Source organism: Microbacterium saccharophilum, assembly GCF_007992455.1.
GTDB lineage: Bacteria > Actinomycetota > Actinomycetes > Actinomycetales > Microbacteriaceae > Microbacterium > Microbacterium saccharophilum.
In genome coordinates this window covers 1-53,573 of the sequence record NZ_BKAH01000012.1, presented here as the reverse complement: position 1 = coordinate 53,573, position 53,573 = coordinate 1, and the positions used below count along the sequence as shown (strand labels likewise).

The 53,573-nt window shown below is 70.4% G+C and carries 62 protein-coding genes, 3 tRNA genes and 1 pseudogene (1 of these 66 running past the window's edge); 26 read left to right on the top strand and 40 right to left on the bottom strand.

All coding sequences use genetic code 11. The features are described from left to right. On the top strand, positions 1-31 hold the 3' end of the coding sequence (locus MSA03_RS11680; protein WP_147051131.1) for an MBL fold metallo-hydrolase RNA specificity domain-containing protein. 1,382 nt of this gene lie to the left of the window's left edge; 31 of the gene's 1,413 nt are visible here — the last part of the coding sequence; its start codon lies beyond the left edge, outside the window; it ends in the stop codon at positions 29-31. A 33-nt stretch (positions 32-64) separates the two neighbouring features. On the opposite strand, the gene MSA03_RS11675 is transcribed toward MSA03_RS11680, so the two are convergent. The 3 genes from MSA03_RS11675 to MSA03_RS11665 form a co-directional block, all read right to left on the bottom strand. Beyond that, positions 65-574 carry a COG4315 family predicted lipoprotein gene (locus MSA03_RS11675; protein ID WP_147051130.1) on the bottom strand — a complete coding sequence of 170 codons (510 nt, stop codon included), beginning with the start codon at positions 572-574 and terminating at the stop codon, positions 65-67. Between the two features lie 66 nt (positions 575-640). Further along, positions 641-1,321: an anti-sigma factor family protein gene (locus MSA03_RS11670; RefSeq protein WP_147051129.1), complete on the bottom strand. Its 681-nt coding sequence runs from the start codon at positions 1,319-1,321 to the stop codon at positions 641-643. Further along, positions 1,318-1,824 (bottom strand): sigma-70 family RNA polymerase sigma factor, encoded by a 507-nt coding sequence (locus MSA03_RS11665; RefSeq protein ID WP_028496938.1) that lies wholly within the window; start codon positions 1,822-1,824, stop codon positions 1,318-1,320. The genes MSA03_RS11670 and MSA03_RS11665 overlap by 4 nt, the downstream gene beginning before the upstream one ends. 95 nt (positions 1,825-1,919) lie before the next feature. Between MSA03_RS11665 and MSA03_RS11660 the strand changes: the two genes are divergently transcribed. Then, a complete protein-coding gene (locus MSA03_RS11660; protein ID WP_147051128.1) occupies positions 1,920-2,411 on the top strand; it encodes a DUF2231 domain-containing protein in 492 nt (163 codons plus the stop codon). 64 nt (positions 2,412-2,475) lie between these two features. Here the strand turns inward: MSA03_RS11660 and MSA03_RS11655 are convergent. The 4 genes from MSA03_RS11655 to MSA03_RS11640 form a co-directional block, all read right to left on the bottom strand. After that, positions 2,476-2,549, bottom strand: a tRNA-Met gene (locus MSA03_RS11655). A gap of 22 nt (positions 2,550-2,571) precedes the next feature. Then, positions 2,572-2,643 (bottom strand) — tRNA-Thr (locus MSA03_RS11650). 63 nt (positions 2,644-2,706) lie between these two features. Continuing rightward, a complete protein-coding gene (locus MSA03_RS11645) occupies positions 2,707-3,918 on the bottom strand; it encodes a M23 family metallopeptidase (RefSeq protein WP_147051127.1) in 1,212 nt (403 codons plus the stop codon). Positions 3,919-4,135: 217 nt separating this feature from the next. Further along, positions 4,136-4,927 carry an inositol monophosphatase family protein gene (locus tag MSA03_RS11640; protein ID WP_174799880.1) on the bottom strand — a complete coding sequence of 264 codons (792 nt, stop codon included), beginning with the start codon at positions 4,925-4,927 and terminating at the stop codon, positions 4,136-4,138. Between the two features lie 32 nt (positions 4,928-4,959). On the opposite strand from MSA03_RS11640, the gene MSA03_RS11635 reads away from it, so the two are divergent. Then, entirely contained in the window at positions 4,960-6,519 is a 1,560-nt protein-coding gene (locus MSA03_RS11635; protein WP_147051126.1) for a phytoene desaturase family protein, read from the top strand. A gap of 3 nt (positions 6,520-6,522) precedes the next feature. On the opposite strand, the gene MSA03_RS11630 is transcribed toward MSA03_RS11635, so the two are convergent. Both MSA03_RS11630 and MSA03_RS11625 read right to left on the bottom strand, forming a co-directional pair. Then, positions 6,523-7,548, bottom strand: a complete 1,026-nt coding sequence (locus tag MSA03_RS11630) for a hypothetical protein (protein WP_244946409.1) — start codon at positions 7,546-7,548, stop codon at positions 6,523-6,525. A 306-nt stretch (positions 7,549-7,854) separates the two neighbouring features. After that, positions 7,855-8,478 (bottom strand): NADPH-dependent F420 reductase, encoded by a 624-nt coding sequence (locus MSA03_RS11625; protein ID WP_147051125.1) that lies wholly within the window; start codon positions 8,476-8,478, stop codon positions 7,855-7,857. A gap of 96 nt (positions 8,479-8,574) precedes the next feature. Between MSA03_RS11625 and MSA03_RS11620 the strand changes: the two genes are divergently transcribed. Next, complete coding sequence (locus tag MSA03_RS11620; protein WP_051526381.1) at positions 8,575-9,078, top strand: MarR family winged helix-turn-helix transcriptional regulator; 504 nt, start codon at positions 8,575-8,577, stop codon at positions 9,076-9,078. On the opposite strand, the gene MSA03_RS11615 is transcribed toward MSA03_RS11620, so the two are convergent. From MSA03_RS11615 to MSA03_RS11600, 4 genes are all read right to left on the bottom strand, one after another. Then, positions 9,079-10,113: an LLM class flavin-dependent oxidoreductase gene (locus tag MSA03_RS11615; protein WP_147051124.1), complete on the bottom strand. Its 1,035-nt coding sequence runs from the start codon at positions 10,111-10,113 to the stop codon at positions 9,079-9,081. Then, positions 10,110-10,739, bottom strand: coding sequence for an alpha/beta hydrolase (locus tag MSA03_RS11610; RefSeq protein ID WP_147051123.1), 630 nt, complete (start codon positions 10,737-10,739; stop codon positions 10,110-10,112). Before MSA03_RS11610 ends, MSA03_RS11615 begins: the two co-directional genes overlap by 4 nt. Next, positions 10,739-11,662: a VOC family protein gene (locus tag MSA03_RS11605; RefSeq protein ID WP_147051122.1), complete on the bottom strand. Its 924-nt coding sequence runs from the start codon at positions 11,660-11,662 to the stop codon at positions 10,739-10,741. The genes MSA03_RS11610 and MSA03_RS11605 overlap by 1 nt, the downstream gene beginning before the upstream one ends. 369 nt (positions 11,663-12,031) lie before the next feature. Continuing rightward, positions 12,032-13,279 carry a site-specific integrase gene (locus MSA03_RS11600; RefSeq protein WP_147051121.1) on the bottom strand — a complete coding sequence of 416 codons (1,248 nt, stop codon included), beginning with the start codon at positions 13,277-13,279 and terminating at the stop codon, positions 12,032-12,034. A 265-nt stretch (positions 13,280-13,544) separates the two neighbouring features. On the opposite strand from MSA03_RS11600, the gene MSA03_RS11595 reads away from it, so the two are divergent. The 6 genes from MSA03_RS11595 to MSA03_RS11575 all read left to right on the top strand — a co-directional run bounded on the left by MSA03_RS11595 (position 13,545) and on the right by MSA03_RS11575 (position 16,341). Beyond that, complete coding sequence (locus MSA03_RS11595; RefSeq protein ID WP_147051120.1) at positions 13,545-13,832, top strand: helix-turn-helix domain-containing protein; 288 nt, start codon at positions 13,545-13,547, stop codon at positions 13,830-13,832. 73 nt (positions 13,833-13,905) lie between these two features. Further along, the gene (locus MSA03_RS11590; RefSeq protein ID WP_147051119.1) at positions 13,906-14,640 is read left to right on the top strand and encodes a hypothetical protein; all 735 of its coding nucleotides are present in this window, start codon (positions 13,906-13,908) and stop codon (positions 14,638-14,640) included. Between the two features lie 38 nt (positions 14,641-14,678). Next, entirely contained in the window at positions 14,679-14,828 is a 150-nt protein-coding gene (locus tag MSA03_RS14370) for a hypothetical protein (RefSeq protein ID WP_170245497.1), read from the top strand. Beyond that, positions 14,825-15,301, top strand: coding sequence for a hypothetical protein (locus MSA03_RS11585; protein ID WP_147051118.1), 477 nt, complete (start codon positions 14,825-14,827; stop codon positions 15,299-15,301). Before MSA03_RS14370 ends, MSA03_RS11585 begins: the two co-directional genes overlap by 4 nt. Before the next feature lie 11 nt (positions 15,302-15,312). After that, the gene (locus MSA03_RS11580; RefSeq protein WP_147051117.1) at positions 15,313-15,681 is read left to right on the top strand and encodes a hypothetical protein; all 369 of its coding nucleotides are present in this window, start codon (positions 15,313-15,315) and stop codon (positions 15,679-15,681) included. Between the two features lie 129 nt (positions 15,682-15,810). Further along, positions 15,811-16,341: a very short patch repair endonuclease gene (locus tag MSA03_RS11575; protein WP_147051116.1), complete on the top strand. Its 531-nt coding sequence runs from the start codon at positions 15,811-15,813 to the stop codon at positions 16,339-16,341. A 68-nt stretch (positions 16,342-16,409) separates the two neighbouring features. Here the strand turns inward: MSA03_RS11575 and MSA03_RS11570 are convergent, their stop codons facing one another. The 3 genes from MSA03_RS11570 to MSA03_RS11560 form a co-directional block, all read right to left on the bottom strand. Further along, complete coding sequence (locus MSA03_RS11570; RefSeq protein WP_147051115.1) at positions 16,410-17,387, bottom strand: DNA cytosine methyltransferase; 978 nt, start codon at positions 17,385-17,387, stop codon at positions 16,410-16,412. Between the two features lie 35 nt (positions 17,388-17,422). Continuing rightward, positions 17,423-18,325, bottom strand: coding sequence for a PDDEXK family nuclease (locus tag MSA03_RS11565; protein ID WP_147051114.1), 903 nt, complete (start codon positions 18,323-18,325; stop codon positions 17,423-17,425). Between the two features lie 103 nt (positions 18,326-18,428). Then, entirely contained in the window at positions 18,429-19,145 is a 717-nt protein-coding gene (locus tag MSA03_RS11560) for a hypothetical protein (RefSeq protein ID WP_147051113.1), read from the bottom strand. A gap of 264 nt (positions 19,146-19,409) precedes the next feature. Here MSA03_RS11560 and MSA03_RS11555 point away from each other — a divergent pair, with 264 nt between their 5' ends. The 4 genes from MSA03_RS11555 to MSA03_RS11540 all read left to right on the top strand — a co-directional run bounded on the left by MSA03_RS11555 (position 19,410) and on the right by MSA03_RS11540 (position 21,595). After that, on the top strand, positions 19,410-20,096 hold the full coding sequence (locus MSA03_RS11555) for a hypothetical protein (protein WP_147051112.1): 687 nt from the start codon (positions 19,410-19,412) through the stop codon (positions 20,094-20,096). After that, positions 20,093-20,785 carry a hypothetical protein gene (locus tag MSA03_RS11550; protein ID WP_147051111.1) on the top strand — a complete coding sequence of 231 codons (693 nt, stop codon included), beginning with the start codon at positions 20,093-20,095 and terminating at the stop codon, positions 20,783-20,785. The genes MSA03_RS11555 and MSA03_RS11550 overlap by 4 nt, the downstream gene beginning before the upstream one ends. Positions 20,786-20,798: 13 nt before the next feature. Then, positions 20,799-21,197, top strand: a complete 399-nt coding sequence (locus tag MSA03_RS11545) for a hypothetical protein (protein ID WP_147051110.1) — start codon at positions 20,799-20,801, stop codon at positions 21,195-21,197. Between the two features lie 89 nt (positions 21,198-21,286). Continuing rightward, entirely contained in the window at positions 21,287-21,595 is a 309-nt protein-coding gene (locus tag MSA03_RS11540; protein ID WP_147051109.1) for a hypothetical protein, read from the top strand. Between the two features lie 99 nt (positions 21,596-21,694). Here the strand turns inward: MSA03_RS11540 and MSA03_RS11535 are convergent, their stop codons facing one another. The 5 genes and pseudogenes from MSA03_RS11535 to MSA03_RS11515 form a co-directional block, all read right to left on the bottom strand. After that, positions 21,695-22,264, bottom strand: a complete 570-nt coding sequence (locus MSA03_RS11535; RefSeq protein ID WP_147051108.1) for a zinc finger domain-containing protein — start codon at positions 22,262-22,264, stop codon at positions 21,695-21,697. Positions 22,265-22,302: 38 nt separating this feature from the next. Continuing rightward, a complete protein-coding gene (locus MSA03_RS11530) occupies positions 22,303-22,797 on the bottom strand; it encodes a hypothetical protein (protein WP_147051107.1) in 495 nt (164 codons plus the stop codon). Between the two features lie 87 nt (positions 22,798-22,884). Beyond that, positions 22,885-23,172, bottom strand: a complete 288-nt coding sequence (locus MSA03_RS11525) for a hypothetical protein (protein WP_147051106.1) — start codon at positions 23,170-23,172, stop codon at positions 22,885-22,887. A gap of 464 nt (positions 23,173-23,636) precedes the next feature. Then, a tRNA-Tyr gene (locus tag MSA03_RS11520) sits at positions 23,637-23,718 on the bottom strand. A 74-nt stretch (positions 23,719-23,792) separates the two neighbouring features. Next, positions 23,793-24,291 (bottom strand): annotated as a pseudogene (locus MSA03_RS11515) (FBP domain-containing protein). A gap of 78 nt (positions 24,292-24,369) precedes the next feature. Between MSA03_RS11515 and MSA03_RS11510 the strand changes: the two are divergent. Beyond that, a complete protein-coding gene (locus MSA03_RS11510) occupies positions 24,370-24,858 on the top strand; it encodes a YajQ family cyclic di-GMP-binding protein (protein ID WP_028496948.1) in 489 nt (162 codons plus the stop codon). Between the two features lie 7 nt (positions 24,859-24,865). On the opposite strand, the gene MSA03_RS11505 is transcribed toward MSA03_RS11510, so the two are convergent. The 7 genes from MSA03_RS11505 to MSA03_RS11475 all read right to left on the bottom strand — a co-directional run bounded on the left by MSA03_RS11505 (position 24,866) and on the right by MSA03_RS11475 (position 31,187). Next, positions 24,866-25,156: a hypothetical protein gene (locus MSA03_RS11505; RefSeq protein ID WP_147051105.1), complete on the bottom strand. Its 291-nt coding sequence runs from the start codon at positions 25,154-25,156 to the stop codon at positions 24,866-24,868. A 51-nt stretch (positions 25,157-25,207) separates the two neighbouring features. After that, positions 25,208-26,176, bottom strand: a complete 969-nt coding sequence (locus MSA03_RS11500; RefSeq protein ID WP_147051104.1) for an alpha/beta hydrolase — start codon at positions 26,174-26,176, stop codon at positions 25,208-25,210. Positions 26,177-26,318: 142 nt separating this feature from the next. Beyond that, a complete protein-coding gene (locus tag MSA03_RS11495; RefSeq protein ID WP_147051103.1) occupies positions 26,319-27,158 on the bottom strand; it encodes a type IV toxin-antitoxin system AbiEi family antitoxin domain-containing protein in 840 nt (279 codons plus the stop codon). Between the two features lie 232 nt (positions 27,159-27,390). Next, complete coding sequence (locus MSA03_RS11490; RefSeq protein ID WP_147051102.1) at positions 27,391-28,764, bottom strand: FAD-dependent oxidoreductase; 1,374 nt, start codon at positions 28,762-28,764, stop codon at positions 27,391-27,393. Positions 28,765-28,803: 39 nt separating this feature from the next. Then, on the bottom strand, positions 28,804-29,814 hold the full coding sequence (locus MSA03_RS11485) for a polyprenyl synthetase family protein (RefSeq protein ID WP_092896883.1): 1,011 nt from the start codon (positions 29,812-29,814) through the stop codon (positions 28,804-28,806). A gap of 118 nt (positions 29,815-29,932) precedes the next feature. Further along, positions 29,933-30,652: a class I SAM-dependent methyltransferase gene (locus MSA03_RS11480; protein ID WP_028496954.1), complete on the bottom strand. Its 720-nt coding sequence runs from the start codon at positions 30,650-30,652 to the stop codon at positions 29,933-29,935. Next, on the bottom strand, positions 30,645-31,187 hold the full coding sequence (locus MSA03_RS11475) for a DUF402 domain-containing protein (protein ID WP_147051101.1): 543 nt from the start codon (positions 31,185-31,187) through the stop codon (positions 30,645-30,647). The genes MSA03_RS11480 and MSA03_RS11475 overlap by 8 nt, the downstream gene beginning before the upstream one ends. Positions 31,188-31,248: 61 nt before the next feature. Here MSA03_RS11475 and MSA03_RS11470 point away from each other — a divergent pair, with 61 nt between their 5' ends. Beyond that, positions 31,249-32,517, top strand: a complete 1,269-nt coding sequence (locus MSA03_RS11470; protein ID WP_147051100.1) for an isochorismate synthase — start codon at positions 31,249-31,251, stop codon at positions 32,515-32,517. Between the two features lie 19 nt (positions 32,518-32,536). Then, positions 32,537-33,298, top strand: a complete 762-nt coding sequence (locus MSA03_RS11465) for a class I SAM-dependent methyltransferase (RefSeq protein ID WP_147051099.1) — start codon at positions 32,537-32,539, stop codon at positions 33,296-33,298. A gap of 16 nt (positions 33,299-33,314) precedes the next feature. Here the strand turns inward: MSA03_RS11465 and MSA03_RS11460 are convergent, their stop codons facing one another. Genes MSA03_RS11460 through MSA03_RS11450 form a run of 3 tightly spaced genes read right to left on the bottom strand, consistent with a single transcriptional unit; the run spans position 33,315 to position 36,447 of the window. Then, positions 33,315-34,178, bottom strand: coding sequence for a polyphosphate kinase 2 family protein (locus MSA03_RS11460; RefSeq protein ID WP_147051098.1), 864 nt, complete (start codon positions 34,176-34,178; stop codon positions 33,315-33,317). A gap of 24 nt (positions 34,179-34,202) precedes the next feature. Next, positions 34,203-36,017 carry a 2-succinyl-5-enolpyruvyl-6-hydroxy-3-cyclohexene-1-carboxylic-acid synthase gene (menD, locus tag MSA03_RS11455; protein WP_147051097.1) on the bottom strand — a complete coding sequence of 605 codons (1,815 nt, stop codon included), beginning with the start codon at positions 36,015-36,017 and terminating at the stop codon, positions 34,203-34,205. 1 nt (position 36,018) lies between these two features. Next, complete coding sequence (locus tag MSA03_RS11450) at positions 36,019-36,447, bottom strand: PLD nuclease N-terminal domain-containing protein (RefSeq protein ID WP_147051096.1); 429 nt, start codon at positions 36,445-36,447, stop codon at positions 36,019-36,021. Positions 36,448-36,512: 65 nt separating this feature from the next. On the opposite strand from MSA03_RS11450, the gene MSA03_RS11445 reads away from it, so the two are divergent. Continuing rightward, complete coding sequence (locus MSA03_RS11445; protein ID WP_028496961.1) at positions 36,513-36,767, top strand: DUF4229 domain-containing protein; 255 nt, start codon at positions 36,513-36,515, stop codon at positions 36,765-36,767. Positions 36,768-36,801: 34 nt separating this feature from the next. Here MSA03_RS11445 and MSA03_RS11440 read toward each other — a convergent pair whose 3' ends face one another. Next, on the bottom strand, positions 36,802-37,782 hold the full coding sequence (locus MSA03_RS11440) for a 1,4-dihydroxy-2-naphthoate polyprenyltransferase (RefSeq protein WP_147051095.1): 981 nt from the start codon (positions 37,780-37,782) through the stop codon (positions 36,802-36,804). 56 nt (positions 37,783-37,838) lie between these two features. On the opposite strand from MSA03_RS11440, the gene MSA03_RS11435 reads away from it, so the two are divergent. Further along, positions 37,839-38,225 carry a VOC family protein gene (locus tag MSA03_RS11435; protein ID WP_036273031.1) on the top strand — a complete coding sequence of 129 codons (387 nt, stop codon included), beginning with the start codon at positions 37,839-37,841 and terminating at the stop codon, positions 38,223-38,225. Between the two features lie 8 nt (positions 38,226-38,233). Here the strand turns inward: MSA03_RS11435 and MSA03_RS11430 are convergent, their stop codons facing one another. Next, positions 38,234-39,382, bottom strand: coding sequence for an AMP-binding protein (locus MSA03_RS11430; RefSeq protein ID WP_147051094.1), 1,149 nt, complete (start codon positions 39,380-39,382; stop codon positions 38,234-38,236). Beyond that, positions 39,382-40,248 (bottom strand): 1,4-dihydroxy-2-naphthoyl-CoA synthase, encoded by an 867-nt coding sequence (locus MSA03_RS11425; protein WP_276523544.1) that lies wholly within the window; start codon positions 40,246-40,248, stop codon positions 39,382-39,384. Before MSA03_RS11425 ends, MSA03_RS11430 begins: the two co-directional genes overlap by 1 nt. Positions 40,249-40,350: 102 nt before the next feature. Between MSA03_RS11425 and MSA03_RS11420 the strand changes: the two genes are divergently transcribed. Genes MSA03_RS11420 through MSA03_RS11405 form a run of 4 tightly spaced genes read left to right on the top strand, consistent with a single transcriptional unit; the run spans position 40,351 to position 44,738 of the window. Next, a complete protein-coding gene (locus MSA03_RS11420) occupies positions 40,351-40,872 on the top strand; it encodes a hypothetical protein (RefSeq protein ID WP_147051092.1) in 522 nt (173 codons plus the stop codon). Next, entirely contained in the window at positions 40,869-43,808 is a 2,940-nt protein-coding gene (locus MSA03_RS11415) for an ATP-binding cassette domain-containing protein (protein ID WP_147051091.1), read from the top strand. Before MSA03_RS11420 ends, MSA03_RS11415 begins: the two co-directional genes overlap by 4 nt. A gap of 42 nt (positions 43,809-43,850) precedes the next feature. Beyond that, a complete protein-coding gene (locus tag MSA03_RS11410; protein WP_028496967.1) occupies positions 43,851-44,246 on the top strand; it encodes a hypothetical protein in 396 nt (131 codons plus the stop codon). A gap of 48 nt (positions 44,247-44,294) precedes the next feature. After that, entirely contained in the window at positions 44,295-44,738 is a 444-nt protein-coding gene (locus MSA03_RS11405; protein WP_147051090.1) for a GNAT family N-acetyltransferase, read from the top strand. Positions 44,739-44,786: 48 nt separating this feature from the next. On the opposite strand, the gene metH is transcribed toward MSA03_RS11405, so the two are convergent. The 5 genes from metH to MSA03_RS11380 all read right to left on the bottom strand — a co-directional run bounded on the left by metH (position 44,787) and on the right by MSA03_RS11380 (position 51,026). After that, a complete protein-coding gene (gene metH / locus MSA03_RS11400) occupies positions 44,787-48,416 on the bottom strand; it encodes a methionine synthase (protein ID WP_147051089.1) in 3,630 nt (1,209 codons plus the stop codon). A 9-nt stretch (positions 48,417-48,425) separates the two neighbouring features. Then, entirely contained in the window at positions 48,426-49,373 is a 948-nt protein-coding gene (locus tag MSA03_RS11395) for a permease prefix domain 1-containing protein (protein WP_147051088.1), read from the bottom strand. After that, complete coding sequence (locus MSA03_RS11390; RefSeq protein WP_147051087.1) at positions 49,373-49,708, bottom strand: PadR family transcriptional regulator; 336 nt, start codon at positions 49,706-49,708, stop codon at positions 49,373-49,375. The genes MSA03_RS11395 and MSA03_RS11390 overlap by 1 nt, the downstream gene beginning before the upstream one ends. An 89-nt stretch (positions 49,709-49,797) precedes the next feature. Beyond that, positions 49,798-50,700, bottom strand: coding sequence for a hypothetical protein (locus tag MSA03_RS11385; protein ID WP_147051086.1), 903 nt, complete (start codon positions 50,698-50,700; stop codon positions 49,798-49,800). After that, a complete protein-coding gene (locus tag MSA03_RS11380) occupies positions 50,697-51,026 on the bottom strand; it encodes a hypothetical protein (RefSeq protein ID WP_147051085.1) in 330 nt (109 codons plus the stop codon). The genes MSA03_RS11385 and MSA03_RS11380 overlap by 4 nt, the downstream gene beginning before the upstream one ends. A 43-nt stretch (positions 51,027-51,069) precedes the next feature. Here MSA03_RS11380 and MSA03_RS11375 point away from each other — a divergent pair, with 43 nt between their 5' ends. Beyond that, positions 51,070-52,065 (top strand): o-succinylbenzoate synthase, encoded by a 996-nt coding sequence (locus MSA03_RS11375; protein WP_147051084.1) that lies wholly within the window; start codon positions 51,070-51,072, stop codon positions 52,063-52,065. Here MSA03_RS11375 and MSA03_RS11370 read toward each other — a convergent pair. Then, positions 52,062-52,733: a winged helix-turn-helix transcriptional regulator gene (locus tag MSA03_RS11370; RefSeq protein WP_147051083.1), complete on the bottom strand. Its 672-nt coding sequence runs from the start codon at positions 52,731-52,733 to the stop codon at positions 52,062-52,064. The genes MSA03_RS11375 and MSA03_RS11370 overlap by 4 nt on opposite strands. 69 nt (positions 52,734-52,802) lie before the next feature. Here MSA03_RS11370 and MSA03_RS11365 point away from each other — a divergent pair, with 69 nt between their 5' ends. Together MSA03_RS11365 and MSA03_RS11360 are read left to right on the top strand one after the other, a co-directional pair. Beyond that, entirely contained in the window at positions 52,803-53,189 is a 387-nt protein-coding gene (locus MSA03_RS11365; RefSeq protein WP_048544915.1) for a hypothetical protein, read from the top strand. Then, the gene (locus MSA03_RS11360) at positions 53,186-53,518 is read left to right on the top strand and encodes a TfoX/Sxy family protein (protein WP_147051082.1); all 333 of its coding nucleotides are present in this window, start codon (positions 53,186-53,188) and stop codon (positions 53,516-53,518) included. The genes MSA03_RS11365 and MSA03_RS11360 overlap by 4 nt, the downstream gene beginning before the upstream one ends. Positions 53,519-53,573: the final 55 nt, after the last annotated feature.

Genomic DNA, 53,573 nt, shown 5'->3' with positions numbered 1-53,573 from the left:
GGTGGGCCTGCCCGGGCCATCCTCGCCGTGAGGGAGTCTCCGCGACGCCCGATGCGTGCCCCGATCAGCCGCCGATCTTCTCCCCCGCGGGTGAGAGAACCCACCAGACGTCGTTGACACCCTGGCCGGCGGTGTCTCCGGCGGCCGAGTCCCCGGCGAAGTAGTACAACGGCCAGCCGTTCAGGGTGATCTGCTTCTTCCCGTCCGGCGAGTCGATCGTCGCGACCTCTCCCGTGACACCGTCGACGACCGGCGTGGCGCTGTCCGTCGTGACGATCGGCCAGTTCGCGAGGCACTGGCCGGTGCAGGCGCTCGTGGCCGTCCCCTGCGTGTCGTTGTCGAACATGTACACCGTCATGCCTTCCCCATCCACGACGATCGTCCCGAGGGACGACTCGGCGAGCATGAGAGCGGCATCCGAGGACATGCCGTCGTCTGTGGGTTCGGCACTCGGACTGGAGTCGGGCGGCGAGGACGACGCCCCGTCCCCTCCTGTTGTCGTCGAGCCGCTGCAGCCCGCGAGGGCGAGCATGAGCGCGAGGGCGGCGGCCCCCGCGGCGTGTCTGATCCGCATGGCACATCCTTCCGATCCGGCCGCGCACGCGGCCCTCCGGTGACACGACAGCGGACCGGGAATGGTTCACCCGACCGGGAGATCCCGGCGCATCAGCACCTCGCCGGTGGCCGTCCGGATCTCCACGGCGCGGATCTCGTCGACGGCCAGCGCCGTCGCCCCGCTCAGGGTCGAGGTCGTGCCGGGTCCTGCGCGCCACGTCGACACGGTCTCGTCCCCGGCGGGCCCGATCACAGCGAGCGCGTACACCCAGCCCCCGGGGGGCGCCTCGACGTCTCCCGCGGGATAGCGGCAATCCAGCTCGACTCGGGTCCCCCAGGCGACGTCCGTGAGCCGCACGGACGCCTCCAGCGACACATCGAGCACCTCCTCGAGGGCGAACGAGGTGGTCGGCCGGGTGGCCGAACCCAACGCGAGGGACGTGCCGACCGCCGCCGGGACGACGAGCGCGACGGCGGCAGCCGCGGCGATCCACCCGTTACGGCGTCTGCGACGGCGGCGTTCGCGGGCAAGGGAGATCAGCGCCGCGGGGCCGCCGGCATCCGGTCCGTGCTCGTCCAGGCGCGTCACGGCGTCCATGGTGACCCGCGACAGCAGGCCGACGGTCGGGGCGAGATCGGCGACGGCGGAACGGCACAGGGCGCAGTCCGCGAGGTGGGCCTCGAACAGGTGCCGCTCGGAGGTCGAGAGCGCCCCCAGGACATAGGCCGCATCCCACTCCGCGTACTGCGGGTGCTCCACGTTCATTGCGTGACCCCCCTCTCCTGGAACGCCAGCCGCAGCGCGCGCAGCGCGTAGTGCAGCCGGGACTTGACGGTGCCTTCGGGGACACCGAGCTCGACGGCGGCCTGCGCGATGCTGCGGCCGCCGTAATAGGCGGTGACGATCACGGCGCGATGCTCGGGGGTGAGCGTGGCGAGCGCCTCCTCGATGAGGATGGCCTCGAAGAGGGCGTCCGTGTCGTCGCTGCGCGCCCGCTCCGGCAGCTCGGAGACGGCCTGCTCGTGCCGGTGGTGCGCACTGCGCACCTCGTCGATGACGAGGTGCCGCGCCACCGTGAACAGCCAGGACCGCATCGTGGCGGGATCCTGCTCCAGGATGCGGGGGCTGCGCCATGCCCGCAGCAGCGTCTCCTGCACGACGTCGTCTGCCCCGGTGCGGTCCCCCGTCAGGTGCACGACGTACCGCCACACCGATCCGGCGTGCGCGTCGTAGAGCGCGGTGAGACGCGCCGCATCGTCCACGGGCATCGGTCACCTCCCTCGAAGAGGTCACGAGATACGCGCCCCGCCGGTTCATCCGGACGGAGGATGAACCAGATGGACCCGTACTCCGTGGTCCGAGTATGAACCTTCCGCAGACGGCTCTCGAGGTGTCCGGCCTCCCCCTTCACCCCCTGGTCGTGCACGCGGTGGTCATCCTCGTGCCGCTGACCGCGCTCGCGCTCGTGCTGGGCGCGCTGTGGCCTGCCGCGCGTACACGCCTCGGCCTCGTGACGCCGATCGCCGCGCTCGTGGTGCTGGTCCTCGTGCCGGTCACGGTGCTCGCGGGCGAGTCCCTGAAGGAGACGGTGGGGCCGCTTCCCACAGTCGAACGGCACGAGGGCTTCGGCCGGATGCTGATGCCGTGGGCGATCGCCCTGTTCGTCGTCGCGGCGGGGCAATGGGTGTGGCACCGCCGACCCCGCGCGCGGTTCGCGGAGTCCGCGCGCACCGCCGCGCGCGCGATCGACATCGCGCTGATCGTCCTCGCCGTCGTCGCCGCAGTGGGCAGCGCGGTCGTCGTCGTGCTCGCCGGGGAGTCCGGCTCGCGCGCGGTGTGGGGTTCGCTGGGCTGAGGCGGGCGGGCTCGGCCCGTCCCCGACACGACAAGACCCCCGGAAATCCGGGGGTCTTGATCTGTAGCAGGAGCGGGGCTTGAACCCGCGACCTCACGATTATGAGTCGTGCGCTCTAACCAGCTGAGCTACCCTGCCGCGTGACACAGGAGGTGTTACGAGCCCCGAGTCAGGATTGAACTGACGACCCCTTCCTTACCATGGAAGTGCTCTGCCACTGAGCTATCGGGGCGTGCTGCCCGCGTGCGGGCAACCAGAACAGGATACCAGAGGCGCGGCATCCCTCAGTACTCGATCAGCCCTTCGTGTGCTCGTACATCCACGCGATCGGGTCGGTGCGCGTCGTGCCGAGGAGCACCTCGAAGTGCAGGTGCGCACCGGTCGCCTTGCCGGTCGAACCCACCAGGCCGAGCACGTCACCGGTCGACACGCGGTCGCCGGTCTTCACCTTCAGGGAGTTGTACTGCATGTGCGCGTAACGGGTGGACACCGGCTGGCCGTCCACGACATGGTCGACGACGACGGTCACGCCGTAGTCGCCACCGCCCTCGGTCGCGATCCGCACCGTGCCGTTCGCGATCACGTGCACCTCCGCGCCCGCGCCCGGGGTCAGGTCGACCCCGCGGTGCGGCGAGGAGAACTGCGCGAGGTAGGACCCCGAGCCGTAGGCGGCGGAGATCGGCACGCCGACCGGGAACGGCCACTGGATCGGCGCCGTCGGGTCGCTGACCCACGTGCCGGCGAACTCCGTCACGCCGGAGGCCGCGGCGATGTCGGCCATCGAGGCGACGTCGTACGCTTCGGGCCGGTTGAGGGCGTCGGACTGCGTGTCGGATGCCGCGACGTACGCCTGGATCTCGTCCTGGGCCACCTCGGTGACGTGGGAGGCGACCGTGAGGTCTGCCGAGCCGTCGCTGACGGCGGCGACCGCGGATGCCGGCGTCGTGATCCCCACGGCGAGGAGGCCGACGACGCCCATGACGCCGAGGGAGAAGGATGCGGCGGCGACACGCTTGAACGTGGAGCGGCGGGATGCGGCCACCGGGGCGACGGATGCCGCGCTCACGGGCTGCGCGTCCTCCTCGGCGGTGCTGCTCGCGGCGCGCTGGACGGGAACCTCGGCGGTGAACGAGAAGAGGCGCGCGGCGCGCTCGAACTCGTCGACGAGGCAGTCGTCCTGCTCGCCCGTCTGCTCGGAAGCGGCGGTGAAGGCGGCGCCCGCGGGATTCCCGGTGTCCGCATCCGCCGGCGCATCCGACGGCGCCTGCTCGGTGCGGACCCGGCGTCGCGCCGGCGCAGCGGGAGCCGGCGCACTGGGTGCCGCGGCGGCGACGGCGACCTCGGCCCCGGCCACCTCGGCCTGCAGACTCTCGACGAGGACCTCCGCCAGAACCGTCTCGGCGAGGGAGATCGAGGACCCCTCGGCCCGGTCGGCGCCCGGAGCGGTCTCGACACCCACCGCGCCGTCCATCTCGGCCATCAGTCGACGCCATTCGGCACGCGTCATGGCGCCCTGCGACGCCGGGGCGGGCGCGGAGGGGCGACGGCTGCGGCGCGTGGGCGCGCTGTCAGCCACATGGGCGTCGAGGGTCAAATGCTGGCTCTCGGGTCGGCCGCTCGGGTAAGCGGGTGTTTCGGGGGGTCTAGACCGCTCTTCGCTTCGGGTGCAAAGGTAACGATCGGGTAAACACTACCGCGACAATCCTGAGAGCGCCATGAGCGACCTACCGATATACCGCGCGTGTGATCTGCTCGAAAAGTTCCGCTCCGGCGGCGATCGTCATGTCCCGGCCGGGGGCGCCGTGCGGCTCTCCGCCGAGGGTTCCGCCGGCCTCCGTGACGAGCAGTCCGCCGGCCGCGTGGTCCCACGGGTGCAGGCCTCGTTCGAAGTAGCCGTCGAGGCGCCCGGCGGCGACGTACGCCAGGTCCAGCGAAGCCGCGCCGGCGCGGCGGAGATCGCGGGCGAGCGGCATGACACGGCGCACCCGCGCCAGGTCGCCCTCGTGGGTCGCAGGGTCGTACCCGAACCCGGTGGCCAGCAGCGCACCGGCCGCGGAGGGCCCCGAGACCGCGAGCCGCTGGCCGCCGAGCCAGGCACCCCCGCCGCGGACGGCGTGGAAGAGCTCGTCATGCGACGGGTCGAACACGACGCCGACCAGCGGCATCCATTCGGCGGGGACGGGCTCGCCCGCGACGGCGGCGATGCTGACGGCGAAGTGCGGGATGCCGTACGCGTAGTTCACGGTCCCGTCGATCGGGTCGACGACCCACGTGACCTCGGTGCTGCCCCGCTCGGCGCCGGACTCCTCGCCGAGGAAGCCGTCGCCCGGCCGCTCCTCGGCGAGCCGGCGGCGGATGAGAGCCTCGACCTCGCGGTCGGCAGCCGTCACGATGTCGGCGACGGCCGACTTCGTCGCGGCGATCTCGACGCCCTCGAGGCGCCGGCGGACGGCGAGCGCCCCGGCCTCCCGAGCGATGTCGCGGGCCAGTTCGAGCAGCTCGTGCGCATCCACCATGGCTCTCACGGTACGCGCACTAGCGTGGTGGCATGACCGCACCGTACGACGTCGTCATCGTCGGCGGAGGGCACAACGCCCTCGTCGCCGCCGCGTATCTGGGCCGCGCGGGGAAGCGCGTGATCGTGCTGGAGCGGCTCGATCATCTCGGCGGTGCCGCCGTGTCGGAGCGACCCTGGGCCGGCGTCGACGCGCGCCTGTCGCGCTACTCGTACCTCGTGAGCCTGCTCCCCCGCCGCATCATCGACGACCTCGGCCTGAGACTGGATCTGCGCCGTCGCCGGTACTCCTCCTACACGCCGGATCCCGCCGATCCGCGTCGCGGCATCCTGGTCGACAACGGGGATGCCGCGGCCACCGCGGCGAGCTTCGTCCGCACGACCGGAGATGCCCGGGAGTCGGAGCGGTTCCGCGCGTTCTACGAACGCCTGCAGCCGCTGGCCGGCGCGCTCTTCCCGACGGTGACGGAGCCGCTGCGTCGCGAGTCGGAGGCGCGCGCGGAGGCGCCCGACACCGACCTGTGGGATGCCGTGACCCGGCGCCCGCTCGACGGCCTCCTCCGCGACTCCTTCGAGACCGACCTGGCGCGCGGCATCGCACTGACCGACGGGCTCATCGGCACGTTCGCAGCATCCGACGACCCCTCGCTCAGCCAGAACCGGTGCTTCCTGTACCACGTGATCGGCGGCGGGACGGGCGACTGGGACGTTCCGGTGGGCGGGATGGGGCAGGTCAGCGGCGCGCTCGAGCACGCGGCGCGTACGGCGGGCGCCGAGCTCCGCACCGGCGCGGTGGTCTCGTCCGTGTCCCCGGACGGCGAGGTCACGCTGGAGGACGGCGCCGTCATCGCGGGACGGCTCATCCTCAGCGGCGTCGGCCCGGCGGTGCTCGAGGGGCTCCTCGGGTCGCCGACGCCGGGCGGTCGGCCCGAGGGCGCGCAGGTGAAGGTCAACATGCTCCTTTCCCGCCTCCCCCGGCTCCGCGACGAGTCCGTCGGCCCGGAGGCGGCCTTCGCAGGCACGTTCCACATCAACGAGACGATGACCCAGCTGGATGCCGCGCACGACGCCGCGTCGGCGGGGCGCATCCCGGATCCGCTCCCCGCCGAGATCTACTGCCATTCGCTGACCGACCCCTCGATCCTCGGCGCCGAGCTCCGCGCCTCCGGCGCGCAGACGCTCACCCTGTTCGGATTGCAGGTGCCGCACCGCCTCGTCGCGGGTGCGGATGCCGACACGGTGCGCACGCAGCTGCTCGCCGCCGCACAGCGATCGCTGGACTCGGTGCTGGAGGAGCCGATCGCCGACTGCCTGTACGAGGCGCCGGACGGCACGCCGTGCATCGAGGCGCGGACCACCGGCGACCTCGAGCGGTCGCTCGCGATGGCCGGGGGCGACATCTTCCACGGCCCGCTCAGCTGGCCGTGGGTCGGCGACGATGATGCGCTCGAGACCCCGGCGCAGCGCTGGGGTGTCGAGACGGCGCACCCGCGGATCCTCGTCTGCGGGTCGGGGGCACGCCGCGGCGGCGCGGTCAGCGGCATCGGCGGCCACAACGCGGCGATGGCCGCACTGGAGATGCTCGGGCGCTGATCCCTACTGCGGAGGCGGCGGCGGGGGCGGGTAACCCTGGTACCAGGGCTGCGAGCCCTGCGGGGCTTGGTCCTGAGCCTGGTGCTGGGCCTGGTCCTGATTCCGGTCAGGGCTTTGGTCCGGCGCCGCCGACTCGACGTGCGGGCTCGGCTCGGACGGCGTGATCGCCGGGCCGGACGGGTCGGAGACATCGGCCGGCGTCGACGGCGAGCCTGCGCCGAACGGTGCGGGCTGACCGGCGATCGCGGCGGGGTACCCCTGCGGGTAGGTCGGGTGGCCGGTGTAGTACGCGTTCCAGTCCGGGCTGCCGTCGGGCATGACGGGCAGCGGCGTCGCGCCGTCGCCGTACGTCGGCCACTGCAGGGCGGCCGGCGCGCCGGCGTAGGAAGCGGCGACGGGCGCGGGGCGCTCCTTCTTCGGCGCGAACAGCGCGTTCACGAGCGGCACGAGCGCCGTGCCGACCGCAGCGAGGATCGCGAGCGCGACGACCACGCGCCAGTACAACGGCAGGAAGTCGACGTACTCCTCGACCATGAGCGGGACGATGAGCATGACCGCGAGGATGACGACGAGCGCGATCGTGACGTAGGTGACGATCGTCGTGAACGTCGTCTCGTGACGGGCATGCGCCTTGGAGAACAGCCGGACGTGCAGCAGTGCGGCCTGGACGATCAGCACGATCAGCAGGAACTTCATGAACCGCTCGGCGCCGTCGCCGAAGTATTCGTCGCGCTCCGGCATCCAGATGAGGAAGGCGCCCAGCAGGAGGATCAGCACCCAGCTGACCATGCTCGCCAGGGCGAACCAGGCCGGGCGGCGCGGGGCGAGGTTGGCCTCGAGGATCGCGATGCCGGCGAAGCCCGCGAGCAGCAGGATCGTCAGGAAGGCCTTGCCCACCATGCCGTTCGCGTCGCCGATGAGCACCCACACGACGCACACGATGGCCGCGGCGATGAGCGCCCCGATCGCCACCCAGATCGAGGAGCGCAGGAGCTTGCTGGAGTTCGGTGACGTGATCGGTTCGGTCATCGGGCGTCCTTCCACCGTCGCGGGTGCGCGTGGCCTCCATCCTGGCATGACGGCCGACCCGGCGCGGGAGCAGTCCCCAGGTACCCGGGCCGGCGCGTTTGGCCCGCGGCGAAAGGTCATCCGCGCCGGATGTTCATCCGCGCCGAATGGCGGGTGCGGGACCACGTCACCCGCACGTCGACGCGGATGAATCCTGAGGCGAAGGTTCATCCGCGCCGGCTTGCGGGTGAAGGCGCGGCCTACCCGCAGATCGGCGCGGACGAACGCCGCGGCGGGCGGCCCGGGAACCCGGGCCGCCCGGACGCATCAGGCGCGGACGGCGAACCCGCCGGTCCAGGCGACCTGCTCGCGGACGGCGAGCACCATCTGCAGGAAGCCGACGGCCTCCAGCTCACGCGCGCGCTTGAGGCTGCCCGCGTCGGCGACCGAGACGCCGCCGGCCGAGATGACCTCGGTGAGCTGCGCCTTCGCGGCGTCGTCGTCCCCCGCGATCACGACGGTCGTCGGCACGCCGCCGACCTCGCCGGAGAAGAGGGTCGCGGCGAAGTTGGTGTTGAACGCCTTGACGACCTTCGCGCCGGGCAGCGCGGCCCGCAGCTCTGCCGCCGCGGAGGAGTCGGCGGGGACGGTGAGTCCGTCGAACGTCGCGAAGTCCACCGGGTTCGTCACGTCGACGACCGTCGTGCCCTCGAGCTGCGAACCGTAGGTCGCGATGACGTCGGCGAGGGCCGGGTAGGGCAGCGCGAGGACGACGATGTCGCTGGTGAGCGCGTCGCCGAAGGCCGCGGACGTGCCGCCGACCTGCGCGGCGAGCTGCTGCGCCTTCGCCGCGTCGCGGGCGACGATCTGGACGGAGGCGGCGCCCTTCGCCGCGATGCCCGCGATCGCCGAGCCCATGTTGCCGGTTCCGATGACGGAGATGTTTGCCATGATGTCGTCCTCCACGTAGTAGAAAGTTGCAGGTGCAACTGTCTGATCCAACATGGTTGTAGATACATCTATTCCCGCCGATAGACTCGGATGGTCATGGCCTACCAGGTTCCGCGGATGGATGAGCTCGAGTCCCGAGCGTGGCTCGCGCTCGTCTGGACGTCGGAGCTGCTCCCGGCAGCCCTCGACGCGCAGCTGCAGGCAGACTCGGGCATCACGCACTTCGAGTTCATGGTGCTGAGCACATTGCAGCAGGCGAACGGCGCCGCGCTGCGGACGAAGGATCTCGCGGCGGCGGTGAACGCCACGATGCCCCGCCTGTCCCGCGTCGTCGGGAAGCTGGCCGAGCGCGGACTCGTCGAGCGTCTCGGCGGAGACGGCGATGCGCGGGTCGTCAACGTCCACCTGACGACCGCGGGGCGCCGGGAGCTGGTCCGCGCCGTCCCCGCCCACATCGCGCTCGTGAAGCAGCTCGTCATCGACCGGCTGTCGCCGACCGAGCTGACGGCCCTGGTCGGAGTGCTGGAGCCGCTCGTCGAACGCCTCGACCCGCAGAACCGGGTCGGGTTCGCGGCCGCGCAGCGGGCGTCGTCGGCCTAGTCAGCCGGCCGCCACGGCGCGGCGCACCTCCGGGAGCACCTCCGTGGCGAGCAGCTCGATCGAGCGCAGCGTGTCGCGCTGGCTGAGCCCGCCGAGCCCGACCTGCGCGAGGAAGCGCGTGTGACCGAGCATCTCGTGCTCCCACAGGATCTTGTCCACGATCTCGGCCGGGCTCCCCGCGAACAGCGCGCCGTCCGGGCCTGCCCAGGTGTCCAGCGTCGCCCGATCGAGCACGCCGCCGCGCGGCATGTTCTCGGCGAAGTACGCGGCGTAGTGCGGGAAGAACGCGTCCCGGGCCTCCTGCGTCGTCCGGGCCGCGAAGAAGTGGGAGGTGACGCCGAGCTTCGCGGCCGCATGCCCGGCAGCGGCGGCGGCGTCGCGGTGCAGGGCGGCGAGGTCACGGAAGCGCCGCGGGGCGCCCAGGATCGCGAGGTACATGGGCAGGCCGAGCGCGCCGGCCCGGACCGCCGACTCCGGCGTGCCGCCGACGGCGATCCACACCGGCAGCTCCTCCTGGAGGGGGCGCGGCCAGACGCCGGCATCCTGGAGCGGCTCCCGGGTCGTGCCCGACCAGGTCACGGGGTTCTCCGCGCGCACGGACAGCAGAAGGTCGAGGCGATCGTCGAAGTACTCGTCGTAGCGGCGCAGGTCCTGCCCGAACAGCGGGAACGACTCCACGTACGCGCCGCGCCCGGCGGTGAGCTCGGCCCGCCCGCCGCTCAGCAGATCGAGAGTGGCGAACTCCTCGAAGAGGCGCACCGGATCGGCACTGGAGAGCACGGTGACGGTGCTCGTCAGCCGGATGCGGTCCGTCTCCCGCGCGACGGCCGCGAGGACCATCTGCGGCGAGGAGACCGCGAAGTCGGGCCGATGGTGCTCGCCGACGCCGAACACGTCGAGGCCGGCCTGGTCGGCGACCCGGGCCCATTCCAGGATCTGCTCAAGACGGGCACGCGGATCTCCCGCTCCGCCCGCGCCACGGGTGAGCTCACCGAAGGTGAAGATGCCGATCTCGAACGGCGCGGCGGCGGTCACGGTGCGACAGCCGTGAGCTGCTGGGCCAGGAACGCGCGCACGTCCGCCGCTTCGCGCGCGTCGATGCCGTGCGCCAGGCCCGTGTAGGTGCGCGCGGTCGCGGTGGCGTGCGTCTGCAGCCAGGCCTCGGTGCGCTCGACGGCGGCCGCGGTCATGACCCGGTCCTGGTCGCCGCGGCCGGAGAAGACGGCGGGGCGGGACTGCCGCAGCGCCTCGTCGGCGGGTTGCACGGCCGATTGGACGAAGCCGCCGAGGATGACGGGCGCGAGGACGCGCTCCGGTGCCGTGCGGAGCAGTTGGGATGCCATCAGGCCGCCCTGCGAGAACCCGATCGGCACGACCCGAGCCGAGGCGGGAAGCGCCGCATCCACCCACGACCAGATCGCATCGGTCGCGGCGGCCACGGCTGCCGGGTCGGGGTTGCCGGGCTCCGTGATGCGGAACCAGGCGTGCGCGCCCGGCGCCAGCGCGATCGGTGCGCGCAGCGACGCCCAGGGCACTCCGGCCGGCAGCGCGGAGGCCAGTGCGACCAGGTCCCGCTCGTTCGAGCCGTAGCCGTGCAGGAACACGGCGACCGCCGTGGCGCGGGTGTCTTCCCAGTCCGGAGAGGTGACGGCGTGCAGCATCAGCGGGCGAGGATGTCGTCGACGGAGTCGTCGGGGAGGGCGACGGTGACCTGGGTGTCCCACGGGTCGGACAGCACGATGCGACGCCCGTGATCGGCGAAGGCGAGCTTGTGGTGGGTCAGTCGCGCGGCGAGCGCGTCGAGGTCGTCCCGGGTGGGGACCGTGATGGCGACGTCGCCCAGGCCCAGGCTGGCGGCCCGCGGACCCGCTCCCCCGCTGTTCCACGTGTTCATGGCGACGTGGTGGTGGTAGCCCCCGGCGGACGCGAAGAGGGCGCCGGGGTAGCCGGTGACGGTCGTCTCGAATCCGAGCGCGTCGACGTAGAACGCGCGTGCCGTGGGGATGTCGCCGACCTGGAGGTGCACGTGACCGACCTTGCCGGCGGCCCCGGCGACGCCGTTGACGGCATCCTCGGTCAGATGCCGCTGCAGGTACTCGTTCGGGTCGAGGTAGAGCGTGGACATCTGCAGCTCGCCGTTGACGTACTGCCACGCGTCGCGGGCGCGGTCGACGTAGAGTTCGATGCCGTTGCCCTCCGGGTCGGTGAAGTAGAACGCCTCGCTGACGAGGTGATCGCTCGAGCCGGTGAAGCGGCTGCGCGGGTCCTGCGCGGCGCGGAGCACTGTCGCGGCGAGCGCGGGCGCATCGTGGAACAGGAACGCGGTGTGGAACAGTCCCGCCTGGCGCGGGTCGACGGCGGGGAGTCCGGGCGTACCGACCAGACGCATCATCGGCGTCGTCCCTCGCCCGAGCACGCGGTGCACCTCGGCGCCGCGGGAGCGCTCCTCGAGGGGTTCGAGCGCCAGCGCGTTCGCGTAGTAGGACGACATGAGCTCGAGGTCGCCGACGCGCAGGGTGACGGCGTCCATCCCCGTCTGCGCGTTGAGGGTGCGGTCGGGGGTCGCGGTCTGCGGGTTCGTCATGGCTTTCTCCGGGAGTGCGGCGGATGTTCTGTTGTATCTACAACTGTATGGGCCGACGATTCATTCCCGCGGATGCCGGAGGAATGCGAAGAGCCGCCGGATCTCTCCGGCGGCTCTTGGGTGTGGTGGCGAGTGAGGGATTCGAACCCCCGAATGCAGTGCAGTCTGATTTACAGTCAGAGCGTGCGCTCACAATGCAGTTCAACTCAGTCTCTGGAAAGTGCTCCTGATCGCGACTTTTTCTGAACCTTGTTCCTGTCGCGTGCAACGCGAGATCAGCGCTGATCGACTGATCTGCACAACAGCGCGTGCAAATCGACGTCGTCGAGCACGACGACAGCGCGTCAGAGTCGGTCGCGAACGAGCGCATCACACGCTGCTGAACAGACGATCCGCGGTCGCGTTGGCGGCGTCGCGCTGCTCGCCGTCGATGACATGCGCGTAGTTCGAATAGAACGTGCGGAGATCGTGCCCGAGTCGCGCAGCAGCGACGTCAGGGCGCGTGCCCGCCTGAAGCATCTGCGTCGCGTGCGTGTGCCGCGTGCCGTGAAGAGAGATGCGCGGCAGGTCGAGATCGTGCGTTACGACTTCCCAGCGACGCGACACGTACTCAGGGCGAAACGGGCGACCGTCCGCGTACGTGAAGACGTGCAGATCGTCTTCACCCTGCCAGAGCGCGCCAGCGATCTCACGCTCATGATCCTGCATCGCGAACTGCTCGCGAAGAATCGCGATGTGCGCTGCGCCGAGTTCGACGTGTCGACGACCGTTCTCGGTCTTCGGTGACGCCTGCTGAAGAGAGCCGCTCCTCGTCGAGACGCGCGTCTCACGCACCCGCGCCACGCCTCGATCGAGATCAACGTTCGAACGACGCAAGCCAAGTAGTTCGCCGCGTCGCATGCCCGTCGTCAGCGCGAACTTCCACAGCGGGGCGAGACGGGTGCCCTCGACAGCAGCGAAGAACTCGCGAGTCTGCTCGACCGTCCATGCGGTGAGATCGCGCTTCTGCGAGGTCGGGAAGCGAAGCCCGCGCCCAGGGTTCGACATGATCAGTTCCTGATGCTCAGCAGCGGTAAACGCGCCCTGCACGACTGCGCCGATGCGACGCACCGTCACAGCGCCGCGAGTGAGCGTCAGATCGTCGACGAGACGCTGAACGTGCGCCCGTCTGATCTCGGTCATCTTCATCTTCGCGAGCGACGTCGAGCGCAGTTCGTCGACGTAGCGCCCGTACATGCCCGCCGTCGTCGCCTTGATGTCACCGCGCTGCACTCGCCCCTCGTGCCATTGCGCGAGCCAGTCGCCGAAGCGCAGCGCAGTGATCTGAGTGTGTCGCCCTTCAGAGTGAGCGGCACGCACCTTCGCTTCTGCTTGCTGCGCTGCGCGCTTCGTGTCGAACGTCGAGCGACGTTCCTGCAGTCGCTTGCCGCTGATCGGATCGGTGCCGAGCGAGAGCGCGAAGCCCCAGCGCGAACCGTCGTGCGGCTTGCCTGCTGCGCGTGCTCGTACGAGATCAGGGCACGCTGCTGCGATCTGATCGTCGCGAGGGTTCGCAGCGGGCAGATCACGGTAGCGCGTGCCGTCGCTCTTTGTGCAGTTGCATCGACTGAAGATCATCTGACTCTCCCGAGTTGCCTGTCTCTGAGCGGGATTCACTCAGTTGGGTATCTGATTCACGCTCAGCATAGGAGCAACCGAACAACACCCTAAGACACGCAGCGACACGCGCAGAGATCACCGTGCATCTACGTCTCACCGCTGTGCTACGTTCGAAGCAGTCGACGAGCACAGCGGGTCTGGTTCGAAGACAGAAACGACAACGGCGGGCCGTCTCAGTTTCGAAGATCGCATCCATGTGAATCCTCGAAAGGACGGCCCGTTCGTGGCTCTCAACGACAACACTCAGCCCGCCAGCACGAAGAACGACGAGCGCATGACGCTCGACCGCGCGCTCTCCCGCACGCATCTCACCATCGATGAGACGTGCCACGTGCTCAACATCAGCCGCCCGCTCGCGTATCGACACGCGAAGGCAGGCGACACGTTCCCCGTCATCAAGATCGGCAACGTCTACCGCGTGCCCGTCATCCCGCTGCTGCGCTGGATGGGCATCACGCAAGCCGACGAAGACGCTCTGCGCGCTCGACTCGCTGCATCGATCTCAGCGTGAACTCGACCCTCTATGTCTGTCGATCGCGTCACTCGCATCGTCAGACGACTCATCTGAACGAAGGGAGCGAGACGTGGGCTACAAGACTGCCGAGCGCATGAAGACCGCGCTGCGCGATGTCGACGTCACGCGCGCCGAGCGAGCCGTACTGGTCGAGATGTCGTATGCCGTCGCGGACGACTCGACGATCTACTCGTGGGGACACGCGCGACTCGCTGACGTTCTCGGCAAGGCGCCTGGCTCGATCGCAGCGAAGTCGGCGCTCTCGCAGCGCATCATCCCGTCGCTGATCGCGAAGCGACTCATCACGAAGACGTCAGACGCGTATCGGGGTCACAACGCCGAGTACGAACTGACCGTGCTGTGCGATCTCGAAATGGGTAGCGGTCGAGACGAATGGGTAGCGGTTTCGAACGAAATGGGTAGCGGTTCTGAAGACGAATGGGTAGCGGTTTCAGACGAGATGGGTAGCGCTCAGACCGCTACCCCACTAACTACTCACTATCTCTTCACCAACACACACACTCACGATGCTGATGACGAGCAGATGATCGTCGATCGCTCTTCGTCTTCGGCTCACGATCTCGACGACTCGACGATCGTCACCGAACTCATCGAGACAGCCACCGACGAGCAGATCGAGACTCTGAGCGATCTCTACTCTCAGCGTCTCGGCGCGCCCACGCCTCAGCGATACGTCGAGCAGTGGCGCACGATCTCGCGTGCTGACGCTCACGAGCGCATCGAGCGCTGGCAGCAGCGTCTCGTCGAAGACCGCACAACTGAATACCGCGTCGCTCACGTCTGACGACGTCGACGACATCGACCACATCGAAAGGAACGACCGTGACCCTCATTCAGATCAACACCCCCAAGATCAACCCGCAGGAACGCTCATGGCGTGACTGCACGAGCGAGATCGCTGCAGCACTGCGCGATCTGTCGTCGATGCTCGCTCGACTGACCGAGTCTGCGAAGAACGGAGAGCAGCCGTGAGCATCGAACGCCACTGGACGTCGGAAGAGATCGCTGCTGTCGAGATCGTCGCTCAGCGTGAAGGGCTGCTGATCGCGTGGCCTGGCACGGTCACTTCGTACGGGCAGATTCACGAAGCGATGCGCCGCGAGTTCGGCCCCGCGAAGCGGTTCGGCTGCGGGAACCCTGCGTGCTCGAACATGGCGACCGACTACGCGCTGATCGGCGAGTACACGCACGTGACCGTGCACGCGGGCATCGTGAAGCGTTACGCGCCTGACGCGCTGCTGCTGTGGCCGCTGTGTCGCTCGTGCAACGGGCGTCTCGCTGGGGCTGGCTCGTGGCAGACGTGCTCTCGCGGTCACGATCGCGCGAAGACGGGCACGATCGCGACGCAGTGCGCTGAGTGTCGTCGCGCGATGAACCGTGCGCGTGATGCGCGTCGTGCTGCTGCTCGTGCTGCAGCGACAACCCTGAATGAGATGGAGAACTGAGAGTGAACGACATGACCACTGCCCGATCCGGCGACGCACTGCTCGACGCGCTCGACGCGCTCGAAGAGTCGACGACGCATCTGCTGCTCGACGCCGCGCCTGTCAGCGACGACATCGATGCTCGCATCTCGACGCGCACCGTCGTCGACGTCGACCTGAGCGATGCCGTCGACCCCGCTCGCGTACTCGCAGCAGCAGTCGAGTGTGCTCACGCTGCTGGCGCTGTGCTCGCGCTGTACTTCGACACGACGATCGAAGCGAGCAACGCGCGACGTCTCGCTCGTGATCTGCCGCGCGATCTCGACGTCGTGCTGCGCGTCTGCACGAGCGACCCCGAAGTGCTTCACGAGGGCGTACTGCAGCACCGGCTGCACAACTGAGCGTGTGAGGCGCGCGCGATCTCAGTGGCCGCGCGCGTCTTCCGCTCATCAGACATCTGTTCTGCTCTCAGATGCGCGCCTATCGGAACGCGGATCGACGCATGAATCTGGAGGAACTAGCCTTCAAGCGTGGTCGACTCATGGGCGTCGAGCGAGCATGCACGGCGCACAATGCGCGCCAATCGTTCGAAGAACACCGCTCCCGAACTTGCCGTGCGCTCGTTGCTGCACGCACGAGGGCTTCGTTACCGCACGAACTATCGCCCCGAACGCTCACTGCGACGAAGTGCCGACATCGTGTTTACCCGGCGGCGCATCGCCGTCTTCGTAGACGGGTGCTTCTGGCACGGATGCCCCGAGCATCTGGCGATGCCGAAATCGAACGTCGACTACTGGGTGTCGAAGATCGAGCGCAACCGTGATCGCGATCGAGAGACCAATGAACTACTCCGCGACGCGGGATGGACCGTACTCCGATTCTGGGAGCACGAGAGTCCCGCCGACGTTGCGGACGCTGTTACTGCCGCGGTCGCGAGCGCTCAGCCAATCACCGGCAGATCGCAGAAGCGGCATACCCAGGCGCGCGCTTCCGGGACGCAGCGAGTCCCGCAAGCGGGGCAGTCTGGATCCGACGCGACCACGTCGTCGTCGAGTGACTGAGTGCCCATGCAATCGACGCTAGACCGCGCGCGCTTGGCCCGCGCGACTATCCACAGGCGGTGTGTGGATCAGGCGGCGGCGACGGCCTCGCTCGCTTCGAGCGCTTCGAGGAGATCGAGCAGATGCGCGCCGATCGCTTCCCCGAGATTGACAGGGACTGCGTTGCCGATCTGTCGCCCTTGAATAGTCTTCGGCCCGCACAGCGCCCAGTCATCGGGGAACGACTGCAGTCGCGCCGCCTCGCGCACCGTCAACTGACGCGGCAGCGTCGGATGAATCGGCGGGTGGAAGCCGGCGAGATGATCCCCATTCGGCCCGTACCCGCCACCAGCGCGAATCGTGAGCGACGGCTTGTTCGCGTCTAGTCGTGCCCGTCGATAGTTCGGATCGCTCTCGCCGGGTGCGAGTTCGTTCCAGCGCTCGACGACGTGCTCGGCGTGCCGATTTGCGACGTGGCTGAACTGGGGATCATCAGGGAGCGACGCGAGATCGCTGATCGCGTCCCAGACGGTCGGCTGGGCGTCAGCGGTCGTCGGCGTCGGGAGAGAAGCCTCACCATCGAGAACACCGATGACGACAAGACGTCGGCGAGCCTGCGGCACACCGTAATCGGCGGCGTTCAGCACGCCGTACGCGAAGTTGTAGCCCTGACGCTCCAACTCATCCATGATCCCGCTGAGATGATCTCCGTTGCGGCGGTGAGTCAGAGCGCTGACGTTTTCGAGCACGACTGCACGCGGGCGAACTTCACTGACGACGCGCATGTACTCGCGCCAAAGGAAGTTGCGCGGGTCGTTCGGGTCGCCCTTCCCCGCAGTGCTGAATCCCTGGCACGGCGGCCCGCCAACGACGACATCAGCACCCGCGTACGGGGTCGCATCGAAGTTACGAATGTCGTCACAGACGACGTTCCAGTCGGGCCGATTGTGCGTAAGCGTCTGACACGCGACAGGGTCGTTGTCGACGCATACGACCGGCTCCCAGCCCGCTCGCTCGAACCCGAGATCGAGTCCTCCCCCGCCGCTGAAGAGTGAGACGTATCGCATGTCTTAGAGAGTAGATCGAACCCCTGACATCGCGCTCATCGCAACGCCGCATCGATCGCTGACTCGTACGCACCCATGGGTGGAAGGTTCGTAACGCCGATGAACGCCTGCGCGATCTGCACAACACTCGTCGTCAGGCGGCCCGTCTGCACGAGCGGTGCGGGGGCGCCGATCGGGGCGTTCAGCCAGTCCGGGTCGTACGACAGGAACGTCACCGCGCCGGGCGTGAGCGGGTACGGGGGAAGTTGCTGACCATTTCCGATCAAGCGATCCATGATCCGGTCGTAGACCGGCTTCGGCGTCACGAAGAACAGCCCACCCTGGCACTTTCTCTCGCGCTGAAGCACGTTCCCCTTGTAGATCACCTGCGGGAGAATTCGCTTGCTCACGTTCTCCCAGTTGAACGCTGCGCCGCTCTCCGCGATCTGTCGACCGTTGCGCAGCGCGGCGATCGAGTCGCGATAGTTGCCCGTTGTGTCGATGGTCTGCACTTCGATCGCAACGAAGCGATCAAGCCCGCTCGGGAGGACGAGCGCGAGAATCCAGTCGACGAAGTACGAGCCGCTGCCGCTGCGCTGCGGCAGTCGTAACTCACCGCCCCAGCGCTTGCCGAATACGCCGACGACCGGCCCGTTCGTGGCGATCGCGCGACGGTGAGCACTCGGCCCGGCGACGAGGTCGAGTCCCGGCCCGAACGCGATCTCTGCGACGTCACGCAGAATCTTGTAGTCGTCGCCGTACAAGCGATTCGGACAACAGACGACGCCGTCGCGAGTCGACTGCTTCAGGGAGCAGACGCCTGAGACGAGACCGTCGCGGAACACCTTCTCGCACTTGTCGTCGATGAACGGGCAGTATTCCAGATCGGCAGCGGCCTCAGCAGCGGGCGAGCGATCGCCAGTTCTGTATCCGAACCAATCGACGACGGTGACAGCCACCCGCTCATCGTGGCATCAAGCGGCCCGCAGTCGGTAGCGCGCCACGCGGCCATTCGGCCGGCCGGCCGACGCGAACGCCAAAGAGATGCGAGCAAGACGTGCGTTAGCCCAGTCCCTGCTCGCGCTGCCACTCTTCCTCCGCCAGCACTTGACGATAGGCGTTGTCGATCGCATCCCCGATGGATGCTGCGAGCGTCGACGACTCTTCGTTCCACGCGTTCGATGCTCCGTAACTGCCAACCTCACGCATCAAATCGAGCAGCACCTTGCGCTGCACGCTCGGCACGCTCACGCCTGCTTCGAGAATGTACGTAGCGTGCTCCACGGCGTACGACAGATGATCGATCGCCTCCATCGCATTGACCACGTAGCGGCGCAGCGATGAATCAGGGATGAGTAGAGACGCGTCCTCGACGTCGTTTCGCTTCGCTCGATCTACCGAGTACCCCCACATGTCGGGCGACTGCAGATCGAACGAGTCGCGGATCACACGGAGTCGCGTGAGCAGAAAGCGCGCCGCTGCACGCCCTTCGTCTTCCCGAATCTTGCCGCGCTCGAAGTCCCAGGCCGCCCTGGTGCTCGCTTCCTGCCGGTCGAGCGCGGCTTGAAGTTCCTTCGACGCGTGTTCCTGATCGTCAGCACGAGTCTTGTCCGCTCGCTTCTGATCTTCGGCGCGAATGTCGTCGGATCGCTTCTGCTCTTTGGCCCGCACGTCGTCGTCGCGCTTCATCGTGGCGTAGGCGACGACAGCAGACACTAGCCCCGCGACGAGCGCCGCGACGATCACTCCCCACGCTGCTCCCCATGCGGCGGCGTCCATGATCGCTCCCAGAAGTCAGCCCGGCGACGAGAGTGCCAGGCAGAAGGACAGTTCCTGCCCACGCTAGCCGAGCGCTGCCCACGCGAGCGAGATCGATCTCATGGGCAGAAGATGCGTTCGATGAGCAACGCAGCGCACAAACTGGCGCACGAATGGACCCGCTCATACGCATTCATGCATTGATATTCCGCGCTTTTCGGGTGAACAAGTTAGCTGTTCAGATGTCAGATCCCCAGTGTCAAAGCACGCGCTTAGGCTTGCGATATGACCACTCCGATCGAGAGAAGTGCAACACCGAAAGGCGCGATGATCGAAGATGCGTCCGATGTCACTGCGACCGTGGGGCGCGGCGGCGATCGTCGCTCAGCGCGAGCACGCATCGAGAACGCGCAGCGAGCAGAGCGTGCGCTGCGTCTGCGCATCGCAGGCATGCCGGTGCACAAGATCGCCGAGCAGATCGGGATGACGCCTGACGCGACGAAGACGCTGATCTCGCGTCAGATCAAGCGTCTGCCTGCGACGGCGGCTGAAGAACTGCGCAAGGTGCAGGACGAGCGTCTGAATCTGTTGTTCGCGTCGACGGTGCAGAGCATCAATCGTGGCGACGGTGCGCCCGCGATCAGCGCTGGTGCGCGTGTCATCGCTGAGCAGAATCGTCTGCACGGTCTTGATCAGCCGCAGGGCGACGACAGTGCTGTCGTCGAGTTCACGACGAATCTCACGCTGTGGCGCGGCGGCATGAGTCGCGATCTCGCGCTCGAAGACACCGTGCTCGCGCTCGTGAAGCACGTCGCGACGCTCACTGCAGCGTTGACTGCTGCGGGCGTCGATGCGACTGCTGGCCCGATTCTGAGCGACGACGAAGTGCCTGTGCTCGTCGCTGACCGACCCGGAGATCAACTGACTGAGTCGTCTGACTCAACCGATGAAAGGAAGCACGAACCCTCATGAGCACGCACACCGACGCATTCGGTCGACTCGCTGTCGATCTCGAAGTCGCCCGCACATTCACGAACCCGCAGTTCAACGACGACGCGAACACGAAGGAGCGCGCGACGCGAGTCGACGCTGCGTTCGCGCAGTTCGCGAAGACGCGCCCGAACGTGCCCGCCGTGCCCGATCGTGCAGCGCTCGTCGCTGCAGCGTCTGCGCCGCGCACCGCTGACGACGTCGCACGCGTGCAGCACGAGCAGACGAAGGTGCGCGCACTGCTCGACGCTGGTCAGCCGATCAGCAGCGTTCTCGCGAACGGTGACGCGACGCGTGCGCTCGCGATCGCAGACATGGCAGAGACGCTGCCTGAAGTGATGAAGAACAGCGACGGTTCGCTGCTGCGCGAGATTCGTGAGGCTGCTGCTGATCGTCTCGCTGATCTCGGCGTCGAAGAGTTCGCTGCTGTTGCACGAGCGAACAGCGAGAACGGTCTGAACGCTGCATGGGCGCGTGTCTATGACGAGGTCGCGCAGACGCGGCAGTCGCCGAGCATCGAGTCGCTGATGGGCGTGTTCAACGCTGGCGGCGCTGACGAGTACGCAGCGATCGCTCCCGCTCTGCAGGGCAGCGCTGGCGCATTCCAGTTCGTCGACTCGCTCGATCGCGGCGCTGCTCGGCGAGTTGATCGCGCAGCGCTGATCTGGTGACGATCTGATGACGATGAGCGCCGACGAGCGACGTGCCGCGAACGCTGCGCGCATGCGCGCTCGTCGGGCTGCTCAGTCGTCTGAGGATCGTGCTCGTCGCGCTGAGTACGAGCGTGACCGGTACGCGCGGATGAGCGCTGCAGCGAAGTCTGATCTGCTGGCGAAGCGGACAGCGCGGTATCGCGCGCTCGACGATGCGGCGAAGACGCGGCTGTTGCAGATGCAGGCTGATGGTGATCGTCGACGTCGTGACCTGGCAGAGCGTGAGCGTCGTGCTGCTGCGCGCGAGTCGACGATCGCTGTGCTCGCTGCGCGTGAGATCGCGCCGTCGCGTGCCGAGATCGCCGTCGCGCTGACAGCGGCTGATCTGCTCGACGCTGCTCGCGCTCGCGTCGAAGGGATGCACGGCTGATGGGCGCGCTGGCCGACGAGCAGCGCGCTGCGCGACGTGCTCGCGCTCGGGAGAGAGCGCGTGATCTGCGCGACGGGGAGGGTGCTGTGGTGATCGATGCTCTGATGGAGGCCGAGATCGTGGCGACGCTCGCGCCGACGATGGGTCAGCGCGTGGTCGACGACTATCTCGATCGGGTGACTGACCGTGCTCGCATCGAGCGGGTGAACGAGACGCGTGATCGTGTGATCGGTGAGCGTGCTGCGTACGTTGCTGATCTGCGTGCTCGACGCGATGCGGCGTGGGCTGCTGATCGTGCGCGTCGTGATGCCCTCGTGCCACGAAACCCTGATCTCGTGCCTGCGCGCGGTGACGAACGCGTCTACTCGCTGCGGCAGAACGCGCGTCGCCCCGGTTGAGCGTGCTGGGCCGCGCGAGGTTCGCGTCTCCCGCGTGTTCCCGCGTTCAACGTCTGCGGATGAGGGGTCGCAGCGCGGACGCGGCAGATCGACGTCATGTCATGCGGGCGCGAGACGTCCGACGTGATTCTTCGAGGGGTTGCCAGTTCGTGTGCGACAGACGTCGTCGACTGCTGCGCCGCAGCGTGGACAGTCGCGTGAGAGGTCTTGCGTCTGTCGCAGTTGAGCCTCGTACTCGCGATAGAAGTCTTCGGTCGAGACGTCAGCCCCAGCCGCGACGAGATCGCGCACTTCCTGCGGGTTCTCATCAATCGCTTGAAGCCATGCGCTCGGCATCTGCGGCAGCACTCCGAAGCGCTGAAACATCGCACGAATGAACTCTCGCTGGGTGCGCGGGCCACCGACGCCAGCGTTCAGCAGTTGGTGCCCGTCAGCCCTGAGCCGCGCGATCGCGTGAATCTCGGCGAAGTCCAGCGCTGCTTGATCGTCGAAGTGCCCGAGCACTGTCTTCGTGAAGTTCTCGACGCCGTGCTCAGCGATCGCCTGCTTGAAGTAGTCTCCGCTGCCGAGATAGTTCGCGACGCTGTCAGCATCGGTCTTGCTCGACTGCCCGACATAGAGCACGCCGTCGATCTCGCTGCGAGTGACGTACAGATAGCCAATCGTCACGGACTCTCCCTCGGTTGTCTCAGACAGACGGTATCGCGTCAGTCGAGCGTGACCGGGCTGTGATGCTGCTCGCCGTTCTGTCGAGTCCAGTGCAACTCAACGGTGATCTGCGACGCCGACCCCATGTGTCGAAGCCAGTGCAACGACATCGACTCACCCGGTCGCATCGTCTCCGTCTGCGGCTTCACGAAGCGGAAGTGCTCACGCTCGGCGTGCTCATCGTCGATCTTGATGCTCACGTCGCTGATCGGCTCGTCGCCACCGAGCATGAACTTGTACGAACGGCTGCTCTTGTCACGCGACGTCGACATGGTCCACGGATTGCGATACCGCTCACGCTCAGCACGTTCGAGAGCGTTCTGCTCTTCGATCGCTGCAGCGATGCGCTCAGACGCTGCCGCAGCGCGCTCTTCGTGCTGCTGCGCTTCACCGGCTGACTCTCGCGCGTCGATGCGTGCGCGTCGCGCTTCCCATGCCTGCCAACCTGCGACGAGCGCAGCGATCACAGCGACGCCTGTCGCGATCCATTCCATGAGAGCGAAGTTACCGACTCGCTCCGACATCGCTGCGCGCGGCTCTGGCGGCTCGGCGCGTCGCGGTGCAGCGCTGATGCGCTCGCGTCAATCGGTCGCGGCAGACGAGCGCTCAGCGCGGGTGGCAGCGCTCCGCACGCGACTCATGCGGCGCACGCGATCGAGATGATCGAGATGCGGCCACCGCTCGACGTCGCCGCTGTCGCGACGCACGACGATCCACGCGCCGCCCCGCTCGACGATGCCCTGCGCTGCGAGATCAGCGACGCTCTGCAGCGTCACGAGACACGCGCCGTCGTCAGCCCAGCCGTCTACAGCGACCGGCTCGTCGTACTCGCGAGCGACGATCTCGCGGCACTCATCGAACGTCAGCATCTCGGCTCTCTCGTGTCTGCGTCTGTTGTGCAGTTGTGCAGCGTGACGCGATCTCATGAGCGTGACGGGCGACGTCGCAGCCCGTCAAGACGCGACGTCGTCAGAGCGCGCGCTGAGCCGCGCGAGGCCGTCGTCTGCCGCGTCCGATCGACGATCGTGAGCGCTGATCAACCCGCGCGACCTCGACCGCTCAGACCAGCGCTGAGCGTCATCAGCACGAGGGAAGAGCCGCTGCGAGTGACCAACTCTCAGCGGCTCTTCAAAGCGTGACCCTCTACGTCTCGCGCCCTCAGAGTAGACCAGCGCTGCGACGCTGAGATCGACACGCGCTGCTCTGCGTGCACACCGAGCGTGCGAATCAGTGCACTGTGCAATTGGTGCACAAATCGAAGCAGAAAGCCCTCCCCGAGACTCGCTGGGGAGGGCTTGCTTTACTCTGAAAATCGCTGATCAGAGCGGGTTTGTGGCGAGTGAGGGATTCGAACCCCCGAAGTCTAAGACGGCTGATTTACAGTCAGATCCCTTTGGCCGCTTGGGTAACTCGCCCGGGTGCGCACCCGCCCGGCTTGTGCAGTCGACCGGAGGCGCGATCATCCATATTACCTGCCGCGGCGGGCCGCTCAAACCACGCGTTCCGCCCCTGCTGCGACGCGCTCCACGAACGACTCCACGCGGCGTCGCGTGCCGTCGATGCGACGGTCGACGGAGGCGCGGATCTCGTTGGGTGCCAGCGGCGCCGCGAGCCGCACGTTCTCGTGGCAGGAGAGGTCCGCGCAGACGTACGTGCCGACGCTGTCGCCGCGGATGCCGGCATCCCCCGCCCGGCGCGCGGTGAACAGCGCGACCTGGTCGCCGGGCTGCATCGTGTGGCAGATGTTGCACAGCGCGGGTCTGCCGTGCCCGGAGCCGTCGGTCGCCCGCAGGACGATGCCCGTCACCAAACCGCCGAGCTCCGTCAGCACATAGCCGCGACCGCGCGTGCGGGTCGCGCCAGGCGAGGAAGTCGAGGTGATCCCAGTCGACGAGGGGGAAGTCCAGCGGAACGGCGAGCCGCTCCTGTTCGTCCGGCGATGCGTTCACGAGTGCCGCGCGCACCTGCTCTTCGGTCAGGGCCTGCATCCCGACAGTCTACGAACCCACGGGCGGGTGGGGTCGGGGTCGCGCCCCGGCAGGGGGGTCCCGGCTAGAATCGGCGCCATGGCTGACAGCTCCTTCGACATCGTGTCCAAGATCGACCGCCAGGAGGCGGACAACGCCCTCAACCAGGCCCGCAAGGAGGTCGAGCAGCGCTACGACTTCAAGGGCACCGACGCGTCCATCGAGTGGAGCGGCGAAGCCATCCTCATCAAGGCGAACAGCGAGGAGCGCGCCAAGGCCGTCCTCGACGTCTTCCAGTCCAAGCTCATCAAGCGCGGCATCTCCCTGAAGAGCCTCGAGACGGGCGACCCGGTCGCCGGCGGCAAGGAGTACAGGATCACCTCCACGCTCAAGGAGGGGATCTCGCAGGAGATCGCGAAGAAGATCGGGAAGATCATCCGCGACGAGGGACCGAAGTCGGTCAAGTCGCAGATCCAGGGCGACGAGCTGCGCGTGCAGTCCAAGAGCCGCGACGACCTGCAGGAAGTGCAGCGCCTACTGAAGGCGGCCGACCTCGACGTCGACCTGCAGTTCACGAACTACCGCTGAGCCGGGCTCAGACCGGCATCCGCTCCCAGTCGACCTCGACGGCGGGCGGGTCCGCCCGCGACACCCGCGCCGGGAGCACCATGCCCGGCCGCGGCCAGCGACTGCGCGGGAACACGGCATCCATGGCCATCGTCACGGGTTCGCGCTCCGGCGCCGTCACGCGCACCTCCAGCCGGCACTCCTGGTAGCGGCCGCGCCGCGCGGGCTCGGATGCCGTGAGCACCTCCACCTCGCCGCGCACCGCTCCCGCGAGCGGGTCGCCGGTCACCCGCTCGAGCCACTCCGAGGTGTCGTCCATCAGGGCCTCCTGCGTCGTCTTCAGCCTACGGGCGCGGCGGCGGACGATCAGTCAGTCGAGGGTGCCGGCGGTGAGCCAGCGCCGCAGCTGCGTGAAGGCGGCGGCACGCGGCTCAGGAGCCGAGAGGAAGACGTCGTGGATGGCGCCCTCGATGCGGGCGATCGAGACATCGCGGCCGATCCGGGTGGCCGCCCGCGCGATGTCATCCACCATGAGCACGGCATCCGCCGACGTCATGTGCTCGCCCCAGGAGAACGGGTTCGTGGACGTCGTCGACAGCAGCACGAACGCGGGACAGCCGACGTCGACGCCGGTCGCGATGCGGGAATGCCCGGCGATGACGGCCGCGAGCCAGCCCGGGTGCGTGGCGAACCCGCGCTCCGGCCGCCATGCCTCGGGCCCATTCGGGTGGGTGCCGAGCTCGCGCTGCGCGCGGCTGTAGAAGCCGAGATCGACGCCGGGATGCGGCCCGAGCGGGTCGATGCGCGCCCGAGCCTGCACGAGCGGGGCGAGCGCCTGCCGCGCGAACGCCCCGGTCTGCAGTTCGAGCCATGGGCTGTTCAGCACGAGAGCGGATGCCACGCCGGGATGCCGCGCGGCCCACAGGGTGAGCGTGAGCCCCCCGGTGGAGTGGCCCATCAGCACGAGGCGGCGCCGGTCCCGGCCGGGCATCGCGTCGAGCGCGGCCTCGATGTCGGCGTCGTACTCGTCGAGCGACGTGACGTATCCGGGCCGCTGTCCCTCGCGGAGGCTCCGCCCGTAGCGCCGCAGGTCGAGGGCATGGAAGCGCGCGCCGAGCCGATTCCAGAATCGTGCGAGGTCGGTCTGGAAGAAGTAGTCCGACCAGCCGTGCACGTAGAGCACGTCGACATCCCCGAGCGGCTGCAGAGCGGATGCCAGGGGGTTCGGCATCCGGCGCACCAGCGTGGCGACGAGGTCGCCGCTGCCGTCGTCGTCCAGCGGGAGGGTGCGCTGCCGGAACGAGCCACCGAGGATGTCGGGACCCCACGCGGACGCCATGGCGCCAGCCTATCCGGGAGGCGTCCGCTTCAGCCCCTCCCTACCCAGCCGCGCCCTCGGCTCGCGGCGTCGCTCCGGGACGCCTCGGGAGGAGATGACGCGTAGGGAGGTCGAGTTCGGCGTTTTCCGTCCTCCGCTGGTGTCATCTCCTCCCGGGAGCCCGGTGAAGTCCCTGCGCGACCGCGCGCATGATCAGCTCCTGGACCTCCGGCCATCCGTCGATGACCTGCCCGTACCCGACGCGGATGACGTGGTATCCGAGCAGCATGAGGGCGGCGTCGTGCGCGTTGTCCTCTGCGCGCTGCGCTCCGACGTGGTGCCCGCCGTCGACCTGCAGGACGAGGCGGTCGCCGATGAGCAGGTCGACGCGGTGCCCGTGGATCCAGATCTGGCGCCGCAGCGGCAGGCCGAGCCAGAGCAGCCTCGGGACGACGAGCGTCTCGAGCCCGGAGTCGAACCACACCTCGGCCTCGTCGAGCAGTCGCCGAGCGGATGCCGGGAGTGCGAGGCGGCCGAGGAGCTCCGGCCGCACGAGACCTTTCTGCAGCGCGGACTCCCAGACCGCCAGTGCGCATTCGAACGGCTGACACGCCGCGATCGCGGCCAGCACGTTCTCGATGGGATCCGCGAGCGCATCCGGATGCCGCGGCACGACGGGGCGTGCCCAGTGGACCAGGGCCGTCGCCGTCGGCGCCCGGCCGGCGTGCGCCGGCGCCGCGACATGGCACCGGGCATCGTCGGCGAGCACCCACAGCCCGAGGCGGCGGGCCTGCGTGACGCACGTGAGGACGACGTTGCTGCGCGCGCAGGAGACCAGGAGCGCATCGGCATCCGGTGTCGCCACCCAGCCGCGCTTCACGCGCACGAGGTGACCTCGTTGCACGAGGCGCTCGACCTCGCGGCGCCCGACGCCCCTGTGGTTCAGCGTGCTCGTTCGCGCGACGCCACCGCGACTGCGCACCTGGGCCACGGCATCCGGCATCCCTCCAGGGTGGCTGCGGCGCGGGTTGCGCGCGGCGCCAGCCGGGCATCCGTGGCGAAACCGCCGCATCCACCGCCTGGGGAGGAACCTGCGACGCGGCGCTCGGGAGGAGATGTGCGCTGCGGAGGTCGGATCCGGCCAATTCGACCTCCGAGAGGACATCTCCTCCCGAGCGCCGGATGCCGGAGGCCGGGCGGCAAGCCCGACGCACCGCGCCCGGGCCCGCGCCCGGCTACTCGCCCCGGGAGACCCGGACCATCTCGTCGCGGTCGACGACCTTGACGCGCGCGCGCTCCTGCGGGGCGCCGAGCCCGACCTCGTGCTCGTCGAGGCGGTGCCAGCCCGCGAGGTCGGTCCAGCGCACGCCGCGCGACGCGAGGAGGGCCGGGATCGCCTCCTCCGACGGGTCCACGGGCTGCCACCATGACCCCTGGTCGTTGATGAGGTGGCGGATCGTCTCCATCGCGTCGGACTTCGTGTGGCCGATGAGGCCGACCGGTCCCCGCTTGATCCAGCCGGTGGCGTAGACGCCCGGCACGCGCTCGTTGGAGTCCTTGCGCAGCACCTGGCCCTCGTGGTTCGGGATGACGCCGTGGCGCTTGTCGAACGGGACGCCGGGCAGCGGCGAGCCGAAGTAGCCGACGGCGCGGTACAGCGACTGGACCGGGACCTCGCGGAGCTCGCCGGTTCCGACGACGCCGCCCTCCCCGTCGGGTCGCGTGCGCTCGTACACGAGCGCCGCCACGCGTCCGTCGGCATCCTTCTTCACTTCGACGGGCTTCGCGTAGAAGTGCAGGTGCAGGCGGCGGCTGGCCTCGCCGCCGGCGTTGTTGACGCTCGGGCGCTGGCGCCACGACTGCAGTACGCGGTCGATGACCATGACCTGCTTGTTCGATGCGATCGCCGCGCGGGACGCCTCGTCGTAGTCGAAGTCCTCGTCGTAGACGACCATGTCGACGTCGCGGAGCTCGCCGAGCTCCCGCAGCTCGAGGGGCGTGAACTTCACCTGGGCGGGGCCCCGGCGGCCGAAGACGTGCACGTCGGTGACCGGCGATGCCTTGAGGCCCTCGAAGACGTTGTCCGGGATCTCGGTGGGCAGCAGGTCCTCGGGGTGCTTCGCGAGCATGCGGGCGACGTCCAGCGCGACGTTGCCGTTGCCGAGCACCGCGACGGATGCCGCATCCAGCGGCCACTCGCGCGGGAAGTCGGGGTGCCCGTCGTACCAGCTGACGAAGTCGGCCGCACCGTACGACCCCGCCGCGTCGATGCCGGCGATGTCGAGGTCGGCGTCGCGGATCGCTCCGGTGGCGAAGATGGCGGCGTGGTAGTGCTGCTTGAGGTCGTCGAGGGTGATGTCCTCGCCGAAGCGCACGTTGCCGAAGATGCGGATGTCACCGCGGTCGAGCACATCCCGGAGCGCCGTGATGATGCCCTTGATGCGCGGGTGGTCGGGCGCGACGCCGTAGCGGACGAGCCCGTACGGGGCGGGCAGCTGGTCGAAGAGGTCGATCGACACGTCGAACTTCCGCTCCGCCTTCAGCAGGATGTCCGCGGCGTAGATGCCGGCGGGTCCGGCGCCGACGATGGCCAGCCTGAGCTTGGTCATGGGGTCCTTCCGAGGGTGGTGCCGGGCGAGCGCCCGATGTCAGCTGGAGCGGTCGACGACGACGCGCGAGAAGCGCGTCAGAGCATCGCGCACGGGTCCGTCCGGCAGTGGTGCGAGCGCCGCGATGGCCTGCTCGGACCACTCGACCGCGAGGCGACGGGTCGCCTCGGTCGCGGCATGGTCGCGCAGGCGACCGAGAGCGTCGTCCAGGATCGCGGGGTCGGCGCCGTCGGCTATGCGGGCGACGCCGTCGTCGATCGTCGCCTTGAGTTCACGGGATGCCGGGTCGGCGGCGCGGCCGAGGAGGAGATAGGGCATCGTCGGGACGCCGGCGCGCAGATCGGTGCCGGGAACCTTCCCGGTCTCCTCGGGATCCGCCGACAGGTCGATGACGTCGTCGAGGAGCTGGAAGGCGACGCCGACCTTCTCGCCGAACTCCAGCACGGCGTGCTCGTACTCGTCCGGCGCTCCGGAGAAGACGACGCCGGCCTGGGCGGCGGCGGCGATGAGCGACCCGGTCTTGTCGGCAAGCACCTGGATGTAGAAGTCGACGGGGTCATCCCCCGCCTGCGCCCCGACGGTCTCGTGCATCTGGCCGAGCACGAGGCGCTCGAAGGTATCGGCCTGCATGCGGATGGCCCGCTCGCCGATCTGCGCCATGAGCTGGCTCGCCCGGGAGAACAGCAGGTCGCCGGTGAGGATCGCGACGCTGTTGCCCCACACGGCGTGCGCGCTGGGGACCCCGCGACGCACGTCGGCGCCGTCCATGACGTCGTCGTGGTACAGCGATCCGAGATGGGTCATCTCGAGGGCCGCCGCTCCGGAGATGACGTCGTCGTTCACGCCGCCCCCGAGCTGGGAGGTGAGGAGGGTCAGCATGGGGCGGAGGCGCTTGCCGCCCGCCTCGTACAGGTAGCGGGTCGTCGCGTCGGCGAGCGCGTCGCTCACGCGCAGCTCGACGGCGAGGGTGTCCTCGACGCGCGTGAGGCCGGCCTCCACGATGTTCGCGAGTTTCCGCATCCGCGGGCCCACGAAGATGCGCTCGGTCATGCCGAGGCTGCTGGCCAGCTGCGAGCTGGACGCATGGGATCGCGGGGTCACCCTCACAGCCTACCGGGGTGCGCGCAGGCCCGGTCTGCCGGAACGGGTCTGCGGCGGGGTGCGCCGTTCAGCCGCGCGGGCGGTGCGCGCGGTGCAGCGCGACGATGCCGAATGACAGGTCGCGGTGGGCGACGTCGACCCAGCCGGCATCCCGGATCCATCCGGAGAGCGTGGCCTGGTCGGGCCAGTCGCGGATCGACTCGTTGAGGTAGTCGTAGGCGTCCGCGTTGGAGCTGACGCCGCGGGCGACGAGGGGCAGGATGCGGTCGTTGTAGAAGCGGTACAGCGCGCGGAACCCGGAGCGCGGCGGGTGCGAGAACTCGCAGATCACGAGCTTGCCGCCCGGCGCCGTCACGCGCAGCAGCTCGGCGAGCGCCTTCTGCGGGTCGTTGACGTTGCGCAGGCCGAACGAGATCGTGACGGTGTCGAACTCGCCGTCCGCGAACGGCAGGTTCGTGGCGTCCGCCTCGACGAAACGCAGGTTCGGGATGCCGCCGTGCCGGCGCCGCCCCTCCGCGATCATGCCGGGCGAGAAGTCTGCGGCGACGACCTCCGCGCCGCTGCGGGCGAGGGAGACCGAACTGGCGCCGGTGCCGGCGGCGAGGTCGAGGATCTTCTGACCGGGCCTGGGGGCGATCGCGCGGGTCGTGGCGATGCGCCACAGCCGGTCGTTGCCGAGGCTCAGGACCGTGTTGGTGCGGTCGTATCCGGCGGCGACCTCGTCGAACATGCCGCTGACGCGTGCGGGGTCTTTGCCGAGATCGGCGCGATGCGGCTGTTCAGTCACCGTTCGAGTCTATGTCGGCCAGCACCGCGAGCCAGCGGGCGGCGGTGGCATCGTCGAACGGTGCGACGCCGGCCGTGACCTGCGCCTCGAGGTCGAGCGCGACGTGCTCGAGGCGTGCGACGACCTCGGCCGGGTAGCCGTACCGCACGCGGTGCTCGTCCCATTCGTCGCGATCGTCGATGAAGATGCCGCGTTCGTCGAGCGCCTTCACGACGTCGAGGTCCATGTCGATGCCCACCGGTTCGCCGGCCTCCCACCCCACGCCCCACGCGACGTCGATGTAGATCCACACGCGCGGGTGGCTGAGGTTGAAGGTCGCCGCGTACTCGCCGCCCGGCGGGATGAGCGTGACGTTCGGCCCCTCCGCCACGACGTCGCGGCCCGGGCGGGAGCTGCGCGCGCCGGCGCGCTGCCCGACCCAGTCGCCCCACTCATCGGCCCCGAGGTACACGCACTCGTGCACCCAGTGCGGGGAGCCGTTCCACTTGGTCCAGCGGAAGGCGAGCGGGCTGCCGGGGACGGGGCGATCGGTCACGGTGCGAGTCTGGCAGGTCGGCAGGAGCCCCGTCCGGCAGCGCCCCGGATAGGCTGGAGGGGTGAGTGACCCCTCGTTCAGCCGCGCACGGCTGCGGGCGGTGACCCGCCAGATCGATGCCGTCGAGGATCTACTCGAGTACGCATCGCCCCACGAACCCACGGTGTGGTCGCGCCGCGGCGACATGCTGGTCGGCATCGGCTCCGCGCTGGCCTTCACCGGCCGGCTCCGGCCGGAGGGCACGGAGCTGACCCGGTGGTGGCACGAGGTGACCGCCGCGGCCGAGATCGACGACCCCGTCCGGGTGCCCGGCACCGGGCTCGTGGCGTTCGGCGCGCTCCCGTTCGACCCCGAGTCGGCAGCGATGGCGTCCTTCACGGTGCCCGCGGTGATCCTCGGCCGCCGCGACGGTCGCAGCTGGGTCACCCGCATCCAGCAGGTCGACGGGGCAGAGACCCCCGCCGCCCTCCCGACGCCGACCCCCTACGGCCCGCACTGGTCCGCGACGGTGGGCCCCGGCACGCTGACGCCGGACGGGTATCAGGATGCCGTCCGCGCCGGCCTCGACGAGATCCGGGCCGGCGCCGTGAGCAAGGTCGTCCTCGCGCGCGACCTCGCCGGCACCGTCCCCGCCGGCTCCGACCTGCGCCGGCTCGTCCGCGCCCTCGCCGCCGCCTACCCCGACACGTGGACGTTCGCCGTCGATGGCCTCATCGGGGCGAGCCCCGAGACCCTCGTGACCGTCTCGGGCGGCACCGTCACGGCGCGCGTCCTCGCCGGCACGGTCGCCCGCGGTGCGGACGCCGACGCCGACACGGCGGCATCCGTCGCCCTCGCGACGAGCGCGAAGGACCTCGACGAGCACCAGTACGCCGTGCAGAGCGTGCTGGCCGCGCTCCGCCCGCACACGAGCGCCCTGGTCTCCGAGGAGCAGCCGTTCATGCTGAAGCTCCCCAATGTCTGGCATCTCGCGACGGACGTCGAGGGCGCCCTGGATGCGGGCGCGTCGGCGCTCGATCTGCTCGGCGCCCTGCACCCCACGGCCGCGGTCGCCGGCACCCCCACGCAGACCGCGATCGAGCTCATCCGGCGCCTCGAACCCTTCGACCGGGCGCGCTACGCAGGCCCGGTGGGCTGGATCGACGCACACGGCGACGGCGAGTGGGCGATCGCCCTGCGCTGCGCGCAGTTCGACCTGGAAACCGGCCGGAACGGCCGCATCCCGTTCACGGCGCACGCGGGCGCGGGCATCGTCGCCGGCAGCGATCCGGAGGCCGAGATGCTCGAGACCCGGGTGAAGTTCCGGCCCATCATCGACGCGCTGGCCTGACGGATCTAGACTCCCGGGCATGTCGTTCGCAGACGTCGCGGCCGGGGACTACGACCGGTTCATGGGCCGGTTCTCGGCGCCGCTGGCCGGCCTGTTCGCCGACTTCGCGGGCATCGCCGCACCGGCCCGCGCCCTCGACGTGGGCTGCGGGACCGGCGCCCTGACGCGCGTGCTCGCCGGACGGCTCGGACCTCACGCGGTCGCGGGCGTCGACCCGGCGGAGGGCTTCGTCGCGGCGGTGCGAGACCGCCTACCGGGCGTGGACGTCCGCGTCGCGGCGGCGGAGGACCTCCCGTTCGAGGACGACGCGTTCGACGCGACCCTCAGCGAGCTCGTCGTGCACTTCCTCTCCGACCCGGATGCCGCGTTCGCGGAGATTGTCCGCGTGACGCGCACCGGAGGCGTCGTGGCCGCGTGCGTATGGGACTTCGAGCACGACCGGGCACCGCACTCGGCCTTCCTGCGCGCCGTGCGGGAGAGCGTCGACCGCGCGCCGACACCCCGGCGACCCGGCACGTCCCGCGGCGATCTGGCGGCCCGGCTGACGGCGGCGGGATGCCGGGACGTCGCGGAGACGGAGCTGACGGTGACCGAGGGCCTCGACGACTTCGACGCCTGGTGGGAGGTGCATGCGCTGGGCATCGGGTCGACGGCGCGGATGCTGGACGGCCTCGACGATGCCGCGCTCGAGCGGGTGCGGATGCGCGCCTGGGAGCTCGTCGGCTCGGGCCCGATCACGACCGTCGCGACGGCGTGGGCGGCGCGCGGCACCGCTCCCTGACACCGCCGGCGAGGACTCAGCTCGCGGCGAGCCGCTGCTTCTCCGCCTCGACGTCGAAATCGGCGGCGGGCCACTGCGGATCGATGTCCTCCAGCGCCTGCAGCAGCAGAGCCTGCACCGCGACGCGCGCGTACCATTTCGCGTTCGCCGGCACCACGTGCCACGGCGCGTAGTCGGTCGAGGTGCGCTCGAACACCGTCTGATAGGCGTCCATGTACTGCGGCCAGCGGAGCCGCTCGTCGACGTCGCCGGGGTTGTACTTCCAGTGCTTGTCCGGCCGCTCCAGCCGCTCCATGAGGCGCGCCTTCTGCTCCTCCGGCGAGATGTGCAGCATGACCTTGATGATGCGGATCCCGCGCTCCACGAGCCGCGCCTCGAAGTCGTTGATGGCGTCGTACCGCCGCTCGATCTCGTCGGGCGGCGCGAGTTCGCGGACGCGCCCGATGAGCACGTCCTCGTAGTGCGACCGGTCGAAGACGCCGATGTAGCCCGGCGGCGGCACCTCCTTCTCGATGCGCCACAGGAAGTCGTGCGCGCGCTCCTCCTCGGTCGGCGCCTTGAACGCCTTCAGGTGAGCCCCCTGCGGGTCGGTCGCGCCGATGACGTGCCGGACGATGCCGCCTTTGCCCGCCGAGTCCATGGCCTGCAGGATCAGCAGCACCGCGGGGCTGTCGTCGATCACGCGGCTCTGCGCGAAGAGTCGCTCCTGCAGCTCGTCGAGCTCCGCAGCGCCGGCCTCCAGGTCGGCGGCGCCGTCCTTCTTGTCGCCGTCGTATCCGGGGGCGGAGTCGGCATCGACGTCGGCGAGGCGGAAGCCCTCCCCCACGCGCAGCAGCTCGCTCGGGTCGGCGGTCCACTCCGTCTGGCTCTTCGCGGTCATGGACACATCATGGCCGAGGGCAGGTCACCGGACCAGGGGAACCTCGATGATCTGGCGTCCGCCCACGGGGGCGGTGAGGGCCTGGTCGAGCGCCGCACGCGTCGTGACGCGCTGGTACTCCCACCCGTACGCCGTCGCGAGATGCTCGAGCCGCACCGCCTGCGGCGTGTAGAGCACGCGGTCCATCGCGTCGTGGGGGGCGACGGAGGCCACTTCGAGACCGTCGAAGATCGTGCCGCCGCCGTCGTTGCCGACGATCACCTGGATGCGGGGCTCACCCTCCCCCGGCGGGAGCAGCAGCGAGCCGACATCGTGCAGGAAGGCCAGGTCGCCGAGGAGCACCCGCGTGACACCGGGAACCCCGGCGGCACGGGCTGCCGCGGCGATGCCCATCGCGGTCGCGATGGTCCCGTCGATGCCGGCGAGGCCGCGGTTGGAGTGCACCGGCACCTTCTTGCCGCCGAGGAGCTGGTCGGCGACGCGCACGAGCCGGGAGGACGCGAAGACGAGCCGGTCGTGCGGCCAGGTCGCGCGCCACAGCGCGTCGACGAGGGCCGGCCGATCGAGAGGGGCGCGGATGACGTCGAGTTCGGCGGCGATCGCGCCGAGGCGCTCCGCCGGGACGGCGGAGGCGAGCGCGTCGGGGTCCGGTGCGGCGGGGCTGAGGTCGACGGCCGCGTCGCGCGAGGCGCGCATCCACGCGCCGAGCCAGTCCCGGTCGGTCTCGCCGGTCGCGGCGACGACGGCATCCACCGCGGTCGTCGCGCCGTTCAGGTTGAGCGGTTCGCCGGGGCCGCGGACGGCGAGCACGTCGACGTCGTCGCGGGAGAGCACGGCGACCGCTTCGCGGCTGAGGGTGGGATGCCCGAACACGACGGCACGTTCGATGCGGCCGCCGAGGTGCTCGTCGGCGAGGAGCGCGCGGTAGCCGTGCACGAGGTTCCGCCCGAAGCGGGAGCCGCTGACGATCTCCGCCACGAGCGGCCAGCCGCCGGCGTGGGCGAGTGCTTCGGCGGCCGGTCCCGCATCGGCGCCGGCGACGACGATCGTGCGCCGCCCGCGCGGCAGCACGTGCGGGTGATCCTCGGCGCCGGTCGGCTGGTCGGCTTCGCCGATGCCGCCGCCGCCCTGATAGAGCGCCCCGGACGGCTCCTGGCCCGCGGGATCGACGGCGAGGTCGGGCACGGAGTCGTCGTCCGCGGCGGAGACCGCGAGCTCGACGCCCGGCACCCCCAGCCACGGCGGGAGGGCGCCGGCCAGCGGCTCCCGGAACGGGAGGTTGAGGTGGACCGGCCCGGCGGACCGCGCGCCGGCGCCGAGCGCCGCCGCGAGCGCGTCGTCGGCCACGTGGCGGAGCATGGCGGACTGCTCGCCGGCGCCGTCCTCGTCGATCTCCTCCGGGACGGGCAGGTCGGTCTCCAGCCGCGTGTTCGGGGAGAACATGCCGGGCTGGCGGGTCGTCTGGTTCGCCCCGACACCGCGCAGCTCGGGCGGGCGGTCGGCCGTGAGGAGCAGCAGCGGGACGCCCGCGTGGTGGGCCTCCAGCGCCGCCGGCAGCAGGTTCGCGGCGGCGGTGCCCGAGGTGCACAGCACGACGGCCGGCATCCGGGACTCGCGGCCGATGCCGAGCGCGGTGAAGCCGGCGACGCGCTCGTCGATGCGCACATGCACGCGGACCACGCCGCGCGCCTCCAGCTCGGCGGCGACGAGCGCGAGCGCCTGGGAGCGCGATCCGGGGCTCACGACGATGTGCCGGACGCCGCGCTCGACGAGGCGGCCGAGCAGCGCGGCGGCGGCGTCGGTCGCGGGGGCGCGGTCGGCGCGCGCGGTGACGGTCATCTCAGCTGCGGCTGCCGCGCGGGCCGGTCGGCTCGTCGGAGTCGCCGTCGCCGGAGGTCTCCGACCGGGTCTCGGTCGGCGCGTCGGACGGCGGCGCGGTGCGCGGCGGGTCCTCTGCTTCCGCGTCGAGGGCGGCGAGCTCCTCCTCGAGACGCCGGATGCGCTCGTCCTGGTCGCTGATCGTGCCGATGCGTCCCAGGAAGTCGGGGTTGTCGTCGGGGGCACGGAACACCGGCGGCGTGCGCCGCTTCGTGCGTCCGACCGCGAGCCACAGGATGCCGCCGACGACGGGCAGCAGGATGACGATCAGCAGCCACACCGGCTTGCTGACGCCGCGGTGGCGGGTCGGCGGCTGGAGGGCACAGTCGACGATGCTGAAGACCCAGAACGCGATCAGCAGCAGAGCCAGAGGAAGCAGGACTCGCGCCACGGTTCCATCCTAGGCGGGGGAAGCGCGACCGGGGCGCGGGAGTCGGCGGCCCGTAGACTGGAGGCATGCGCGCCCGTTCCGCCCTCGTCTACACGGTGCTGCGGCTGCTGTTCTTCCTCGTGCCGTTCGGGATCATGATGCTCTTCCCGATCCTCCGCGAGTATTACTGGCTCGCCGCGATCTTCGCGGCCCTCATCGGCCTCAGCCTCTCACTGCTGCTCCTGCGCAAGCCCCTGGATGACATGACCTCGGGGCTTCGCCGGCGCCGAGCGGAGGAGCGGACCGCGCCGAGCGACGAGGAAGCCGAAGACGCGCGCTGAGCCACTCCGCACGGACGCGTCGCGGTCACCCGCGTCAGCCGGCGAATGCCCAGAACAGGAAGCCGCCGACGGCGACCGACGTCAGTGACGTGAGTGCGAGGGCGACGACGAGCTCCCGCGGCAGGCGGTAGGTCCAGACGATGAGGATCGCCGCGGCCGCCGGGATGAGCGCCAGGAGCGTCAGCCACGCGATCGGGTATACGAGGGCCAGGACCGCGGCGATCCCGAACGGCAGGAGCACGAGCACCGTGTAGAGCACCTGGGTCGCGCGCTTGCCGATCCGGACCGTGAGGGTGCGCTTGCCGGCGACCCGGTCCTGGTCGATGTCGCGAAGGTTGTTCGCGAGCAGCACGGCGCACGCCAGCATCCCCGCCGCGACGGCCCCGAACCACGCTTCCTGCGGCACGATGCCGACCTGCACGAAGGTCGTGCCGATCGTGGCGACGAGCCCGAAGAACACGAAGACGAAGAGCTCGCCGAGACCCGCGTACCCGTATGGGCGCTTGCCGCCGGTGTAGAACCACGCGGCGACGATGCACGCCGCGCCGATCAGGAGCATCCACCAGTGCTGGGTGCGGATGACGATCGCGAGGCCCGCGATCGCGGCGAGCGCGAAGAAGGCCAGCGCCACGATGAGGACGGTGCGCGGCTTCGCCTTGCGCGAGGCCGTGAGCCGGGCGGGCCCCACCCGGTGGTCGTCGGTGCCGCGGATGCCGTCCGAGTAGTCGTTGGCGTAGTTGACCCCGACCTGGAGCGCGACGGCGACGATCAGGCAGCAGAGCGCGATGACCCAGTGCAGCCGCGGCTCCACGATCAGCGCCGCGCCCGTCCCGATGAGCACGGGCGTCACGGCCAGCGGCAGCGTACGCAGCCGGGCCGCGCCGATCCAGTCGCCCCGCGTCGCCGGCGTCACCGCCCGCGGATCGCGCGAGACGTGCGCCTTCTGCGGGTTCCCGCGGGGTTGCTTCTTCTGCGATCCGCCGTGCGGGCGCTTCTTCCGGGTGCTGGCTGCCACGAGCAGTCATTGTAGGCCCCTGGTCGATGTCGGCCCCGGCGGCGACAATGGCCGACATGCTGATCATCGGCACGATCGTCCTCACCGTCGAGGACATCCCCCGCGCGAGCGCGTTCTGGACTGCGGCGCTGGGCTACCGGCCTCGCGGGGAGCCGTCGGATGACTGGGTCATCCTCGACCCGGCGGAGAAGGGCCACTGGTCGGGACGGGAGGCGAGCATCGCCCTGTCGGTCACGGGGTATCCGCAGCACTACCCGCCGCGCATCCACCTCGACCTGTACGCCGAGGACCAGTCCGCGGAGGTGGAGCGGCTGCTGTCCCTGGGCGCGCGCGAGGTCGACTGGCAGGGCTACCCGGAGGATGCCGACTGGGTCGTGCTGGAGGACACCGAGGGCAACCGGTTCTGCGTCGTCCAGACGGGGCCGTTCACCGCCGACCGCTAGCGATTCGCTCAGCCGCCCGCCAGGGCGCGCAGCGCGGCACGGTCGGGCTTGCCGCTGGCCAGGTGCGGCATGTCGTCGACGAGCAGGACGGCGCGGGGTCGGGCCGGGGCACCGAGCTCCTCGGCGACGGCCGCGCGCACGATCGCGAGGAGCTCCTCCGTGTCGGCCTCGACGACGGCGCCGGCGCTGCGGGGCGCCACGACGACGGAGGCCTGCCCCCAGCGCTCGTCGGCGACCGGGACGACGACGGCGGATGCCATCCCCGCGATGCCGCGCACGACGCGCTCGACACGGTCGAGCGACACGTTGATGCCGCCGGACACGATGACGTTGTCGATGCGCCCGGTCACCTGCAGCACCCGGCCGTCGAACGTGCCGGCATCCCCCGTGCGGTACCAGCGCGTGCCGTCGGCGTCGCGCAGGAAGGCGGTGGCGGTCCGCTCGGGATCATCGAGATACCCGTCCGCGAGCGTGGGGCCGGACAGCTGCACCTCACCGTCCACGACGCGGACGCCGACCCCGTCGAGCGGAACGCCGTCGTAGACGCACCCGCCGCTCGTCTCGCTCGAGCCGTACGTGCGCACCACCCGCGCCCCCGCGGCGGCGGCACGTTCGGCCAGCACCGCCGGCAGCGCCTGACCCCCGACGAGGATCGCCTCGAACGACGCGAGGGCCGCGGTCACCCGCGGGTCGGCCGCACCGGCATCCAGCAGCGTCTGCAGCTGCGCCGGGACGAGGGAGGTGTACGTGGGCACCCGGTGGCCGTGCTCGCTGGATGCCATGCCGGCGGCCGCCGCCGCGAACGCCTCCGGCTGGAACGAGCCGGTGAGCATGGCGGGCTCCCGCCCCGCGATGAGCGCGCGCACGAGCACCTGCACGCCGGCGACGTAGGAGGGCGGGAGGGCGAGGAGCCACGAGCCGGAGCCGAGCCGGTCGGCCGTGGCGAGGGCGCCGGAAGTGAGCGCGGACCGGCTCAGCACGACGCTCTTCGGGTAGCCCGTCGAGCCGGAGGTCGTGACGACCACGGCGGTCCCGGCCGGGACCTCGCGGGGCACCGCACCGCCGAGCGCCACCGCCGGACCGGCACCCAGGACGGCGCCGCGCAGGGCGCGGAGCACGGCCCGCGCGTCGGCGGTGTCGACCGGCTCGAGTCGCATCAGTAGTGGTACGGGTATGCGGACCAGTCCGGGTCGCGCTTCTCGAGGAACGCGTCGCGGCCTTCGACGGCCTCGTCCGTGCCGTAGGCGAGCCGAGTGGCCTCCCCGGCGAACACCTGCTGGCCGACCATCCCGTCGTCGACGGCGTTGAACGCGAACTTCAGCATCCGGATCGCGGTGGGCGACTTCCCGAGGATCGTGCGCGCCATCGCGATGGCCTCCCGCTCGAGGTCGGCGTGCGGGACGACGCGGTTGACAGCGCCCATTTCGTAGGCGCGCTGGGCCGAGTACTCCTCGGCGAGGAAGAACACCTCCCGCGCGACCTTCTGCCCCACCTGGCGGGCCATGTACGCCGACCCGTAGCCGGCGTCGAACGAGCCGACGTCGGCGTCGGTCTGCTTGAACCGGCCGTGCTCGGCGGACGCGATCGAGAGGTCGCACACGATGTGCAGCGAATGCCCGCCGCCCGCGGCCCACCCGGGGATGACGGCGATGACGACCTTCGGCATGAACCGGATGAGGCGCTGGACCTCCAGGATGTGCAGGCGTCCTGCGCGGGCGGGGTCGCCGACGGCGGTCTCGGAGTCGGAGTACTTGTAGCCGTCGCGGCCGCGGATGCGCTGGTCGCCGCCGGAGCAGAACGCCCAGCCGCCGTCCTTCGCGCTCGGGCCGTTGCCGGTGAGCAGCACGACGCCGATCTTCGGGTCCTGCCGGGCGATGTCGAGGGCGCGGTACAGCTCGTCGACGGTGTGCGGCCGGAACGCGTTGCGCACCTCGGGCCGGTCGAAGGCGATGCGCGCGATCCGCCCGTCGTTCGACACGTGCGCCGTGATGTCGGAATAGCCGTCGGCGCCGGGTGCCGGCATCCACTCGGTCGGGTCGAACAGATCGGAAACGGTCACCCGACCAGATTACGCGCCGGGTCCGCCGGCCCGGCGGCGAGGGATGCCGCGGCCTACGCTGGATCGGTGACTTCGAAGCTCCTCACCCTGGCGGCCGCCGCCGCGCTCGCCCTCACGCTCGGCGCGTGCTCCTCCTCCCCGACGCCCTCCCCCCCGAGCCCCGCCGCCACGGCGGATGGCGAGTGCGCGGGCGTGACCGTGATCGTCGACGCCGGCGACCTGGCCGACGCGGACGAGGTGTCGTCAGAGGCGTGCATCGAGACGGGCGAGGCGGTCATCGCGGCCGACGCGTTCGCCGAGGCGGGTGTGGAGACGGTCGGGACGACCCAGTACCCCGAGGACATCGTGTGCCGCGTCAACGGCGCGCCCGCCGCGGACGAGGTGCTCGTCGCGGAGGACGGCACGGAGTACACCGAGACATGCGAGAGCATGCCGGCCGCGTTCGCGTACTGGTCGCTGTGGGAGAAGCCGGCCGGCGGCGAATGGGGCTACGCGACGGAAGGCGCCGCGACCCTCTCCCTCGAGCCGGGCGACAGCGTCGAACTGCTCTTCACCCTCAACGGCGAGCCGGCGGCGCCGACTCCGTGACGCTGCGCCCCGGACCGCTGAAGGCCGCGGCGGCCCTCGCCGCGGGCTTCATCGTCGTCCGGGTCGTGTACCGGGTGCTGTTCCACGGCGCCGACGGATCGGGCGCGGTCGTGCTCGACCTGCCGAGCCTGCGGCTGCCTCCGCCGTTCGCGCACGTCGTCGCCCTCGGTCCGGCCACGACCGACGGGCTGTGGGCGGCGGCGCTCGGCGCGGCGCCGGTCGCGGCGACGATCCTCGCGTTCGGGGTGCTGAACGCCGCACTGGATCTGCCTCGCCTGCTCGCACGCGGCGCGCGACGCGGGCCGTTCCGCGGCATCGCCCGGATGCTGTCGGTCGCGTGGGCGACGCTTCCGGCGCTCGCGGATGCCGTCCGCGCCGTGCGGTTCGCGCGCCGGCTGCGCGGTGAGCGTCGGGGCGCCCGCATCCTCTCCCCCGTCCTGGAGCGCACGCTCGAGCGGGCGACGGCGGTCGCCGCGGCCCTCGAACTGCGCGGGTACGGCGGGAGCGGTCTGGAGGGGGCGTGCGCCGAACCGGTCGTGCTGCGCGGCGCTGCCGCGGGGTTCGGCGGCGGGGACGTGCTGCGCGTCGACGAGCTGGCTCTGGACCCGGGCACGCTCGTCGTCGTCTCGGGCCACACGGGCTCGGGGAAATCGACGCTGCTGCGCACGCTCAGCGGCCTGCACTCCCACGTCGACGGCGGCGCGCTGTCCGGCGCTGTGCACGTGGTCGGGCTCGACCGCGCGGCCGTCCCGCCGCGCGACACCGCCCGCACCGTCGGGGTCGTCCTGCAGAACCCGCGCGACGCGTTCGCGACGACGCGCGTCGCCGACGAGGTCGGCCTGGCCCTCGAGCTGCGCGGCGTCGCGCCCGTCATCGTCGCCGCCCGGGTCGCGGAGGTCGCCGAGCGAGTCGGGATCACCGCGCTCCTCGACCGGCCGATCACGGGCCTCTCGGCGGGCGAGGCGACGCTCGTCGCGATCGCGGCGGCGGTCATCGAGCATCCGATCCTGCTGCTGGTCGATGAGCCGCTCGCCGACCTCGACGTGCGGGCGCGGGCGCGGATCGCCGCGCTGCTGGCTGCTCTCGCGCACGAGGCGGGGGTGTGCGTCGTCGTCGCCGAGCACCGGACCGCAGACCTCGCGGCCTCGGCCGACCGCATCCTGCGGGTCTCCCACGGCGGGCTGCAGGATATCCCCGTGGCCGACGGTTCCTCGGAGATCCGCGCTTCGTCGGAGCTTTCGGACGGATTCCGCCGACCCCGTGCGGATCTCCGACGGACGGCCGGGATGCCGGGGCTCACGGCGGCCGGGGTGACGGTGCGGCACGGCGCGACGACGGTCGTGCAGGATGCCGCGCTGCGCGTGGCGCCCGGCGAGATCGCCGCGCTCACCGGCCCGAACGGCGCGGGGAAGTCGAGCCTGCTCGCCGCGCTCGCCGTCTCGGCCCGCCGCGCGGCGGGCGAGGTACGGGTCGGCGGCGACGCGCCCCGCGGACGGGAGATCGCGCTCGTCCCCGATGCGTCCGACGACCTCTTCCTCCGCGACACCGTGGCGGCGGAGTGCCGGCACGCCGACCGGCGGGCAGGACTGCCGCAGGATGCCACGGCCGCCCGCTTCGCGTCCTTCCTCGGTCTCGACGTCGACGGCCCCGGCTTCGTGCGGCGCCTCGGCCAGCATCCGCGCGACCTGTCCGTCGGCGAGCGCCGCTGCCTCGCGATCGCGCTCCAGACGGCCCACTGCCCGCGCGTCCTCCTCGTGGACGAGCCGACGCGCGGGCTGGATCCGGCGGCCCGGCGTCTCGTCGCCGGAGCCCTCGCTGCGGAGGCGGACGCCGGTGCCGCCGTGCTGCTGGCCACCCACGACGGCGTGTTCGCCGCCGCACTGGGCGCGCGCGTGATCCCGATCCGCGCGGGGCGGTTGCCGGATGCCACGGCGTCGGACCTCCTGTTGTCGCTGTCTCGGGCTGAGCCCCTGCCGACGGCGGATGCCGCCCTCGCGCCGACGCGGATCGGCCGGCGCCTCGAGGTCGCCCCGCCCGCCGTGGTTTCCTCCACGATCCCTCCCCTCCTGGCACCGCCCGCCCGCACCGGTCCGTCCCGCCCGCACCGGAGCGCGCTCGCGCGGCGCGGGCTCCGGACGTCGAGCGCGACCCGGCTCCGTCGCGGTGCGCTCGTCGCCGCGAACGTCGCGGCCCTCGCCGCGTTCACGTGGCCGCTCGTGGCATCCGCCCTTCCCGAGCAGGCGCATGCCGCCGTGCCGTTCATCGCCCTCGCCCTCGCACCCGTCGCCGTCCTCGTGGTCTTCGCGGCCCTCGACGGCTCGGTGCGCTCCGCGCACACGCTCGCGCTCCTCGCCGTGCTCGCCGCGGTCGGCGCCGCGATCCGCATCGCCGGCACCGGAGTCGGCGGCGTCGAGGCGCTGTTCGTGCTGCTGATCCTCGCGGGGCGGGCGTACGGCGCGAGATTCGGGCTGCTGCTCGGCGCTGCAGCCGTCGGCCTGTCCGCGATCGTGTGGGGCGGGGTCGGGCCCTGGCTGCCGTTCCAGATGTTCGCGTGCGGGTGGGTCGGGGCTGGTGCCGGGCTCCTCCCCCGCGGCATCCGCGGTCGCGGCGAGATCGCGCTGCTGTGCGGGTACGGCGTCGCCGCCTCCTATCTCTTCGGGCTGCTGATGAACCTGTGGTTCTGGCCGTTCGCCGTCGGTTCGGGGACCGGCATCTCCTACGTACCGGGCGGCTCACTCACCGAGAACCTCGGCAGCTTCCTCGTCTACTCGCTCCTGACCTCGACGGCCGGCTGGGACACGCTCCGCGCCGTCACGACGGTCCTCGGCCTGCTCCTGGTCGGCCGCCCCATCCTCGCGGCGCTGCGGCGCGCGAAGCCGATCACGGCGCCTCCCACCCCGGTGGTCCCCGCACTCCGCGTCGGCGTGGGAAACTGAGGGGGGCGGTTCCTTTCCAGGATGCCGCCGGAAGGACCTGCCATGAAGATCACCAACTCATCCGACTGGCGAAACGGTCTCCCGTTCGAGACGCCGATGCTCGTCGCCGATTTCCAGCCCGGCGAGCCGACGCGCTGCGCCGGCTGCGGCGTGGATGCGGCGCCGCACCCTCGGACCGAGCTGTGGGCCGTGAAGCACCGGCATCCCAACGATCACGCGGGCTTCGTCCGCTTCTACTGCGTCGCCCATCGGCCGGAGCCGAAGGTCGCCGCCGTCGTGGAGACCCGCCGCGAGACGGCCCGGCGCGACCGCGCGCTGCCTCCGCGGCGCGCCGCCGCCGCGCCCGTCGTCGAACGTCCCGTCACGCTGTGCCCGGACTGCTTCGTCCAGGTCCCCGCCACGGGCGTCTGCGGCATGTGCGGCCGGCAGGTCGCCTGACCCGCGCCTCTGCCGCTCCGCGTCGGCGCCGTCCCCTATCGTGACGACATGTTCGTCTTCAGCTCCGACGTCGACCGGGTCGATCGCGCCCTCGTGCACCGGTGGCTCAGCGAGGAGTCGTACTGGGCGAAAGGACGGTCGCGCGCCGATCAGGATGCCGCGATGGCGGCCTCGCGGAACTACGGCGTGTACGAGGAGCCGACGGGCCGACAGGTCGGCTACGCCCGCCTGGTGACGGACGGCGTCTTCTTCGGCTGGCTGTGCGACGTCTTCGTCGACGCGGCCGCACGCGGAAAAGGCATCGGGAAGATGCTCGTGTCGGGCGTCCTCGATGACGTCACACCGCGGGGACCGAAGCGGATCGTCCTCGCGACCGCCGATGCACAGGGCCTGTACGAGCAGTTCGGCTGGGCGGAGCTGTCCGGCGAGATGACGTGGATGGTCCGCATCCGCCCAGACGCTGAGCCTGCGGGTGACGCTCCCCTCGCATGAGGTCCCGTCGTGCACGCCGTCGCGTCGGCCGCCACCCTGGAACACGGCTCACACGGAGAAGTACTTGGCCTCGGGGTGGTGGAACACGAACGCGTCGGTGGACTGCTCGGGGTGCAGCTGCAGCTCGTCGCTGAGCTCGACGCCCATCCGCTCCGGCTTCAGCAGCTCGACGACCTTGCGGCGGTCCTCCATGTCGGGGCAGGCGGGGTAGCCGAGTGAGAACCGGGCGCCCCGGTACTCGAGCTTGAAGAGACCCGCGACCTCGGAGGGGTCCTCGTCCGCGAAGCCGAGTTCGGAGCGGATGCGGGAGTGCCAGTACTCGGCGAGCGCCTCGGTCAGCTGCATGACGAGCCCGTTGAGCTCGTAGTAATCGCGGTACCGGTTCTCCGCGAAGAGCTTCGCGGTGACGGCGTCGATCTTCGCGCCGGCGGTCACGAGCTGCACGGGCAGGACGTCGACCTGCCCGGACTCGCGCGAGCGCACGAAGTCCGCGAGGCACAGGTGCCGGTCGCGGCGCTGCCGCGGGAGGTGGAAGCGCAGCCGCTCGGCGCCGAGCGCCCCGCCGGAGCCGCCGTCGGGGGCGAGCAGACCCGCGGCGCCGACGAGCCCGGACGGGTCGTCCCCGTGATGCAGCACGACCAGGTCGTCTCCCTCGCTCACGACGGGGAAGTACCCGTACGCGACGGACGCGTCGAGCATGCCTTCGGCAAGGATGCGGTCGAGCCAGTACCGCAGCCGCGGACGGCCCTCGGCCTCCACGAGTTGCTCGTACGAGAGCCCACCCTCGCCGCGACCGGGCTTGAGCCCCCACTGCCCCATGAACGTCGCCCGCTCGTCGAGGAAGGCGGCGTAATCGGCCAGCGCGATGCCGCGCACGATCCGGGTGCCCCAGAACGGGGGCGCCGGCACCGGGTTGTCCGCTGCCACATCCGACCGTGCCGGCATCGCCTCGGGTTCGGTGAGGGTGAGCTTGGAACCCGACGTGTGGATGCGCGTCTTCAGTGGCGGCAGACCGACGGATGCCGGGTCGGCGCCGCGCGCGACCTTCACGAGCGGCTCCATCAGCGCGAGCCCCTCGAACGCGTCCTTCGCGTAGCGGACCTCGCCGTCGAACAGGCCCGCCAGGTCGTCCTCGACGTACGCGCGCGTGAGCGCGGCGCCACCGAGGATGATCGGCCAGCGCGTCGCGAGGCCGCGCGCCTGCAGCTCCTGGAGGTTCTCCTTCATGACGACGGTCGATTTCACGAGGAGCCCGGACATGCCGATGACGTCGGCGTTGTGCTCCTCGGCCGCCGCGATGATGTCGGCGATGGGCTGCTTGATGCCGAGGTTGATCACCTCGTAGCCGTTGTTGGTGAGGATGATGTCGACGAGGTTCTTGCCGATGTCGTGCACGTCGCCGCGGACGGTGGCCAGGACCATCCGGCCCTTGCCGGAGGCGTCCGAGCGCTCCATGTGCGGTTCGAGCAGCGCCACCGCGGTCTTCATGACCTCGGCGGACTGCAGCACGAACGGCAGCTGCATCTCACCGGAGCCGAACCGCTCGCCGACGACCTTCATGCCCTCCAGCAGGTGGTCGTTGATGATCTGCAGGGCGCTCAGCCCGCCGGCGCGGGCGAGGTCGAGGTCGCCCTCCAGTCCCTTCGCCTCGCCGTCGATGATGCGCCGCTCCAGGCGCTGTCCGACGGGGAGGGCGGCGAGCTCGGCGGCGCGCTGGTCGCGGAGCGCTGCGGTATCGACGCCGGCGAACAGGTCGAGCATGACGGCGAGCGGGTCGTAGGTGATGTTCCCGTCGGCGTCGTACTCGCGTCGATCCCACACGAGGTCGAGCGCCACCTTGCGCTGGTCGTCGGCGATCGAGGCGAGCGGCACGATCTTCGCGGCGTCGATGATGCCCGAGGTGAGCCCCGCCTGCGTGGCCTCGTGCAGGAAGACCGAGTTGAGCACCGACCGGGCCGCCGGGTTCAGGCCGAACGACACGTTCGAGACGCCGAGCGTCGTGTTGATGCCGGGGTATTTGGCCACGAGCTGCCGGATCGCCTCGATCGTCTCGATGCCGTCCCGACGGGTCTCCTCCTGCCCGGTGGCGATCGGGAAGGTCAGGCAGTCGACGATGATCTCCTCGACGCGCATGCCCCACTCGCCCACGAGCTCGTCGACCAGCCGGGACGCGATGCGCAGCTTGTCCTCGGTGGTGCGCGCCTGCCCCTGCTCGTCGATCGTGAGCGCGATGACGGCGGTGCCGTGCTCCTTGACGAGCGGCATGATGCGGCCGAAGCGGCTGGCGGGCCCGTCGCCGTCTTCGTAGTTGACCGAGTTGACGACGGGTCGTCCGCCGATGAGCTCGAGCCCGCCGCGGATGACGGCCGGCTCCGTGGAGTCGATCACGAGCGGCAGGGTGGATGCACTCGCGAAGCGCGAGACGATCTCCCGGATGTCGGCGACGCCGTCGCGTCCGACGTAGTCGACGCAGACGTCGAGCAGGTGCGCGCCGACACGGATCTGGTTGCGCGCGATCTCGACGCAGTCGTCCCAGCGACCCTCGAGCATCGCCTCCCGGAACGCCTTCGATCCGTTCGCGTTCGTGCGCTCCCCGATCGCGAGGTAGGACGCGTCCTGCTGGAACGGCACGTGCTGGTAGAGGCTTGCGACGCCGGGCTCGGACTCCGGCCCGCGGGGCGCCGGGCCACTCACGCGGGACGGCGCGAGCCGCTCGACGACCGCCGCGAGGTGCTCGGGCGTCGTACCGCAGCAGCCGCCGACCAGCCCGATGCCGAACTCGCGCACGAACTGCTCGTGCGCGGTGGCCAGCTCTGCAGGGGTCAGGGGGTAGTGCGCGCCGTCGGCGGTGAGCACCGGCAGGCCCGCGTTCGGCATGCATGCGATCGTGACGCCGGAGTGCTTGGAGAGGTGCCGCAGGTGCTCGCTCATCTCGGCCGGCCCGGTTGCGCAGTTGAGGCCGATCGCGTCGACACCCAGCGGCTCGAGCGCCGTCAGCGCAGCGCCGATCTCGGAGCCCATCAGCATCGTGCCGGTCGTCTCGACGGTCACCTCGACGAAGATCGGCAGCCGGATGCCGGTGGCCATGATCGCCTGCTTGCACCCGTTGACGGCGGCCTTGGTCTGCAGCAGGTCCTGCGAGGTCTCGACCAGGAGCGCGTCGGCACCGCCGGCGATGAGGCCCTCGGCCTGTGTCGCGAAGGTCTGCTTGAGGTGGTCGTAGGTCGTGTGCCCGAGGGAGGGCAGCTTCGTCCCGGGGCCCATCGACCCCAGCACCCAGCGGATCCGGCCGTCCGCGGCCTCGGCGGCCTCGACGCGCTCGCGCGCGATGCGGGCGCCGGCCTCAGCCAGCTCGTGGATGCGGTCGTCGATGCCGTAGTCGGACAGGTTCGACCAGTTCGCGCCGAACGTGTTGGTCTCGATCGCGTCGATGCCGGTGGCGAGATACTCGGCGTGGATCGCTCCGATCATGTCGGGACGCGACACGTTGAGGATCTCGTTGCAGCCCTCGAGCTGCTGATAGTCCGCCAGCGACGGCTCGTGCCGCTGCAGCATCGTCCCCATCGCGCCGTCGGCGATCACGACGCGCGAGGTCAGCGCGTCGAGCAGTGCCGCGGCGCGCTCCGGCCGCGGCACTGCCTCGATGTCGAGCGGGAAACGAGGAAGGGGGCGGGTCACCGCGGAAGTCTACCGACGTGCTTTCCGGAAGGCGTCGATGATGTCCCACAGCGTCACACCCACGATCCCGAAGCCTGCGATCACCGACAGGATCTGGTGCACCTCGGCGCCATCTCCCGACATGACCACGGTGGGGAAGAACGCGGGGTTCAGGAGTGCACCGTCGAACAGCAGCCACAGGGCGGGCACCGCGAAGGCGAGGCCGAGCACCGCGTTGACGACGGCGAGCGGGACCGTCCAGCGGCCGGTCACATGCACGATGACGGCGAGCGCCCCCTCCAGCGCCATGACGACGAACAGGCCGGTGACCCATCCCGGCCACAGCCCCGGGTCGAGGAAGGACAGGTTCTCGCCGGGCACGAAGCCGAGGTTCAGGTCCCAGAGGATCGCGGCCGCGCCGAGAGCGAGGAAGATCAGCGTCGAGAGCATGTCGCCGAACGTGGCGCCCGTCTCCCGCGGCTGCGGGAGACCGTCAAGACTCCAGGACTCCGTCTCCTCACGGGGAGGCCGGGCGCCGTAGCGTTCCAGGAGGACGAAGATCAGGGTCACCCAGAATGCCAGGTGCACTCCGACGCTGAGGACGCCGCTCACGGTGGAGCCGACGACCGGGCCGAACTCCGCGCCGCTGAGCACCTGTCCGAGCGCGATGCCGAACGCCGCGCACGGCAGCACGACGGCGAGGAGCAGCTTGAGCAGCCGCAGCCAGTCGAGGTAGTAGCGGGGGCCGACGAGGTGCAGCGGACGGTCGGCGTAGCCCGCCGCCAGCTCGTCGGGGGCGCCGAGGTCGAGGAGGACCTCGCGCTCGGCGTCGGCAGCCGGCATGCCGGCCTCCATCCGCGCGTCGATCTGGTCGGCGATCGAAGCGCGCAGCTCGGCGGCGACGTCGTCGCGCTGCTTCTCCGGCACCGCACGGGTGACGGCGAGGATGTAGCGCTCGGTGAAGGTGGTGGCGTTCATCAGTCCTCCTGGGGAAGAGCGGCGATCGCGCCCGCGATCGCGTGGAAGTCGTCGGTCAGGGCGGCGGCGAGCCGGTGACCCGCCGCGCTCGTGCGGTAGAACTTGCGAGGTCGCGCCTCGTCGGTGTTCCACTCGCTTGTGAGGTGCCCCTGCTTCTCCAGGCGCCGGAGCAGGGGGTAGAGGGTGTTGGCGTCGGTGTCGAACCCGCGCCCCTGGAGCTCTTCGAGCAGCCCGTAGCCGTACCCAGGGTGTCGCAGCAGGCGCAGGCACGCGAGGACGATGGTCCCGCGTCTCAGCTCCTGCAGGTGCGTCTCGAGCGCCTCGTTGTCGGTCATGACTGACACGTTACTGTGTCTCACACACTATGACAAGAGACACATGCACGGGGCATCGCACACCATCGCGAGGAGGCGAGGCGCCCGTGTCAGGGCAGGTCGGGCTCCTCGATCGGCGCGGGCGGCTCGAGGCCCTCGAAGCCCGACCGTGCGAGTCGGTATTCCGCGGCCGACGAGCTCCCGCTGAGGAAGGGGCCGCCGGTGTACCTGAGCGTCACGCGGGATCCCGCGACGCGAAGCGTCATCACGCCGCCCGCCCCGTCATCCCATTGCCGCACGCCGTCGCCGCGCGCGACGTCGCCTTCAGCCTCGGTGACCGTCGTGAGCTCGAGTGCCGCGGCGGCGGACTGAGCAGAGGAGAGCAGCAGGTCGCGCTGCGGCGCGGAGCCGTCGAAGTCCTCCGAGGTCCAGACCGGCGAGTCCACCCGCTCGAACAGCGACTCGCCGCCGTAGCCGTTGGCGATGCGGAACACGCCGGCTGCGCCCTCCCCGATGGACCACACCCACCCGTACGCGGCCGTCGTCGCCTCGACGGTGCCGCGGAGCGCGCGCTGCTCGGCCTGGGCGAGCCCGGTGGTGTTCACCGGCGTCGCATCCTCCGGCGCGTCCCATCCGGCGATGCCGGGGTAGGTCGACCAGAGGACGAGCCCGCGGTCGAACGCGAAGGTGATGACGCCCGCGCGCTCGCGGATGTGCGCGCCGAGCCCGGACAGGACGAGCGGATTCAGGACCGCGACGAGGACGATCGCGAGCGGGGCCACGAGGACGGAGTCGCGGCGCACGGCGGCGACGGTGGCCCACACCGTCACGCCGATGGCGAGGAGCATGAGAACGAGGCCGATCCCCCATCCCGCGCCGGCGAGGGACGCGAGCACCGAGGCGGCCGCGACGACGATCGCGACGAGGAGTGCTGTGCGGGGGCGCGGGACGGCGCGCAGCCCCGTGCGGCGGGAGTCGCGCCCCACGATCGCCGGGTCGACGGTGCGGGTCACAGGCCGAGCACCCCCAGGATGAGTGCCGACGCGAGCGGATTGAGGAACAGCGCGAGGAGCAGGGCGACGATGCCGGAGATCCGCGTGCGCCGATCGAAGACGGACACGAGCCCCACGACGCAGAGCAGGATGCAGCCTGCGAGCAGCCACGGCCCCAGATCAACCCACGGCCGCTCCCCCGTCTGCCCGAGGTCGAAGACGCGCAGGGTGGCGACGCCGACGAGAGCGGCGACCATGGGAAGCGCGCCGACCAGCAGGGCTCGGAGGCGCCAGGTGCGGTGCGCCGGCGTCCCCCGCCGGGGCACGGGAACGAGTTCGGTTGCCACGGATGAACTCTACGCGGGCGGTCGGACACGCGAGGATGGGGGCATGGCATCCACTCCCCTCCCCGCACTGACCGACCTCCTCGCGGGAGCCCACGTCGTCGCACTTCCGCTGGCGACGCGCTTCCGCGGCGTCGATGTCCGGGAGGCCATCGTCTTCGAGGGCCCCGAGGGCTGGACGGAGTTCTCGCCGTTCGCCGAGTACGACGACGTCGAAGCTTCGACGTGGCTCGCCGCCGCGATCGACTTCGGATGGGCGAGCCAGCCGTCCCCCGTGCGCACCCGCGTCCCGGTCAACGCCACGGTGCCCGCCGTCGACGCGGCCTCCGTCGGGGGCGTGCTGGCGCGTTTCGACGGATGCCGGACGGCCAAGGTGAAGGTCGCGGAGGCCGGCCAGCGCCTCGCCGACGATGTCGCGCGGGTGCGCGCCGTGCGCGAGGAGATGGGTCCGGAGGGACGCATCCGCGTCGACGCGAACGGCGGGTGGAACGTCGACGAAGCCGAGCATGCCCTGCACGCCCTGGCCGAGTTCGATCTGGAGTACGCGGAGCAGCCGTGCGCGAGCGTCGACGAGCTCGTGGAGCTCCGCCGCCGCGTGAAGTACATGGGCATCCCGATCGCGGCGGATGAGAGCGTGCGCAAGGCCGACGACCCGCTCGCCGTGGCCCGTGCCGGCGCCGCCGATCTCATCGTCGTGAAGGTGCAGCCGCTCGGCGGCATCCGCCGGGCCCTCGACATCGTGGCGGAGGCGGGACTCCCCGCCGTCGTCTCGAGCGCCCTCGACACGAGCATCGGGCTGTCGATGGGCGTGGCCCTCGCCGCGGCGCTGCCGGAGCTCGACTTCGACTGCGGCCTCGGCACGTCCGCACTGTTCACGGCCGATGTCCTCGCCCCGCCGCTGCGCCCGGAGGGCGGGTTCCTGCCGGTGGGACGCGTGATCCCGGATCCGGAGCGGCTCGCCGCCCTCGCGGCACCCCAGGACCGCCGCGAATGGTGGCTCGCGCGGCTGACCCGCTGCCACGCCCTGCTGGCGCGGCGCTAGCTGTACTGACCGGGGACATTAGTTGACGCGGGCGGGGGCGGTGGGAGCACTCGCGTCAAGGTTGCGGCATCACCAGCGACATGCACACCTTGGGCGATAGCAATGGGTAGGGGCATTGCGCCTTGCAGGAGGGCAACCAGGATCGGCCCCGGCCCTGTTATCGCCGCCAGGGGGCTGGCGTCGCGCTGACAGGGGGCCACCGTGATGGTGCCTCCGGCTGCGGTGAGGTCGAAGCCGTCGTCGAAGGTGCCGAACCGGATGACGACCGCGGGATCATCCGGTCGGTGATCCTTGAGGAGGAAGCGAGCTGGCTGGCTGAGCCAATGCATTTGGAAGATCGCGTCGCTCGGCGCATCCGGAACTGTCGGGGCACCCCACCTCAAAAGCTCACGCAGCACTCCGTCCAAGGCCCGGCCGCGGTCGGTGAGCTGGTATGTCGGCGTGCCCGAGGTGCCTGATGAGGGCTCGCGAATCACGACACCGTTCGTCTCGAGGTCCCGCAGGCGTTGGGTGAGCAGGTTCGTCGCAATGCCAGGCAGGCCGCGCTGCACTTCACCAAAGCGCAGTTCCCCCCCGATCAGGAGCTCCCTCACGATCAGGAGAGTCCACCGGTCGCCGACGACATCCAGCGCGCGGGCGATCGAGCAGAGCTGACCGTAGGACTTCACGTGACCCCCTTGACTTTCTCAAGTATCTGCTTGAAAGTATCAAGCACCATTGTCACACCAAGGAGAGTCATGCCTGCCACGCTGTCTTCCGAAGCGCCACAGGTCCTCAAGGACTACTACCGGATCCTCGAGTCCGGCACCGATGACTACCAGGACGGGGCCACCCTGCGGCCCCTGCTTGGCGACCACCTCGACTTCACCGGCTCCCTCGCTGGACATCTCCCCGATGCGACAGAGGGCTTCCTGATCGGCGTAGCCGGCTTCATCGGGACGGTCCAGGAGATCGAGATCATCCATGACGTGCACAGTCCTCACGGATCGGCCGTGCTCTACACCGCAACCATGCCCGGCGGCCCGATGACCTTCGCGGAGTTCTTCACCTTCGACGGCGGGCGCATCACGTCCTTGAACCTGCACTACAGCGGACCCGAGTACATCGAAAAGGGCGGGCGATGACGGCCCAGAAGGACCTTGTCGAGCGGGTACGTGAAGCGCTAAGTGACCGCGACCCTCGCGAGGTGCCGATGTTCGGCGGCGTGTCCTTCATGGTCGAGGGACGCATGGTCGTCGCCGCGCGCCGGGATGGAGCGCTCCTGCTACGCATTGATCCCACGGCCGCGAAGGATCTGCTCGCGCGCCCCGGCTGCCACCCCGCGCTGATGGGGACAGACCGCCCCATGGGCGACGGCTGGATCAGCGTTGAGCAGGCTGCCCTCCAGGGGGCCGGGCTCGATGCCTGGCTCGAGCCGGCACTCTCCTTCCACGAAGCGCAAGACGCCAAGTAGAGCACCCTCCCCACCCCCATTCATCGGTGGCCGGCCGCAAACGCGGCCGGCCACC

What these genes read in the sequence shown, in the direction of transcription:
- MSA03_RS11675 (WP_147051130.1), bottom strand. Translation starts at nt 574, where the DNA reads ATGCGGATCAGACACGCCGCGGGGGCCGCCGCCCTCGCGCTCATGCTC.
- MSA03_RS11670 (WP_147051129.1), bottom strand. Translation starts at nt 1,321, where the DNA reads ATGAACGTGGAGCACCCGCAGTACGCGGAGTGGGATGCGGCCTATGTC.
- MSA03_RS11665 (WP_028496938.1), bottom strand. Translation starts at nt 1,824, where the DNA reads ATGCCCGTGGACGATGCGGCGCGTCTCACCGCGCTCTACGACGCGCAC.
- MSA03_RS11660 (WP_147051128.1), top strand. Translation starts at nt 1,920, where the DNA reads ATGAACCTTCCGCAGACGGCTCTCGAGGTGTCCGGCCTCCCCCTTCAC.
- MSA03_RS11645 (WP_147051127.1), bottom strand. Translation starts at nt 3,918, where the DNA reads ATGACGCGTGCCGAATGGCGTCGACTGATGGCCGAGATGGACGGCGCG.
- MSA03_RS11640 (WP_174799880.1), bottom strand. Translation starts at nt 4,927, where the DNA reads ATGGTGGATGCGCACGAGCTGCTCGAACTGGCCCGCGACATCGCTCGG.
- MSA03_RS11635 (WP_147051126.1), top strand. Translation starts at nt 4,960, where the DNA reads ATGACCGCACCGTACGACGTCGTCATCGTCGGCGGAGGGCACAACGCC.
- MSA03_RS11630 (WP_244946409.1), bottom strand. Translation starts at nt 7,548, where the DNA reads ATGACCGAACCGATCACGTCACCGAACTCCAGCAAGCTCCTGCGCTCC.
- MSA03_RS11625 (WP_147051125.1), bottom strand. Translation starts at nt 8,478, where the DNA reads ATGGCAAACATCTCCGTCATCGGAACCGGCAACATGGGCTCGGCGATC.
- MSA03_RS11620 (WP_051526381.1), top strand. Translation starts at nt 8,575, where the DNA reads ATGGCCTACCAGGTTCCGCGGATGGATGAGCTCGAGTCCCGAGCGTGG.
- MSA03_RS11610 (WP_147051123.1), bottom strand. Translation starts at nt 10,739, where the DNA reads ATGCTGCACGCCGTCACCTCTCCGGACTGGGAAGACACCCGCGCCACG.
- MSA03_RS11605 (WP_147051122.1), bottom strand. Translation starts at nt 11,662, where the DNA reads ATGACGAACCCGCAGACCGCGACCCCCGACCGCACCCTCAACGCGCAG.
- MSA03_RS11600 (WP_147051121.1), bottom strand. Translation starts at nt 13,279, where the DNA reads ATGATCTTCAGTCGATGCAACTGCACAAAGAGCGACGGCACGCGCTAC.
- MSA03_RS11580 (WP_147051117.1), top strand. Translation starts at nt 15,313, where the DNA reads ATGACCACTGCCCGATCCGGCGACGCACTGCTCGACGCGCTCGACGCG.
- MSA03_RS11570 (WP_147051115.1), bottom strand. Translation starts at nt 17,387, where the DNA reads ATGCGATACGTCTCACTCTTCAGCGGCGGGGGAGGACTCGATCTCGGG.
- MSA03_RS11560 (WP_147051113.1), bottom strand. Translation starts at nt 19,145, where the DNA reads ATGGACGCCGCCGCATGGGGAGCAGCGTGGGGAGTGATCGTCGCGGCG.
- MSA03_RS11555 (WP_147051112.1), top strand. Translation starts at nt 19,410, where the DNA reads ATGACCACTCCGATCGAGAGAAGTGCAACACCGAAAGGCGCGATGATC.
- MSA03_RS11550 (WP_147051111.1), top strand. Translation starts at nt 20,093, where the DNA reads ATGAGCACGCACACCGACGCATTCGGTCGACTCGCTGTCGATCTCGAA.
- MSA03_RS11545 (WP_147051110.1), top strand. Translation starts at nt 20,799, where the DNA reads ATGAGCGCCGACGAGCGACGTGCCGCGAACGCTGCGCGCATGCGCGCT.
- MSA03_RS11530 (WP_147051107.1), bottom strand. Translation starts at nt 22,797, where the DNA reads ATGGAATGGATCGCGACAGGCGTCGCTGTGATCGCTGCGCTCGTCGCA.
- MSA03_RS11525 (WP_147051106.1), bottom strand. Translation starts at nt 23,172, where the DNA reads ATGCTGACGTTCGATGAGTGCCGCGAGATCGTCGCTCGCGAGTACGAC.
- MSA03_RS11510 (WP_028496948.1), top strand. Translation starts at nt 24,370, where the DNA reads ATGGCTGACAGCTCCTTCGACATCGTGTCCAAGATCGACCGCCAGGAG.
- MSA03_RS11505 (WP_147051105.1), bottom strand. Translation starts at nt 25,156, where the DNA reads ATGGACGACACCTCGGAGTGGCTCGAGCGGGTGACCGGCGACCCGCTC.
- MSA03_RS11500 (WP_147051104.1), bottom strand. Translation starts at nt 26,176, where the DNA reads ATGGCGTCCGCGTGGGGTCCCGACATCCTCGGTGGCTCGTTCCGGCAG.
- MSA03_RS11495 (WP_147051103.1), bottom strand. Translation starts at nt 27,158, where the DNA reads ATGCCGGATGCCGTGGCCCAGGTGCGCAGTCGCGGTGGCGTCGCGCGA.
- MSA03_RS11490 (WP_147051102.1), bottom strand. Translation starts at nt 28,764, where the DNA reads ATGACCAAGCTCAGGCTGGCCATCGTCGGCGCCGGACCCGCCGGCATC.
- MSA03_RS11485 (WP_092896883.1), bottom strand. Translation starts at nt 29,814, where the DNA reads ATGACCGAGCGCATCTTCGTGGGCCCGCGGATGCGGAAACTCGCGAAC.
- MSA03_RS11465 (WP_147051099.1), top strand. Translation starts at nt 32,537, where the DNA reads ATGTCGTTCGCAGACGTCGCGGCCGGGGACTACGACCGGTTCATGGGC.
- MSA03_RS11460 (WP_147051098.1), bottom strand. Translation starts at nt 34,178, where the DNA reads ATGACCGCGAAGAGCCAGACGGAGTGGACCGCCGACCCGAGCGAGCTG.
- menD (WP_147051097.1), bottom strand. Translation starts at nt 36,017, where the DNA reads ATGACCGTCACCGCGCGCGCCGACCGCGCCCCCGCGACCGACGCCGCC.
- MSA03_RS11445 (WP_028496961.1), top strand. Translation starts at nt 36,513, where the DNA reads ATGCGCGCCCGTTCCGCCCTCGTCTACACGGTGCTGCGGCTGCTGTTC.
- MSA03_RS11435 (WP_036273031.1), top strand. Translation starts at nt 37,839, where the DNA reads ATGCTGATCATCGGCACGATCGTCCTCACCGTCGAGGACATCCCCCGC.
- MSA03_RS11430 (WP_147051094.1), bottom strand. Translation starts at nt 39,382, where the DNA reads ATGCGACTCGAGCCGGTCGACACCGCCGACGCGCGGGCCGTGCTCCGC.
- MSA03_RS11425 (WP_276523544.1), bottom strand. Translation starts at nt 40,248, where the DNA reads ATGCCGGCACCCGGCGCCGACGGCTATTCCGACATCACGGCGCACGTG.
- MSA03_RS11410 (WP_028496967.1), top strand. Translation starts at nt 43,851, where the DNA reads ATGAAGATCACCAACTCATCCGACTGGCGAAACGGTCTCCCGTTCGAG.
- MSA03_RS11405 (WP_147051090.1), top strand. Translation starts at nt 44,295, where the DNA reads ATGTTCGTCTTCAGCTCCGACGTCGACCGGGTCGATCGCGCCCTCGTG.
- MSA03_RS11395 (WP_147051088.1), bottom strand. Translation starts at nt 49,373, where the DNA reads ATGAACGCCACCACCTTCACCGAGCGCTACATCCTCGCCGTCACCCGT.
- MSA03_RS11390 (WP_147051087.1), bottom strand. Translation starts at nt 49,708, where the DNA reads ATGACCGACAACGAGGCGCTCGAGACGCACCTGCAGGAGCTGAGACGC.
- MSA03_RS11375 (WP_147051084.1), top strand. Translation starts at nt 51,070, where the DNA reads ATGGCATCCACTCCCCTCCCCGCACTGACCGACCTCCTCGCGGGAGCC.
- MSA03_RS11365 (WP_048544915.1), top strand. Translation starts at nt 52,803, where the DNA reads ATGCCTGCCACGCTGTCTTCCGAAGCGCCACAGGTCCTCAAGGACTAC.
- MSA03_RS11360 (WP_147051082.1), top strand. Translation starts at nt 53,186, where the DNA reads ATGACGGCCCAGAAGGACCTTGTCGAGCGGGTACGTGAAGCGCTAAGT.